Source organism: Micromonospora sp. 067-2 (assembly GCF_046549295.1).
GTDB lineage: Bacteria > Actinomycetota > Actinomycetes > Mycobacteriales > Micromonosporaceae > Micromonospora.
The window spans coordinates 400126-456277 of sequence record NZ_JAJPWB010000004.1; the positions used below are offsets into that span (position 1 = coordinate 400126).

The following is a 56152-nucleotide window of genomic DNA, read 5'->3' on the forward strand; positions in this document are numbered from 1 at the left end:
CTCAAGGAGCGGCGCGAGCAGCTCGGCGGTTACCTGCCGTCCCGACGGACCAGCACCAAGCGGCTGACCATCCCCGGTCCGGAGCGCTTCGCCGACGTCAAGCGCGGCTCGGGCAGGCAGAAGGTGGCCACCACCATGGCCTTCGTCCGCCTGCTCAAGGACATCATGAAGGACAAGGAGTTCGGCAAGCGCTGGGTGCCGATCATTCCGGACGAGGCACGCACCTTCGGCCTCGACTCGATCTTCCCGACGGCGAAGATCTATTCTCCGCACGGCCAGCGCTACACCTCGGTCGACCGCGAGCTGTTCCTGTCGTACAAGGAGTCGACCACCGGGCAGATCCTGCACGAGGGGATCAACGAGGTCGGCTCGGTCGCCTCGTTCACCGCGGCCGGCTCGGCGTACGCGACGCACGACGAGCCGATGATCCCGATGTACATCTTCTACTCGATGTTCGGGTTCCAGCGGACCGCCGACGGGCTCTGGGCAGCCGCCGACCAGATGGCGCGGGGCTTCCTGCTCGGCGCCACCGCCGGGCGGACCACGCTCAACGGTGAGGGTCTGCAGCACGAGGACGGGCACTCGATGCTGATCGCCGCCACCAACCCGGCGGTCGTCGCGTACGACCCGGCGTTCTCCTTCGAGATCGCGCACATCATGGAGCACGGCCTGCACCGGATGTACGGGGACGCGCAGGAGAACGTCTTCTACTACCTGACGGTCTACAACGAGCCGATCCTGCAGCCGGCCGAGCCGGCCGGGGTGGACGTGGAGGGCCTGCTCAAGGGCATCTACCGCTACTCCCCGGCCCCGCAGGTCGACGGCCCGAAGGCCAACGTGCTGGCCTCGGGCACCGGCATGCAGTGGGCGCTCAAGGCCCAGCAGCTGCTCGCCCAGGACTGGGGGGTGGCCGCCGACGTCTGGTCGGTGACCTCCTGGACCGAGCTGCGCCGCGACGCGGTGGAAGCCGAGGAATACAACCTGCTCAACCCGGGTGCCGAGGCGAAGGTGCCGTACATCCAGCACAAGCTGGCCGAGGCCGACGGGCCGAAGATCGCGGTCAGCGACTGGATGCGCGCGGTGCCGGACCTGATCGCCCGCTGGGTGCCCGGCGACTACACGTCACTCGGCACCGACGGCTTCGGAATGTCGGACACCCGGCACGCGCTGCGCCGGCACTTCCACGTCGACGCCGAGTCGATCGTGGTTGCCACGCTGCGGCAACTGGCCCGCAGCGGAGCGGTGGCCGCCACCGTGCCGGCCGAGGCCGCCAAGAAGTACGCGATCGACGACGTCAACGCCGCCCCGGTCGGCGAGACCGGCGGCGACAGCTGACCCTCGGTCAGTCCGAACGAAGGGGCCCGGCACGCGACCGCGTGCCGGGCCCCGCTGTCCTCGCAGGGGCGTCACGCGGCTCGCGCCCTCCGCATAGATGCCATGGAGGCCCAAGGCGTTCCGCGTGCCGCGCCCGTACCTAGATCGCGCTCGATCCTGGTTGTTGTGGCCTCCGGTCCGGTCGAGACCACTAAATCCTGGATCGAGCGCGATCTAGGCACGGGCGGACGCAGCGCGCGGGCGGACGCAGCGCGCGGGCGGACGCAGCGCACGGGCGGACGGTGATTCGGCGTGCCTGGTGGGTACGCCGGACCACCGCCGTCGCGGGTGACGCCGGGAGGATGGGCGCTCGTCAGCCGACGGCGGCCAGGTCGGTGAGCCGGGCCAGCGAGTCCTCCAGGTCGGCGCCGACCCGACGCAGCCCGAGGCGCAGCATGGCCGCCTTGACCGGGCCGGCCGGCCAGCGGACCACGATGAGCCGCACGATGGTCCCGCCCTCCTCCTCGTCGGAGGTGAGCTGGACGTAGATCTCGGTGCGCGCCTCCGCGCGGGCACCGGCGCCCTTGGACCGTTCACGCCAGCCGATCAGCGTCGGCTCCTGGTAGGCGATCACCTCGGCCTCATGCGCCGAGCCGCGCCCCGCCTGGACCAACTGCCGCCGGCCGAAGCCCTCCCCCGAGAGGACTTCGGCCGCGCGGACCCCCGCCAGCCAGGCCGGCAACTGCTCAGCCCGCTGGACGACGTCCCAGACCACTTCCACCGGCGCCGCCACGTGCGCACTGCGTTCCACCAGGATCATTTCCGTCTTTCCTCCAGTGAGGACATCCCACGATATCGGCACTCTATGCGCTAAATCGGACTTACCTGGACGGGTTCGGTAAAAGACACGCCGATCAACCATTGCGCATTCCGTCAGACCGGCCTATGGCGCATTTCTGCGGAGCGTCCTAAAGTCCCGAGCACGTTTCACGTTGACCGGGAGGGCGCATGTCGACCGCACGGATGCCCGAGTTCCCCGCCGGCTTCCGCTGGGGCGTCTCCACATCGGCCCACCAGATCGAGGGCGCCACCACGGCCGACGGCCGAGGGCCCTCCATCTGGGACACCTTCGCGCACTCCCCCGGCCGGATCAGCGACGGCAGCACCGGCGAGGTGGCCTGCGACCACTACCACCGCCACAGCGAGGACGTCGCACTGCTGGCCGGGCTGGGCGTCTCGGGATACCGGTTCTCCGTCGCCTGGCCCCGGGTGCAGCCCACCGGCGCCGGCCCGGCCAACGCGGCCGGCCTGGACTTCTACGACCGGCTGGTGGACGACCTGCTGGCCGCCGGCATCGACCCGGTGGCCACCCTCTACCACTGGGACCTGCCCCAACCGCTCGAGGACGCCGGCGGCTGGCTGCACCGCGACACCGCCGCCCGCTTCGCCGACTACGCCGACCGGACCGCCGCGCGCCTCGGCGACCGGGTCCGGCTCTGAATCACCCTGAACGAGCCGTTCATCCACATGAGCCTCGGCTACGGCATGGGCGTGCACGCCCCCGGCCGGATGCTGCTCTTCGACGCCTTCCCGGTCGCCCACCACCAACTACTCGGCCACGGCCTCGCGGTCGCCGCGCTGCGAACCCGCACCGCCAGCCCGGTGGCGATCGCCAACAACTACTCCCCGGTGCGGGTGCTCGGCGACGGTGACGCCGACCGGGCCGCCGGGGCCGCGTACCAGGCCCTGCACAACCGGCTCTTCACCGACCCACTGCTCGGTCGGGGCTACCCGGAGCTGCCCGGCTTCGACGCCGGTGTGGTCCACGCCGGCGATCTCGACACGATCGCCGCACCGATCGACGTGCTGGGGGTCAACTACTACAACCCGACCGGTGTACGGGCCGCCGAGGAGGGTTCGCCCCTGCCGTTCGAGCTGGTTCCGCTCGAGGGCTACCCACGTACCGCCTTCGACTGGCCGGTGGCACCCGACGGGCTGCACGAGCTGCTCCGCTGGCTGCGCGACACGTACGGCGACGCACTGCCGCCGATTGAGATCACCGAGAGCGGCTGCGCGTACGACGACGCGCCCGGCCCGGACGGGCAGGTGCCGGACCCGGACCGGATCGCGTACCTCGACGGGCACCTGCGGGCGGTGCGGGCCGCTCTCGACGACGGGGTGGACGTACGCGGGTACTTCGTCTGGTCGCTGCTGGACAACTGGGAGTGGGCCGAGGGGTTCACCAAACGCTTCGGTCTGGTGCACGTCGACTACGCCACCCAGGCCCGTACGCCGAAGTCCTCGTACACCTGGCTGCGGGACGTGATCGCGGCCAGCCGGCCGGGGTCGGCGCGGTGACCACCCTCGACCCGACCCCGGCGTCGCTGCCGGCCGCGCTCGCCGAACCGACCGTGCCGGTGCGGCGCGGCTGGATCGGGCTGATCTTCGCGGCCAACCTCGGCGTCTGGATGGCGTTCTTCACGCCGATCCAGGTGCTGCTGCCCCAGCAGATCGAGCAGATCGCACCCGGCGACAAGGAGGCCATGCTCGCCGTGGTCACCGGCCTGGGCGCGCTGGCCGCGGTGCTGGTCAACCCCCTCGCGGGCGCGCTGTCCGATCGGACGTGCCTGCGGGTGGCCGGCCGCGAGTTCGGCCGTCGGCACGTCTGGACCGCCGGCGGTGCCGTGCTCGGTGCGGCGGCCCTGGTGCTGCTGGCGCAGCAGCGGACCATCCTCGGGGTGGCGCTGGGCTGGGTCGCCGCCCAGGTCTGCTTCAACGCGATGCTGGCCAGCCTCACCGCTGCCATCCCCGACCGGGTGCCGGTGGTGCAGCGCGGCGGGGTGTCCGGCTGGGTGGGCATCCCGCAGGCGCTCGGGCTGGTGCTCGGTGCGGTGCTGGTCACCGCCGTGGTCACCGGCAATGCCGCGGGCTATCTGGCCATCGCCGTGGCCATCCTGCTGCTGTCACTGCCCTTCGCGCTGTTCACCCCCGACGACCGGCTGCCGCGCGCGCACCGGCCCGTGCTGCGAACGCGGGCACTGCTGGCCTCGATGTGGATCAGCCCGCGCCGGCACCCGGACTTCGCCTGGGCCTGGATCACCCGGTTCCTGGTCCAACTCGGCAACGCGCTGGGCACCCTCTACCTGCTGTACTTCCTCACCGACGGGGTCCGTCACCCCGACCCCGAGGGTGGGCTGCTGGTGCTGATCCTGCTCTACACGCTCGGCATGATGCTGACCGCGGTGGTCGCCGGCCGGCTGTCGGACCGCTCCGGGCGGCGCAAGATCTACGTGATCGTCTCCGGGCTGATCATGGCGGTGGCCGCGCTCCTGCTCGCGGTCGCGCCGGTCTGGCCGATGGCGATCGTCGCCGCGCTGTTGCTCGGTGCCGGGTACGGCGTCTACCTCTCGGTCGACGCCGCCCTGATCACCCAGGTGCTGCCCCGGGCCACCGACCGGGCCAAGGACCTCGGCGTGATCAACATTGCCAACTCGGCGCCGCAGGTGCTGGGCCCGGCGCTCTCCGCCCCGCTCGTCGTCCACCTGGGCGGCTACCCGACGCTCTACGCGGTCACCGCCGTCGTCACCCTCGTCGGCAGCGCCCTGGTCGTCAAGATCCGATCGGTTCCCTGAGCAGCCCGCTGGGAATGCGCTGGCCGCCGCCCGTAGGCTGGAGGGCGTGACGGTACGTGTGCGCTTCGCCCCCTCCCCGACCGGTATGTTCCATGTCGGCGGCGCCCGCTCGGCGCTGCAGAACTGGATCTACGCCAAGCAGCAGGGCGGGGTGTTCGTGCTGCGCATCGAGGACACCGACGCGGCCCGCAACAAGCCCGAATGGACCGAGGGCATCCTCTCCGCGCTGGACTGGATCGGCATCTCCCGGGGCAGCTACGAGGGCCCGCACTTCCAGTCGGAGAACGCCGGCGAGCACCGGGCCGCCGCGGCCCGCCTCTACGAGTCCGGCCGCGCCTACTACTGCGACTGCACCCGCGAGGACGTACAGGCCCGCACCGGCTCGCAGCACCAGGGCTACGACGGCTACCACCGCGACCTGGGCCTGGGCCCCGGCGAGGGGCGGGCGCTGCGCTTCCGTACGCCCGACGAGGGCGCGACCGTGGTCGTGGACCTGATCCGTGGCGAGCCCACCTTCGAGAACAAGCTCATCGAGGACTTCGTCATCGCGCGCGGCGACGGCTCACCGGTCTTCCTGCTGGCCAACGTCGTCGACGACATGAGCATGGGGATCACCCACGTGATCCGGGCCGAGGAGCACCTGCCCAACACTCCCAAGCAGCAGTTGCTCTGGGACGCTCTCGGCGTCAAGCCGCCCATCTGGGCGCACGTGCCGGTGGTGGTCAACGAGAAGCGGCAGAAGCTCTCCAAGCGTCGCGACAAGGTGGCCCTGGAGGCGTACCGGGACGAGGGGTACCTCGCGGGCGCGATGCGCAACTACCTGATGCTGCTCGGCTGGGCGCCCTCCGGAGACCGCGAGATCGTTCCGTGGTCGGTGATCGAGGAGGAGTTCCGGCTGGAGGAGGTCAACCCCTCCCCGGCGTTCTTCGACGAGAAGAAGCTGCGCGCGTTCAACGGCGACTACATCCGCGCGCTTCCGGTGGCCGAGTTCGTCGACGCCTGCCAGCCGTGGTTGACCGGCACCGGGACGATCGCACCGCCGCCGTGGCAGCCCGAGGAGTTCGACGCCGAGGCGTTCGCCGCCGTGGCGCCGCTGGCCCAGACCCGGATCGCGGTGCTCAGTGAGATCGTGTCGAACGTCGACTTCCTCTTCCTGGCGTCCCCGCTGATCGACGAGGCCGCCTGGGCCAAGACCATGAAGGACGGCTCCGCCGAGTTGTTGGACGACGCCGTCGCGGCGTTCGACGCGCTGGAGTCCTGGGACGCCGAGTCGCTGAAGTCGACGCTGGAGGCGGTCGGCGCCGAGCGCGGCCTCAAGCTCGGCAAGACGCAGGCACCGGTGCGGGTCGCGGTCACCGGGCGCACCGTGGGCCTGCCCCTGTTCGAGTCGCTGGAGGTGCTCGGCCGCGAGCGCACCCTGACCCGAATCCGCGCCGCCCGCCTCCGCCTGGTCTGACGACGTCCGTCCGCGAAGATCTTGGAGCGAAAACGCCCCTACCGGGCGTTTTCGCTCCAAGATCTTCAGTCCCGACCACGGAAGCCGCCCAGCGCCGCAGTCGCTGGCGCCGGGCGGTCAGCGCCGGGCACCCCGGCGGCGCAGCAGCAGCCCGGCGGCGAGCGCGCCGAGCACCAGGATCGCGCCGAGCCCCCACAGCCAGCCGAGCGAGCTGCCCGACGCGTTCCGGGCCAGCGTGTCCGCACTGGCGGGCACAGCGGGCGCGGGCGAGCCCGACGTCCCCGACGACGGGCCGGGCGCCGGCCCGCCGACCGTGCCGGCGGGACCGGCGGGACCGGCTGCCGAACCGGTGGGACCTGCCGCCGAGGCGGTGGGACCCGCACCGCCGGCCGGCGAGGGCTGGGCGGACGGGTCGGCGGCCGTGCCGGTGGTGAGGGTGAACCGCACCTCGCCCCTCACCGGGTGCCCGTCGTCGGAGGCGACCTGGTAGCCGACGATGTAGAGCCCCGCGGCAGCCGGCTTGAAGGGCACGCTCACCCTTGTGCCGCTGAAGGCCGGTGGGCCACCGGCGACCACATTGTCCGGACCGGTTACTGTGATCTTCGTCGTAGTTGGCGATGGCTTGGCCAGGAAACGAAGCTCGATCCGGGTGGGCGCGGTGGCCACCCGGGCGCCGTCGCGCGGGTCGCTGCCGGTCAGTGAGTTGTGCGCGGCCGCCGGCGTCGCCGGGACCAGCAACGACACACCGAACGCCACGCCGAGCACCACTGGCGCGACTCGCGCCAAACGTGTAACCCTGCCCCCCATGAAACCCTCCGTAAGGGTACGATCCGCCCGCTGATCAAACGGCTCCTCATTAGTCGAGCAGAGATCGCAGATAGTTCCAAATACGTGTTCCACAAGCTGCAATCCATCGACGTTCTGCGAGTCTGTGAAAGTGGCCCCGACCACCGGTCGGTGCCGCCGTCGACCGACCGATCCGGACGTCACACGAAGCCATCCATCGAACGGGGCGAGGAGGCGGGATGGTCCGACAGATGAGGCGGTGGGTCGCCGTGCTGGCCGGCACGCTGGCGGCAGCGCTCCTGTCGCTGGGCACCGCCGGCCCGGCCACGGCGGCACCGAAGCCGGCACCCGCCGGGGTGGACGTCACCGGTGTGGGGCTGGCCGAGCCGCTACGGCTGCGCACGGAAACGCAGCCACTGCACGTGGTCGGGGTCATCGACCAGGTCAACTTCCTCGGTCGCACCGGCCAGCCGAGCGGGCCGAAGGCGGCCGACCTCGGTCCGAAGTACACGGTCGTGGTGCTCGCCGGGGAGACGCCGAAGGAGACCTACGACCTCTACCCGAGGGCGGCCGGCGGCCCGCGCATCTACCGGCCGGCGAAGCAGCCGGACGGCCACCGGGTCAGCGCGGGTTGGTTCCTCGGCCGGCTCAGCATGTCCGAGACGCTGCGGACCGCCGGGGTGCCGCTGGAACGGCAGTTCGACACGGTCAGTGGCGGCGTCGGTGGCGGCGAGCGGGTGCTCCCGGAGGACACTCTCGACCCGGCCAAGGATCTCGACGAGGCGCTCGGCGAGTTGCAGCGACTGCTGCTGCTCAACGTCGCGGTGATGCTGACCATCACGGTCGGCCTCGCCGGGATCGCGCTGCTGATCCGCCGCCGCACCCGCTGACCCAACGCCCGGCCCGCGCGCTGACCGGTCGGGCGTTCAGCATCAACTCGCCGCCGACGTGGCCCGCCTCGATGAGGCGGCCCGCGTCCGCGGACCCGCGTCGGCAGGGCCCCGTCCCGGCTCGGCGCCGTTGCCCGGCCGCGTGCTCAGCACCACCGGCGCGGGGGGCGCTCCCGGCGGGTGGCCCGCTGACGTGGCCGGACCGGACCGTGCCGGTGGGCGCCGGCCCAGCCGGGCAGTTCGCTGAGGCAACCACCGGTGAGGTCGGGCTCCGGCTCACCGAGGGCCGACGACTCACCGGACCGCTGACGCGGGATCGGGACCTCCTCGTCGGGCCGACCGGCGAGCGGCTCCGCCGGGTGGGACGGGACGCCGCCGACCGACCGACGGTGTTTGGCAGCCGCCTGTGGGTCGTGCCCCGGCCGGCAGGGCTCGCCCTGGGCGCAGCCGTGCTCGGCCTCCCCGTGCGCCATCCCCGGTCTCCTCACGCTCGCACTCACCCCCCGGGTGCTCCCCCGACGTGCCCTGCCACCGTACTGGCCGGGACCGACGCGTCGCGCACGGCGTACCCCGGGGTCAGCGCTTCGGGCGACGCGGGAACAGGGTCTCCCAGACGGGGAAGGCGACCAGCCAGATCACGATGGCGGCGGTGAGCTTCTGGATCCAGCCCAGCAGTTCGCGGGTTCTTTCCGCATCGTTCACCCAGAGGATCGCGACGCCGAGCAGCCCGCAGGCGATGGCCCAGCCGAGCAGCCCCTTGGCCCACTCACGCCACTCGTGACGGGTGCGCGCCCAGCCGTGGCGGGGCGGCCGGACCGGCGGCGGGCCGCCAGCGAAGCGGTGGGCGAAGCGTTGGTCCGCCCACCGCACCATCGAGTGCCCGAAGGCCACCGAGAAGCCCAGGTAGGCGGCGGCGAGACCATGACTCCAGCCGGCGGTCGCACCGCGGCGCAGGTCGATCACCGTGGCGGCCAGCAGCGCCAGGTCAACCAGGGGTACGCAGACCAGCAGCGCCGCCCCGAGCCGTGGCCGGCGCAGCGGATAGCGGGCCACGAGGCCTGCGGCGAGCACCACCCAGAACGCGATCTCACACCCGATGATCACTGCGATCAACACGTCGACCTCCCCCGTCTCGTCCAGCGTCGCCGTTCGGCGGGGTTCGGGCCTCGACGGGGGGAAGGAGATCGGGGTCCGCCCTTCGACGGACCCGCCCGCCGCCGGGCGATTCCGGCGGTACGCGGCGTACCCCTTTCGGTGCATGTCGGGTTCGGCGGTGTCCTCCTCCGGTCGGAGCCCGGCGGTCGGCGACTGTGGTGGGATCGGGGGCATGCGACCGCAAGCGTGGCTCGGCCCCGGCACCCTCGGCCGGGACCTCACGCTTGCCGGCGGGTCGCTGGCCGGTGGCCTGGTGCTGTACGCCCTCGGTTGGCAGCCGCAGATCCATCCGCACCCGGACGTGCCGCCCGCGCTGTTCCTGCCTCCGCTGCTGGCGATGTGCGTGGCCGTGGGTCTGCGCCGGGTGGCTCCCCGCGCCAGCCTGGCCGTCGGCACCGGGGCGTTGGTCGTGGACACCGCGCTCGGCAGCTCGCTGGGAACGATCCTGATCTTCACCCAGGTGCTCTACGACGCCTGCGTGTACGGCCCGGCACGGCTGTGGCGGTGGCTGCTGCGGGTGACCGTCGGGCTGAGTCTGGTCGGCGCGGTGGTCGGCGTGCTCGCCTACGACCAGTGGCGCGGTGTGGGCCTCGGGGTGCCGGTGGTGCTCGCCGGCCTGCTGCCGGTGCTGACCGGGATCAGCGTGCGGCAGTATCGCGACCAGGCCGCCGCCGAGCGGGCCCGGGCCGAGCAGACGGCCCGGCTGGTCGAGCTGGACCGCCGGCAGGCGGTCAGCGCCGAGCGGGCCCGGATGGCCCGTGAGCTGCACGATCTGGTCGCCAATCATCTCAGCGCGGTGGCCATCCACGCCACGGCCGCGCTGTCGGTGCCGGGGCTGGACCGCGGTCAGGTCGAGTCGGCGTTGCGGGTGATCCGCGAGAGCAGCGTGCAGGGCCTGGCAGAGATGCGGCAGATGATCGGGCTGCTGCGCGAGCCGGAGTCCGGCGGGGGTCGGGCTTCCGCGGTCGACGGCGGCGGCCTGCCCGAGGCGGTCACCGCTCGGCTCGCCGAGGCCGACCGTCTGGTCGACCGGATCCGGGCCGCCGGCCTCGCGGTGCGGGTCCGCACCGACGGCACGCCGGGTCCCCTGCCGGTGGGGGTGGATCTCGCGGCGTACCGGATCGTGCAGGAGTCGCTGACCAACGCACTCAAGCACGGCGCGGGCGAGGCGGAGCTGACGATCGCCTACCGGCCGGCGGAGGTGGTGGTGACGGTGGAGAACCCGGTACGCCGGGGCGGGGCCGGGCTGCCGGGCGCCGGGGCCGGGCTGATCGGGATGCGGGAGCGCGCGACGCTGCTGGCGGGCCGGTTCAGCGCCGGACCGCAGAACGGCCGGTGGTTGGTCCGTGCCACCCTGCCCACCCGGGCGGACGGATGACGGAGTCGACCCGGGACCCGGGCGGCGCCGGCCAAGCCCGGGAACCGGGCGATGCCGGCCAAGCCCGGGACCCGGGCGATGCCGGCCCGACCCGGGACGCGCCGGTACGGGTGGTGCTGGCGGACGACCAGCCGGCGGTACGGGCCGGGCTGACGCTGATCCTGGGCGGCGCGCCGGACATCGAGGTGGTCGGCGAGGCGGGCGACGGCGACGAGGCGCTCCGACTGTGCCGGGAGCTGCGCCCCGACGTGGCGGTGCTCGACATTCGGATGCCGCGCCAGGATGGGATCTCCGCCACCCGGGCGATCGTCGCCGACGGGCTCGCGGACGTGCTGGTGCTCACCACCTTCGACCTGGACGAGTACGTCTTCGGCGCGCTGCGCGCCGGCGCGGCCGGTTTCCTCCTGAAGGACACCGACGCCCCGGGGCTGGTCGCGGCGGTTCGGACGGTGGCGCGCGGGGAGGGGTTCATCGCCCCCGCGGTGACCCGCAGGTTGATCGCGGCGTTCGCGGCCACCGCGCCGGGTGCGTCGGCGGCCACCCGGGCCGCGCTGGGCACACTCACCCCGCGCGAACGGGACGTGCTGGCGTGCCTCGGCCTGGGCCTGTCCAACCAGCAGATCGGCGACCGGCTGGCGATGGCGGAGAGCACCAGCAAGACACATGTGAGCCGGATCCTGGCGAAGCTGGACCTGCGCAGCCGGGTACAGGCCGCGATCCTCGCCCAGGAGCTGGGCCTGCCCGCGCCCGCCCCGCCACGGTGAGCCCGGCCCGGCGTGAAGATCCAGGTCAGGACATGCCAGGCTGGTGTCGTGGGGAGCACGCCGGGCGGCGGGGAGCTGACGGCCACGCTGCGCCGGATCGAGCGGGCGGCGGGGGCGCTGGCCACTGCCAGCGTGGCCCGGATGGACGAGACGCTGCCGTGGTTCCGCGCCATGCCGGCCGACCAGCGCTCCTGGGTGATGCTGGTGGCCCAGGCCGGCGCCCAGTCGCTGGTGCAGTGGCTGCGCGACGGGGGCGGCACGGCGGACAGCACCCAGGAGGTCTCCGACGAGGTCTTCGCCGCCGCACCGCAGGCGCTGGCGCGGTCGATCACCCTGCAGCAGACCGTGGCGCTGATCAAGGTGACCATCGACGTGGTCGAGGAGCAGGTGTCACACCTCGCCGCCGAGGGCGAGGAACAGCGGCTGCGGGAGGCGGTGCTGCGCTTCTCCCGGGAGATCGCGTTCGCCGCCGCCCGGGTGTACGCGCGGGCGGCCGAGTCACGCGGCGCGTGGGACGCCCGGTTGCAGGCGCTGCTGGTCGACGCGCTGCTGCGCGGTGACTCGCCCGACGTGCTGGCCAGTCGGGCCGCCGCGTTGGGTTGGGCGGACGCGCCCCCGGTCGCGGTGGCGGTGGGCCGCTCCCCCGGCGGGGAGGTCTCCGCCGTACTGCACGTGGTCTACCGGCAGGCCCGTCGGATCGGCGTGGAGGTGATCGGCGGGGTGCACGGCGATCGGCTGGTGATCGTGCTGGGCGGTGCGGCGGACCCGCTGGCCGCCACCGGCAAGCTGCTGAGCGCGTTCGGGGACGGCCCCGTGGTGGTCGGTCCGGCCGTACCCAGTCTGGACGAGGCCACGGAGTCGGCGCGGGCCGCGCTGGCCGGCTTCCGTGCGGCGCCCGCGTGGCCGACCGCCCCCCGGCCGGTGCCGGCCGCGGAGCTGTTGCCGGAGCGGGCGCTCGCCGGCGACGCGGAGGCACGCCGCCGGCTGCGGCACGACGTGTACGCGACGCTGGTGCGCGCCGGTGGTGAGCTGCTGGAGACCCTGGACGCGTTCCTGGCCGCCGGCGGTACGTTGGAGAGCGCCGCCCGGGCGCTGTTCGTGCACCCGAACACGGTGCGGTACCGGCTTCGTCGGATCGCCGAGGTGACCACCTTCTCGCCGTTGTCTCCCCGGGACGCGTTCACCCTCCAGGTGGCGCTGACGGTGGGCCGGCTGGATCCGGTCGTCCCGGCGATTCCTCCTGTCCCAAGCCAGACATTGGCCCCGGCTGGCCGGAAATCCTCCCAGACTGGTGATGATCCCCGCCGATCTTTGTAGGAAACCTCCAAAGGTCCTAGTGCGGTTTGGTCGAAGCCGGCACCGCGTTACCCATGCGTATCCGGGAGAGTCATAGGCGTGCTCGCCGTACTTAGTCCCGGCCAGGGTTCCCAGAAGCCCGGCTTCCTGACCCCGTGGTTCGACCTGACCGGCACCGAGGAGCGCCTGCGCTCGTGGTCCGCGCTGGCCGGGGTCGACCTCGTACACCTCGGCACCGTCGCCGGTGCCGACGAGATCAAGGACACGGCCCGCACGCAGCCGTTGCTGGTCGCCGCGGCGCTGCTCGCCGCCGAGCACCTTCCGCTGCACGACGTGACACTCACCGTCGGGCACAGCGTCGGCGAGCTGGGCGCAGCCGCGCTGGCCGGAGTCCTGTCGGCCGAGGCCGCGATCACCCTTGCCGGGGCGCGGGGCCGGGAGATGGCCGCCGCGTGCGCGCTCGAGCCGACCGGGATGGCGGCCGTGCTCGGCGGCGACCCGGACGAGGTGCTCGCCGCGATCGCCGCCCACGGCCTACACCCGGCCAACCGCAACGGCGCCGGACAGATCGTCGCCGCCGGCGCGCTGGACGGGCTGGACAAGCTCGCCGCCGAGCCGCCGGCGAAGACCCGGATCATCCGGCTCCAGGTGGCCGGCGCGTTCCACACCCCGTACATGGCGCCGGCCGAGACCGCGCTGGCCACCGTCGCGGCCGGGATCACCCCGGCCGACCCGGCCCGGATCCTGCTGTCGAACCTCGACGGCTCGGCGGTCGACGACGGCCGGGAGATGGTGCGGCGCCTGGTCCGCCAGGTCACCGCCCCGGTGCGCTGGGACCTGTGCATGCGCACGCTGGCCGACCTCGGGGTGACCGGCGTGCTCGAGCTGCCCCCGGCCGGCACGCTCGCCGGGCTGGTCAAGCGGGAGCTCAAGGGCGACGGCGCTCCGGAGATCGTCACCCTGAACACCCCGGACGACCTGCCGGCCGCACGGGACCTGATCACCCGACACGGCACGCCGGGCCAACCGCCCGCCCGCACTGGAGGACAGTCATGACCGGCAGTCGCATCGTCTCGATGGGGCACTACCAGCCCTCCCGGGTCGTGACCAACGACGACATCGCCCAGCTCGTCGACACCAACGACGAGTGGATCCGCGATCGGGTCGGCATCGTCAGCCGCCGGATCGCCGACAGCGAGACGGTGGCCGACATGGCCACCGCCGCCGCCGGCAAGGCGCTGGCCAACTCCGGGCTCACCGCCGCCGACATCGACCTGGTCGTCGTCGCCACCTGCACGTCGGTGGATCGCAGCCCCAACGTGGCCTGCCGGGTCGCCGCCAAGCTGGGCATCGCCGCGCCGGGTGCGTTCGACGTCAACACCGCCTGCTCGGGCTTCGCCTACGCGCTGGGCATCGTCGACCACGCCATCCGGGCCGGCGCGTCGCGCAACGCACTCGTCATCGGTGCCGAGAAGCTATCCGACTTCACCGACTGGACCGACCGGTCGACCTGCATCATCTTCGCCGACGGCGCCGGCGCCGCGGTGGTCACGGCGACCGCCGACGACGAGCCGGCCGGGATCGGCCCGGTGGTCTGGGGCTCGGCGCCGGAGAAGAGCGACGCGGTACGCATCGAGGGCTGGCGCCCGTACGTCCAGCAGGAGGGGCAGTCGGTCTTCCGCTGGGCCACCACCGCGCTGGCGCCGCTGGCCCTACAGGCGTGCGAGCGTGCCGGTGTCGACCCGTCGGAGCTGGCCGCGTTCGTGCCGCACCAGGCCAACTCCCGGATCATCGACGGCATCGCCAAGCGGCTCAACATCCCCGACGCGATCATCGCGAAGGACATCGTCGAGTCCGGCAACACCTCCGCGGCGAGCGTGCCGCTGGCCCTGTCCAAGCTGGTCGAGCGGCGGGAGGTGCCCTCGGGCGCCCCGGTGCTGCTGTTCGGCTTCGGCGGTGGCCTGACCTACGCCGGTCAGGTCGTCCGCTGCCCCTGAAGACCCGTCCCGGCGCGTACGCGCCGGGGAGCGGCGGCCGGCGACGCCGGCCGCCGGGAAACCCCCGATGAGAGGAACCAACCGCAATGACGACCCGTGACGAGATCACCACCGGCCTCGCCGAGATCCTCGAAGAGGTTGCCGGGGTGAACCCGGACGACGTGGCCGAGGGGAAGTCCTTCACCGACGACCTCGATGTCGACTCGCTCTCCATGGTGGAGGTCGTGGTGGCCGCCGAGGAGAAGTTCGGCGTCAAGATCCCGGACAACGAGGTGCAGAACCTCAAGACCGTCGGCGACGCCGTCAGCTACATCGCGGCGCAGTCCTGATCATGAGTCGTCCTGACGTCGTCGTCACCGGGCTCGGCGCGACGACCCCGCTCGGCGGGGACGTCGCGTCGACCTGGGACGCAATGCTCGCCGGCCGCTCCGGGGTGAGTGCCCTCACCCAGGAGTGGGCCGCGCAACTGCCGGTCCGGATCGCCGCCCAGCTGGCCGTGGACCCGTCCGAGGTGCTGGACCGGGTCCGACTGCGCCGACTGGACCGCTCCGAGGCGATCGCCATCATCGCGGCGCAGCAGGCCTGGGCGGACGCCGGCCTGGCCGACGCCGGCCTCGACGGGGAGCGGCTGGCTGTCAGCGTCGGCTCCGGCATCGGCGGCGCCACCACCCTGCTCGCCCAGGACGACATCCTGGAGGCGTCCGGGCCGCGCCGGGTCTCTCCGCACACCATTCCCATGCTGATGCCGAACGGGCCGGCCGCCTGGGTCGGGCTGGAGCTGGGCGCCAAGGCCGGCGTGCACTCGGTGGCCAGCGCCTGCGCCACCGGTGCCGAGGCGATCGCGCTCGGCCTGGACATGATCCGCGCCGGCCGCGCCGACGTGGTGGTGGCAGGCGGCACCGAGGCGGTCATCCACCCGCTGCCGATCGCCGGGTTCAGCTCCATGCGGGCCATGTCGACCCGCAACGACGACCCGGAGCGGGCCTCCCGCCCGTGGGACAAGGGTCGCGACGGCTTCGTGCTCGGCGAGGGCGCCGGCATCGTGGTGCTGGAGCGGGCCGAGCACGCCGCCGCCCGGGGCGCCCGGGTGTACGCGCGCCTGGCCGGCGCGGGGCTCACCTCCGACGCGTACGACATCGTGCAGCCGCACGCCGAGGGCGAGGGCGCCATCCGTGCCATCGCGAAGGCGATCGCGGACGCGGACATCGCCAAGCGGGACATCGTGCACGTCAACGCGCACGCCACCTCGACCCCGGTCGGCGACATGCTGGAGATCGGCGCGCTGCACAAGGCGCTCGGCGACCACCCGGTGCTCGCCGCGACCAAGTCGATGACCGGTCACCTGCTCGGTGCGGCCGGCGCGCTGGAGTCGATCGCCACGATCCTGGCCATCCGCGACGGTGTCGTTCCTCCGACGATCAACCTCGACGACCCGGAGGCCGGCCTCACCCTGGAGGTGGCCGCGCACAAGGCACGTCACATGGAGATCCCCGCCGCGTTGAACAACGCGTTCGGCTTCGGCGGCCACAACGTGGCTCTCGTCTTCACCCGGCCCTGACGGCAGGCTAAGACCGGCGGGGGCTGTCCGAGCGTCGGCCTCTCCGGCGCACCGCGCACGATCCCGCTCGGCACGGCAAAGGGCCCTCCTCGACGAGGAGGGCCCTTTGCCGTCGTTCAGCCCCGGTTGCGGGGATGCTGCTTCGCGGTGCGCTCGTTGCCGTGGCGGTAGTTGCCGGTCCAGCGGGCCATCACCAACTGCGGGTCGTCGTCGACCTCGGCGAGGAACTCCGCCGCCCGTGCACCGCGTAGCGTGCCGGCGATCCGTCCGTGGTGAATGATCACCACGGTGCCGTTGGAGCGCTCCACCCAGTCGAACTCACGCGCCTGACCCATGGCCGACACCCTGCCAGGCCCGCGGCTACCGGCGCGACCGGTTTCTCGGGCAGGCCCGCGGCCGGCCGCGCCCGGTCAGGTGCCGCAGGTGGTGGCGGGCAGGCCGGGCACGACCACCGGGGACCGGCCGCCAGGGCGGGCCCTGCCGGCCAGCACGGCCGCCAGCGCGGTCATCGACGCACGGCTGGAGGAGTACGTCGCCAGCAGCGTCGGCGACGTCGCCGTGGCCAGCACGTACGGGGTGTCCATGGCGACGGTGACCGCCGCGTCGGCGCGTAGGTCGCTCGTGTCGTCGCCGTAGCCGACCAGGTGCACGACGGTGCCGCCGCTGGGCTTGACCGGCACGCCGGCGGCGGTCAGCGCGGCGGTGAGCGCGGCTCGGGTGCCGTCGCGGCCGCCGGAGGAGGTGACGGTCACCGGCCCCCGCACCGCGCCACCGCAGGCGCCGCGCAGCACGGTGACGGCACCGGCGGCAAGCGCGTCCGCCGCCGCGCGGTGCGCCGGGGTGTTGAGCGTGGACATCTGCGCGGGCGGGAGCGCCGCAAGCCGAAACTTCATGGTGAGCACCCGGGTGACCGCCTCGACGAGCCGGGCCCGGGTCAGCGACCCGCCGCGCAGCGCGGCGAGCAGCCCGTCGTACGCCTGGCCGACGTTCGGGGTCATCAGGATCAGGTCGTTGCCGGCGTTCAACGCCCGGACGGCGGCCTCACCGGGTGCCCAGCGCTTCGCCGGCGGCATGTTCATGCCGTCGGTGATCACCACGCCCTGGAAGCCGAGTTGACCACGGAGCACGTCGGTGAGCAGCTTGTGCGAGAAGGTCGCCGGGGTGCCCGGGTCGATGGCCCGCGCGTCCAGGTGGCCGGACATGACCGCCATCGCCCCGGCGTCGATCCCCGCCGTGAAGGGCGGCCACGCGCCGCTCCGCAACGCCGCGGCGGACTGGGTGAGCACCGGCAGGTCCTGGTGCGAGTCGTCGGCACTGTGGCCGTGACCCGGGAAGTGCTTCAGGGTGGCGGCGACGCCGACAGCCTGCAGGCCGCGGACCGCGCCGCCGACCTGCGCGGCGGCCTGCTTCGGGTCCGAGCCGAACGACCGGGAGCCGATCACGGTGCTGCGGGTGGCCAGCACGTCGGCCACCGGGGCGAAGTCGACGTTGATCCCCATCGCGGCCAGCTCGGTGCCGGCGGCCCGCCAGGCGGCCTCGGTCAGCGCCGGATTGCCGGCCGCACCGGCCGCGAGGGCGCTGGGCAGCACGGTGACCCCGTCGGTGATCCGGGTCACGACGCCGTACTCCTGGTCGGTGCCGATCAGAAAGGGCGCCGGGCCGGCGGCGAGCCGGCCGGCGGCGGCCCGCAGCCCGCCGGTCAACTCGTGCACCTGCTTCGGGTTGTCGACGTTGGTGGTCTCCTGGTTGCCCTTGGTCGGGTCGTCGGCGCTGAACCCCACCAGGATCAGCCCGCCCAGCCGGTACCTGGCGATCATCTGGGCCGGTGTGTCGACCCCGGCCAGCGCCTGGTTGCCGGCCGCCGAGCCGGCCGAGACCTTCGACGCCGAGTCGCCGTAGGCGTACGGCATCAGCACCTGGCCGACCAGATCCTCGTCGGACAGCGTGGCGACCAGCGCGGCGGCCCGCGCGGCCGGGTCGGCCGGGTCGGCGGTCGGTGTCGCGGCGGAGGCGCTCGGGCCGGCGGACGCGCCGGCTGGGCCGGGTGTCGCGGCGGGGCGGCCCGGGGCACCCGAGCAGCCGGACACGAGCAGGGCGGTCAGGGCGGCGACGGCGACGCTGGCGCGACGCAGGCGAATCGGCACGCCGCCCATCCCACCAGTTTGCCCTTATCGGGGCAACTTGACCTTTCCGGCCAGCCGATCCGCACCGCCGTCCCGACAGCGTGCGGGCAGCCGGCCGGGCGGTCGCTCAGCCGACCCGGGTGAGCAACGTCACCGGCGCACCGTCGCCGGCGTACCGGTAGTGCTCGAGGTCGTCGTCCCAGGCGGTGCCGAGCGCCTTGTCGAGGGCGTGCGCCAGCGCCTCCGGGGCCCGGGCGGCGGCCATCAGGGCCCGCAGCCGGTCCTCGCCGAGCTGGATGTCGCCGGCCGCGCCCACGGTGGCCCGGAACAGGCCGCGCGCGGGCACGAACATGAAGCGCTCGCCGTCGGCGCCGGGACTCGGTTCCTCGGTCACCTCGAAACGGATCATGGGCCACTGCCGAAGGGCAGCAGCCAGCTCGGCGCCCGTCCCCGGACGACCGGTCCACCCGCACTCGGCCCGGCGTGCGCCGGGGTCGACGGGCTGAGCCGTCCACTGCAGGTTGACCGGCGCGGCTAGGACGCGCGCGATCGCCCACTCGACGTGCGAGCACACGGCGAGTGGGGTCGAGTGGACGTATACGACGCCACGCGTTGGCACGGTGACCTCCCGGAGAGCGAGGTGCGTCTTCCCCTACGACCTCGTCCACCCGAGTGGCTGCTGCAACACATGATTACTCCTGTGACGGATGGTGCGCCAGAGAATCGGAAAAAACGCCGGTTGGAATAGCCGGACGGGTGGTCTCCGTTGCCTCTCAGGACACCGCGACGACCAGCCTGATGTCGTGGTCATGTACAGTTCCATCGGCGGCTTCTGCCGCGTTACACCTTCGCGGGCCGACCTGGTGTCGCCCGCACACAGCCCCCGGACGTCCAGTCCTCCCGTACGTCTTGCAAGGAGTACCTCCGTGGCGAGCAACACCTCTAAGACCGCGCGCGCGTCCGTCCGGGCCGGCCAGGCTGGCCAGGGTGGCGCCCTCAGCGTGCTGGGCGAGTTCAAGTACCTCATCCCGCTCAACAACGGCAAGCACGCCTACGTGCGGAACCTGACCAACGGCAAGACCGCGCACCTGCGCACCGACTCCGAGGCCTTCGTCGAGGAGATCCGTGTGCTGGCCGCCGCCGGCCACGCCACCAAGATCCGGGCGGAGATCAACAACCTGGCCGTGACCCACCCGGGTGACGGCTGGGAGGCGACCGAGAAGCGCCTGGTCGCCGCCGGTGTCTTCGAGGGCTGAGCCCTCCCCCACCGCGTCACCCGAAACCGCCCGCCGGGAGTTCCCGGCGGGCGGTTTCGCGTCCAGGGCGCGGCCCGGAAGCACTCCACGCCACGCCCCGAGGGCCGGGCGTCACCTCCGACGACCTCACGCCGGGTTGCCACGGGCGGGGTCGGGAATGTTCCCACCGGCGCGATTGGCGTGGTGTCATGGCGGGTAGCCGGTGTTACCGCCGGGTATCCCGGTGCTCGTGGTGCGGAGCGGCCCTGGGGAGGTGGCGATGCCGGACCGGTTCGAGGTCGGTCTGCCCGATGGCGTGCGGCTGCACGTCGAGGCGACCGGGCCGACGGATGCCCAGGTCACCGTTCTCCTGCTGCACGGCTGGACGCTGGATGGCCGCGCCTGGCACCGGCAGGTCGACGCGCTCACGGAGCCGACCGGCGGCGCGGTGCGGGTGGTCACCTACGACGCGCGGGGGCACGGGCGGTCCAGCTGCATGGCACTGCCGACGGCCACCCTGACCCAGCTCGGCGACGACCTGGCCGCGGTGATCGACGCGGTGGCGCCGGTCGGGCGGGTCGTCCTGGTCGGGCACTCGATGGGCGGCATGACGATCATGGAGTACGCGCACCGCCACCCCGCGCACTTCGCGGCCCGCACCGCCGGCCTGGTCTTCGTCTCGACCACCGCCGAGGGGCACACGCACACCGCCTACGGGCTCTCGCCGCGCATCACCCGGCTGATCCGGTTGGCCGAGACGACCGGTGCCGGGGTGCTGGCCCGGTGCGGCTCGTGGCGGCCACCCCGGGCGCTGCTGCACGCCCTGCAGCCGAGCATCCGGTGGATGCTCTTCGGCGACCGCTGCGAGCCGGCCGACATCCGGCTGGTGACCTCGGCGGTGGCCCGCGCCTCGCTGCGCTCGATCGGTGGGTTCCGCGCCTCGTTCGGCGCCCAGCATCGGCTGGACACCCTCGCCGCACTGGCCCACCTGCCGGCCGCCGCCCTGGTCGGCGACCGGGACCGGCTGACCCCGCCGCCATGCGCCGAGTCGATCGCCGCCGCCCTGCCGGCCACCGAGTTGACGGTCTGCCCGGGTGCCGGGCACATGCTGATGATGGAACGCCCGGACGAGGTGAACGCCGCGCTGACCGGCGTGCTGCACCGGGTGCTCGCCGAGCCGACACCCCGCGCGCCCGCGCCGAGCGCCGTCGCGGCGGGTGCCTGACCACGTTCCCGCACCTCGGGCGCGGGCAGCCCGGCCGGGGGCCGTACCCTTCTGCGGTTGGCCCGCGCGGTTCGCGCCGCTTGCCGGCGACACAGAAGGAGCGTGCGTTGACCGACCAGACCGCCCTGGAGCAGGAGATCGCCGTCGAGCAGCGGCACCTCGACCGGGTGTACGCCCGACTGGCCGAGTTGCGGCGGTCGGCGGTCAGCGCCGAGCGCGACGGCTACCGGATGGCCCGGGTGGGCACGTTCGGCGCGCTGGTCGAGCGCGACGCGATGGTCTTCCACGCCGCGCGGCGGCGGCACACCCTCGATGCCGAGCACGAGGGGCTGGTCTTCGGCCGGCTGGACCAACGCGACCGGCAGGTACTGCACGTCGGGCGGCTCGGCATCCGCGACGACGACGCCACGACGTTGGTCGTCGACTGGCGGGCACCGGCTGCCGCGGCCTTCTACCAGGCCACCCCGACCCAGCCGCTGGGCGTGGTGCGCCGCCGCACCATCCAGTCCCGCAACGAGCGGGTCACCCGCATCGAGGACGACCTGCTGGACCCGACCGCGGCACCGGAGGGAATGACGGTGGTGGGCGACGGCGCCCTGCTGGCCACCCTGTCCCGGGCGACCGGCCGCGGCATGCGCGACATCGTGGCGACCATCCAGCGGGAGCAGGACGAGGCGATCCGTTCGCCCGGCTCCGGGGTCACGATCGTCGCCGGCGGCCCAGGCACCGGAAAGACCGCGGTGGCCCTGCACCGGGCCGCCTACCTGCTCTACTCCGAACGCAGCCGTTACGCCGGCGGCGGCATCCTGGTGGTCGGCCCGTCCTCGGTCTTCGTCGAGTACATCGCCTCGGTGCTGCCCTCGCTCGGCGAGGACACCGCGACCCTGCACTCGCTGGGCACGCTCTTTCCGGGCATGACCGCAACCCGCACCGACCCGCCGGAGGTGGCGTCGGTGAAGGGCTCGCTGCGGATGCGCCGGGTGCTGGAGCGGGCGGTCCGGGACGCGGTGCCCGGCGGGCCGGGCGAGTTGCGGCTGCTCTACCGCGGCGGGCTGCTGCGACTGGACCGGACCGAACTGGACCGGATCCGGGACCGCGCGCTGCACCGGGGCGCCCGGCGCAACGAGGTGCGCCGGGCTGGTTTCGACGGGGTTTTCGCCGCGCTGTGGGCGCAGGCCCGGCGGCTGAGCATCGGACGCCTGCCGGAACAGCCGGCGTTCGAGGCAGAGATCGCCGAACGGGCGGAGTTCCGGGAGTTCCTCAAGGCGTGGTGGCCACGGCTGCATCCCCGGCACGTGCTCGGCTGGCTGGCCCGGCCGGACCGGCTGCGCCGTTACGCCGGCGGGATCCTCTCCACCGCCGAGATCCGGCTGCTCACCGAGGCCTACCGCAGCCTGGACGACGCCGGGCCGACCATCGCCGACGTGGCGCTGTTGGACGAACTGGACGCGCTGCTCGGCAAGCCGGCCCAACCGGCCCGCGCGCGGCGTGACCCGTACCAGCTCTCTGGCGGGGTCCGCGAACTGAGCACCTTCGCCGACCGGCAGCGGGCCGCCCGGGCGTCGGCGCGGGAGCGTCCGGCGGACTACCGGGAGTACGCGCACGTGGTGGTGGACGAGGCGCAGGACGTCTCGCCCATGCAGTGGCGCATGGTCGGCCGACGCGGCCGGTTGGCCTCCTGGACCGTGGTGGGCGATCCGGCGCAGACGGCGTGGACCGGTGACCCGGATGAGCTGGACCAGGCCCGGGACCAGGCGCTGGGCCGGCGCAAGCGGCACGACTTCACGCTGACCACCAACTACCGCAACTCCTCGGAGATCTTCGCGGTGGCGGCGGCGGAGATCCGCCGGCTCTACCCGGATCTGCCGCTACCGAGCGCGGTCCGCTCCACCGGGGTCGATCCGATCGAGCTGGTGGTGCCTCCCGCCGGGTTGGCGGCCAGCACCGTGGCGGCGGCCGCCGGCCTGCTGGCCGAGGTCGAGGGCACGGTCGGGGTGATCACGCCGGTCCCCCGCCGCGACGAGGTCGCCGGCTGGCTCGGTGCGCTCGCCGCGCCGCGACTGCAGGTGGTGACCAGCCTGGAGGCCAAGGGCATGGAGTACGACGGGGTGGTGCTGGTCGCCCCGAGCGAGATCCGGGCGGATCCGGGGGCCGGGGTGCGCACCCTCTACGTCGCGCTCTCGCGGGCCACCCAGCGCCTCACCACCATCGACCCGATCGGCTGACCTGCGCGGTCCGCCCCGCGAGACGGCCGCCGGCCCTACAGTTGCATACATAGCGATGTGAGCATATGTTTGACCAGGTCCCGGCGTACGGCGGAGGGTTGTTTCGTGGGCGCAGGTCATGACCACCACCATGGGTCGGTTGCCAACGCCGCGCACCAGCACCGGGGCCGGCTCTGGACCGCGTTCGGGCTGCTCGCCGCCCTGATGGTGGTCGAGGCGGTGGCCGCCTTCCACACCGGCTCGCTGGCCCTGCTCTCCGACGCCGGGCACATGTTCACCGACGTGCTCGGCATCGGCATGGCGCTCGCCGCGATCACCGCCACCCGACGGGCCACCGGCGATCCGCAACGCACGTTCGGGCTCTACCGGCTCGAGGTGCTCGCCGCGCTCGCCAACGCCGTCCTGCTCTCCGGCGTGGCGGTCTACGTCGTGATCGAGGCGATCGGCCGGTTCGGCGACCCGCACGAGGTGCTGGCCGGCCCGATGCTCGCGGTGGCCACGCTCGGCCTGCTCGCCAACCTCGCCGCCTTCGCCCTGCTCCGGGCGGGCGCCCGGGAGAGCATCAACCTCCAGGGCGCCTACCTGGAGGTGCTCGGCGACCTGCTCGGCTCGCTCGGCGTGATCGGCGCGGCGCTGCTCATCGGTGTCACCGACTGGTGGTGGGCCGATCCGCTGGTCGCGGTCGCCATCGGCGTGTTCATCCTGCCGCGCACCTGGCGGCTCGGGCGGGCCGCGGTCCGCATCCTGGTGCAGGCCGCCCCGGAACACCTGCAGGTGACCGTCGTGCACGACCGGCTGGCCGCGGTGCCCGGCGTGGTCGAGGTGCACGACCTGCACGTCTGGACACTCACCTCCGGCATGGAGGTGGCCTCCGCACACCTGACCATGGCGCCCGGCGCGGACGTCGGCGTGGTGCTCACCGCCGCGCGTGCCGCCCTGCACGAGGATTTCCAGATCGAGCACGCGACGTTGCAGATCGAGCCCGGAGCGGCCTCCGGCGCCTGCGGTTCGACCGCGTGGTAGGACTTTTCTGAAGATTTCCTCGGTTTTGTCGGAAATAGTGGTGATGACGCACGCACCGTCCGTCACATTGGCTGCACAGGTCCCATCCGCCCCGGTAGGCTCGGTCCCGGCCCCACCCGGCGGCGCCCAAACGGCGCCGGTGGCGGCCGCCGCCTAATCGCCACAGTGGGCGAACCGGGGAACCACGTTCCTGGGGTGCATCCGCGTCAGCGGTAGGGATCTTCCGTCCCGAACCCGTCAGCTAACCCGGTCGGCGGCTGACGGAAGGACATGCGCAGTGGCACCAGCACGACCACCTGCCGCCCGATTGGCGGCCCTGATCGTCGCGATGTTCGCTCTCGGCGTCGCACTGCCGGCCGGCGTCGCCTCGGCCGCTCCCCCGACCGGCCTGCGGGCCGCCGCGGCACCCGACGGCGACGAGGAGGGCGGCACCCCGGCGCTGCGGGCCCAGTTGGAAGCCGCCAGCAAGGGTTACCTGGACGCGAAGCGGGCTCTGGACAGCTCCGTACTGCGGCAGCAGCAGCTCAGCATCAACCTGAAGACCACCGAGACCGAGCTCACGCGACGCAGCGGCAGGGTCGGCGAGATCGCCGGGGTGGCCTACCGCACCGGCCGACTCGGCGCGTTGTCAGCGCTGCTCAACAGCAACACCCCCGAGGGCTTCATGGACCGGGCCGCCGTGCTGGACGCGGTCGCCGCCAACGAGGACCAGGTGCTGCGCGACCTGCTCGCCGCCAAGGACCAGGCCAACCGCACCCGACTGGCCCTCGACGGCGAGATCCGCGAACAGCGCAAGCAGGTCGCGGTGATGGCCAAGCGCAAGGACCAGGCCGAGCGGGCCCTCACCGTGGCCACCACCACCCAGCCCCCGACCACCGCCGACAGCGGCGACTCCGACCGGGGCACCTCCGCGGCCAACGCCCAGGCCGCGCCCCGGAACTCCGACGGCTCCTGGCCATCGGAGTCGTGCAGCATCGACGACCCCACCCCGGCCACCGGCTGCGTCACCCCGCGCACCCTGCACGCGCTCAACCAGGCCAAGGCCGCCGGCTTCACCCGGTACGTCTCCTGCCACCGTTCCGGCGGCTCCGGCGAACACCCGAAGGGCCGGGCCTGCGACTTCGCCGCGCAGAAGACCGGCTTCGGCGGAAACGCCACCGGCGGCGACAAGACGTACGGGAACAACCTCGCCGCGTACTTCATCCGCAACGCCGACCGGCTCGCGGTGCTGTACGTGATCTGGTACCGGCAGATCTGGCTGCCCAGCAGCGGGTGGAAGTCGTACAGCGGGGCGGGTGGCGACCCGTCCAGCGCCCACACCAACCACGTGCACCTGTCGGTGTACTGACCCGCCCCGGCCGGTGTCTCCCTCGACGCGGGGGCACCGGCCCCGCTACGTCGACGGGCGTAGCGCGGATGTCGCCGGCGGTCGGACGACCCGGCCGAGCCCGGCGGGCAGCATCACGTCATGCGCCGAATACCGCCCACCGCCCGCAAGGCCCTGCTCACTCTGCACCTGGTCACCTCGCTCGGCTGGCTCGGCACCGACCTGGTGCTGCTGACCCTCGGTGTCGCGGCGCTGCGTGGTGCCGACCCGGCCGTCGTCTACCCGGTCGCCGCGCTGGTCGGAACCGTGCTGTTCGCGCCCCTGAGCGTGTTGGCCTGGCTGGTTGGCGTGGCCAGCGCGCTGCTCACCCCGTGGGGTCTGCTGCGCCACCGGTGGGTGCTGACCAAGCTCGTGATCACCACCGTGATGGTCGGGCTGGTGCTGTTCCTGCTCACCCCGAAGCTGCGGCACGCCGGAGCGCTCAGCACCGCACTGTCCGCCCGCGACCGCGCCGACCTGGTGATCGCGCCGGCGGTGTCGACCATCCTGATGATCATCGCGACGGTGCTCTCCACGTACAAGCCGTGGGGGCGACGATCGGCCACGCGACCCGCCGCCGGCCGGACCGGCCGTGTTCGCGCTGCGACCAGGATGTAGTGCGGGCTCAGGCGGGAGGTGGGAGGGCGTCGGGGCGGTCCAGGGCCGCGCCGAGGCGGGTGGCCAGGGCCAGGTGGGCCGCGCGGGCCTGGCGGAACGCGTACCGGAACAGCGGTGCCGGTGCGGTGAGGGTGATCTCGACATCGATCCGGACCAGGCCGTCCGGCTCGGCACGCAGCCGGGTGTGGTTGCGTACGGTGGTGGCCGGCCACTGGCGGGCCACCATGACGATCTCGTCATTTTCGCTGATCAACACGTCCGCCTTGTAGGTGGTGCGGAAGCGCACCGGCCCCGTCGCCAGCCGGTCGCTGATCGCGTAGCTGGCCTGGGCGCCTGGCCGGGGCGGCAACCGGCGCACCCGGACGATCAGCGGATGCAGCTCACCCTGCCGGGTCAGGTCACTGAGCAGTGCCGCCGCGTCGGCGGTCGAGCAGCGGGCCTGAACGGTGTAGCTGAAGGTGTCGCTCCTGAGCACACCGTCTCCTGCCGTCGATGGTCGCCCGATCGTCCCGTACGCCGGCAGGGCTGGCAACGCCCGGACGGACACGGGCTGTTGTCCCGGCGTTCGCGCAACGTTCCCACTACCGTCGGCTGATGGGGGATCACCGACTGTGACGGAGGGCGGACGCATGGACGGTTACGACCGGTGAGCGGGCACGTGATGGTCTTCGCGCCCACCCCGCAGCTGACGGTGACCGTCGACCAGCCAAGCGACCAGCCCGAGCTGCACCTGCACCCCGGCGGGCAGGGCGTCTGGCAGGCCCGGATGGTGATGTCGCTCGGGGTCGACGTGGTGCTGTGCGCCGCGCTCGGCGGCGAGATCGGCCAGGTGCTGGAGCCGCTGCTGGTCAGTGAGGGGGTGGACCTCAGGGCGGTGGTCCGCGACTCCGGCAGTGGTGGATACGTGCACGACCGTCGGGACGGCTCCCGGCTGGAGATCGTCGACGTACCCGGGCAGCCTCTGAGCCGACACGAGCTCGACGAGTTGTACAACCTGGCCCTCGGCGAGGGTCTGCGCGCGTCGGTGAGCATGCTCAGTGGACCCAACGCGCCGTGGCTCGTTCCGGCCGACCTGTACCGGCGCTTCGCCGCCGACCTCGGCGCCAACGGCGGCCGGGTGGTGGTCGACCTCTCCGGCGACCACCTCGACGCGGTGCTGGAGAGCGGAGTGTTCTTCCTCAAGGTGAGCCACGAGGAGCTGATCCGCGACGGCCGCGCCCGCAGCGAGGACAGCGCGGAGCTGAGCCGGGTGATGGACGACCTGCACGCCGCCGGTGCCGAGACCGTGGTGGTGAGCCGGGCCGACAGGCCGGCGCTGGCTCTTCTCGACGGAGAGCTGTTCGAGGTGCAGATGCCCCGCCTGGAGGCAGCCGACCCGCGCGGTGCCGGCGACTCGATGACCGCCGGGGTGGCGGCCGTGGTGGCCGGTGGTGGAGACATCCGAACCGCCATCCGCACCGGCGCCGCCGCCGGGGCGCTGAACGTCACGCGGCACGGACTGGGCACCGGGCGGCTGGACTCGATCACCGGTCTGGTGGAGCGGGTGCGGCTCGTTCCGGCCGACAGCCGTCCGCAGGAGCGGACCACACCCGACGAGCTGGCCGACCGGGTGGTCGAGCGATGACGCTGCGGGTGCTGATCACCAACGACGACGGGATCGCCGCACCGGGCATCCAGGCGTTGGCCTGGGCGGCGGCGCAGCGGGGCCTGGACGTGGTGGTCGCCGCGCCGCTGGAGGAGGCGAGCGGCACCAGCGCCGCCATGAGCGCCGTGGAGCAGGACGGGCGCGTGGTGGTTCGCGACCACCCGCTGCCGGATCTGGCTGGCGTGCCCGCGTACGGGGTGGGGGGCTCCCCCGGCTTCATCACGCTGATCGCGCTGCACGGTGCGTTCGGCCCGCCGCCGTCGGTGGTGCTGTCCGGCATCAACCGGGGTGCCAACGCGGGCCGCGCCGTGCTGCACTCCGGCACGGTCGGCGCGGCGTTCACCGCCGCCACGAACGGCTGCCGAGCGATGGCGGTCTCGCTGGACGTGCTCTCGGCCGGCGAGGCGACGGCAGCCAGCGGTGGTGCCGCGGTGGACGCCGCCGCCCGGGTACGCGACGCCGAGCGGCACTGGAGCACCGCCGCGCGGGTCGCCCTGGATCTGCTCCCCCGGCTCACCGCCGCGCCGATCGAGAGCGTGCTCAACGTCAACGCGCCGGACCTGCCGCACGGGCGGCTACGTGGGGTGCGCCACGGCACGCTGGCCAGCTTCGGTCAGGTGCAGATGACCGTGGCCGAAGCCGGGCACGGCTTCGTTCGCACGTCGCTGGAGGAGCCCGGGCAGGCCGCACAGCCCGGCACCGATGTGGCGTTACTGGCCGCCGGGTACGCATCGGTGACGGCCATCCGAGCGGTCACCGAGATGAGCGACGTCGACCTGACCGGCCTGGAGGAGCAGCCCTGACGGCGTCGGCCGAGGGCGCTCAGGCGCCGGGGAGCACCTCGCGGGTGACGGCGCCGGCGAAGTAGGGCTCGGGGGCACCGAAGAGGCCGAGCAGGCCGGTGACCCAGAGCTGGCGGTGCACGAACCGGCTCGGCTCGGTGACCAGCAGCTTGACGCCGCTGACCTCGGCCGTCTGGAAACCGGCGACCATGGCGCTGATGCCGACCGAGTCGATGAAGCTGACCAACCTCATGTTCAGCTCGATGCGGAGAGGGCGGCTCTTGGCCAGCACCTCGGCGATCGCCTCGCGCACCTCGTACGCGGTATCGACGTCGATCTCACCGCGGGGGGCGATCTCCACGACACCACCGGACAGAACCGACTTCACGATCGACAGGCTCACGCGAGCACCTCCACCCGCCCGTCCCCCGGGCGCCTCATCAGTACGCGGGCCGCGACCGAGAGTATTCCTCCGGCGGCCTCGGTCGCCACCCCTCGGGATGAGCAATTCGCGGATTCGGGCAGATGACGCCGCCGATCCCCGCAATTTTTCGTCATCTGATTCCTCGACGAGCGGTCGGAACCGACGCCGCCGGACCAGGGTAGCGGTCCCGACCGGACACACCCGACAACCTGTCTGCCGGCCGTGTCAGCTCGTGTGGGAGCGGCGTGTCGCCTCGCGTCCACCCGGCTCGGTCTGTGCCACCGTTGCCGGCGCCCCCTAGCATCGGTCCGGGACACCCACCGCGACGGAGAGGCTCATCGATGATCAAGAGACTTGCCGGGTTGGCTGGCGTCGGCGTCCTGCTCGCCCTCGTACTGGCCTGCGGTTTCGGCGGTGGAGACGACGACGACGATGACGACGACTTCGCCCGGGGCGTCGCCGTGGTGGTGCTGCACTGACGTGTCCGGCGATCGTGCCGCCCGGGTTTGCGCCCGGCCGGCACGGGGCACTGCCGGATGAGCGAGCGTGACGCGTTTGGCCAGACGCCGAAGTCCGAAGTGGCCGGCTACTTCGGCACCCGAGGAGGTAACCAAGATGTTCGGAACCAACCTGCTGGACCGCCGCAGCAAGCCGGAGCGGATCGCGGACCAGGCGTGGGAACACCTGTCCTCCGCCGTCGGCTTCGCGGGCGACAGCGTGCGGGACACCGCCCGCTCGGCCCGCCGCAGCGGAAGCGACCTTGCCGACGGGGCGGGTGACCTGGTGGGCTCCGCTGCTGTCGAGGCGCGACGTCGGGCCTCGTTGGCCCTCGACGCGCTCGCCGGCCGTCAGCCGGCACTGCCCTGGACGCTGCTGATCGGTGCCGCCCTGGTCGGCGCGGCGATCGGTTGGGCCGTCGGCTCGGCCGCGCGAGCAGCCGGCAGCCGGGAGGACCACGCGGTGGACGACGTCGAGTTCGTCGACGTCGACCGCCCCAACGCCCCCATCGGCCTGGACGGCTGACACCTCCGGGCACTGCTGGGCTCCGCCTGACCGATGGTCGGGCGGAGCCCCTGGTGTTTTCCGCCCGGTCCGGTGGGCCCGGACCGGTCCGCCGGGGTGCCGGACCCCTCAGGCGAGCCCGGCGGACCGGCGATCGGGGATGGTCCGGGCGCCGCCGACCGCGCCCGGACCACCCGGTCAGCGGCTCGTGCAGGTGATGGTGGCCGGTGGCGCGTTGCTGCCGGTCCAGGAGCCGAGCAGACCCGCCGTGGTGCTGGCCCCTGCACCGAGCACGCCGTTCCAACCACTGTCCCGTACGGAGACGACCGCGCCGGTCTGGGTCCAGGTGCCGCCCCAGAGCTGGGTGACCCGCTGGCCGTCCGGGTAGGTCCAGCCCAGCGTCCAACCGGTGAGGGGCGCGCTGCCCGGATTACGCACCACCAGTTCGGCCTGGAAGCCGCCCGACCACGAGCCGGTCACCCGGTAGGTCGCCGAGCACCCTCCGGTGGGCGGCGCAGTCGTGGGCGGTGGGGTGGTCGGCGGTGGAGTGGTCGGCGGTGGGGTGGTCGGCGGTGGAGTGGTCGGCGGCGGGGTTGGACCGGGACCGCCGGCGCGGTCGGCGACCAGGATGCCGCGCCCGTTGGTGCCCAGGTAGACCCGTCCGTAGACGCGCGGATCACCGGTCAGCGCCTCACCCGGATTGCCGTACTGGTGCCGATCGTCGTTGATCCGTACCCAACTCGCGCCGCCGTCGTCGGAGCGGTGCACACCGGGTTGCCCGGCCACGGTGCCGTAGAGGAACACCGCCGGGTTGCTGCGCCCGGGTGCCGCCTTGCCGAAACCGACGGTGGTGGCGGCACTCACGCCACCCAGCTTCGTGAAGCTGGCACCGGAGTCGGTGGAGCGCCACAGCCCGCCCGACCCGGCCAGCCAGAGCTCGCCCGCGCGGCCGGGCAGTGCCTTCGCCTTTCCGCCGGAGGCGGGCAGGCCGGTGGCGGCGGTGACCGCGAAGCTGGCCCCACCGTCGGTGCTCAGGTAGACGCGGCCCCCGGCGTAACCGTAGAAACGGTTCCCGTCGACCCGGTCGGACTCGACCGTCGCGTTCGCCGGGATGCCGACCGAGGGCACCCAGGAGGTGCCGAAGCCGACCGAGTACACGACCCGCTGGCCGGCGTCGCCCGGCGCCCAGACGAACCGGCTGCCGTCGGCCGCCACGGCCACCGTGCCGCCGCTGTTGACGCCGGAGGGCTCGGTGCCCTGGAACCAGTTCGCCCCGCCGTCGGTGGAGAAGGCGACATGGTTGTCGGCGGGTCGGTCGGCGTCGGTGAAGGTGCCCGCCCGCACCAGCACCGCCGGTTTTGCCTCGGCGTAGTCCAGACTGCTGGTGGTCGTGAAGCCGGGCCGGGCGAACATCATCGGCGGCACCGCGTCGAGGTCGGTGTGCCGGAAACCGCCGATGTCGCCGAGGGCGCTGATCAGCGGGGCGCCGCTGGGCGGGCTGATCAGGTCGAGCACCGCGGTCTCCTCCAGCCCCCTGACCATCGGCCGGATGGTGAACTGGCCGCCGGTGTCCCACCGGGTCAGGTCCGTGGTGCCGTAGATGGTCGCGCCGGTGCCGTACATCATGCGGTTGGAGTCGTGTGGGTCGATCTCCACCGACTCGTTCATCCAGCCGAGCTTGGGCGACTCCTCCGGCGGCGCCGGGTTGCCGCCGAAGGTGAGCCAGGGCACCGAGCTGACGTCCATGACGTACCGGCGGGTCTTGTTCGGATAGCCGCTGAACTCCCAGATCCGCGTCCAGGTGGCCCCGCCGTCGGTGCTGCGGAAGAAGACCGCGTCCGGCCACCAGGAGACCTGGGTGGCCACCAGCAGGGTGTTCGGGTGTTGCCGGTCGATGGTCAGGCCGCTGTAGCCGAAATAGTCGTCGGTGCTCGTGGACGGCACCGGACTGATCCTCGTCCAGACCCCGGTCGACCGGGTGAACTTCCAGACGTCGCCCTTGCCGCCGTCGTACGGGCCGCCGGTGTCGCTGGTGGCGATGTAGAGGTGGCCGCCGACCGGGTCGACGACGCCCTTGTGCGCCAGGTATCCGGTGGGCTGCCCGGGGATCCGCTGCCAACTGACGCCGCCGTCGGTGCTGCGGTAGACCGGGTTCTCCTTGTCCGCGACGCCCACGTAGATGGTCTGGGTGGCGGAGCCTGCGGTGCCCGTGCCCTTGTCGAAGCTGACCCAGGTGAGGCCCTGGTTCTGCCCGTTGTAGCCGTTCGGGTCGCTGGGGTCGGCGCGGTAGTTGCCGGCGTTGGGGAAGGCGGTGACCCGGGCCCACGTCGCGCCGTGGTCGGTGCTGCGCCACAGGCCGTTGCCGCCCTCGGCGCCGTAGTAGACGATGTTGTTCCGGTTGGGGTCGACGGCCAGCCGCTCCCCCATTCCCCGGCCCGGCATGTTGCCGCCGTTCTTGAACGGCAGTTCGGTGACCTGCCAGGTGGCGCCCCTGTCGGCCGAGCGCAGGATCGCGCCGTTGTTCGGGTCCCAACTGTTGGTGTACATACCGACCGCCGCGTACACCCGGTTGGTCTGCACCGGGTCGGTGGCGATGCTGACCACGCCGTTGTAGCCCCAGCGGTCGGCGCCGACCCAGTCGAGCAGCGGCGTCCACGACTGGCTGGACTGCTCCCAGCGGTACGCGCCACCGATGTCCGTCCGCGCGTAGACGAGGTTCCTCTCCGTGGGGTTGAAGACGATGCCGGGCACGAAACCGCCGCCGTCGATCCGGACGTTGCGCCAGGTGTACGCCTCGGCGGCGGCCGCTGCCGGGGCCGATTCGGCGGCGGTGAACGGGACCGTCACGACGGCCGTGGCGGCAGCCAGCGCGGACACGACCGCGCCGGCGAGACTTCTCCGCATCTGCGGTTCCTCTCGGGGGATGGACGCCCGGGGACGGGTCGACCGGCTGGTGGCGCCGCCGCCCGGGGGACGGGCACGACGCCGGGAACGAACCGGAGCTGCCCTGGCTCCCGCCACCCGACGCGACGGCTCCCGCAATCGAGGAACGCGCTTACCGTAACCGATCCCCAGCCCCTATGGAAGCGCTCCCACCATCGACGTCCATGCCCCCGGGCGCGCCGGCCCTGCCGTCACCCGGTCGGGATGAGGCCGACTCACCCCGGGCGGCGGCAGGCTGGCCACCGGCGGACCAACGGCTGCGGCCGTTGTGCCCGTCCGCCACCACGGACCGGAGGAGGGACAGATGGCCACAGCGACGATCAGCCGCTCCGACCAGGACATCCAGTCCGCCGTACTCGACGAACTGACCTGGGAGCCACGGGTGCAGCCGCACGAGATCGGCGTGACCGTCGCCGAGGGCGTCGTCACACTGACCGGGCGGGTGGACAGCTACGCGAAGAAGTGGGCCGCCGAGCGGGCCGCACACCGGGTCGCCCGGGTCCGGGCGGTCGCGAACGACCTCGCCGTGCGACTGCCCGGCGGCGCCGAGCGCGCCGACCCCGACCTGGCCGCCGCGGCCGGCCACGCACTGGAATGGGACGCGTTCGTACCCGTGGAGAAACTCCAGGTCACCGTCTCCGCCGGCTGGGTCACGCTGCAGGGCGACGTCGAGTGGGAGTACCAGCGGCGGGCCGCCGAGCGGGCCGTCAGCCGGCTCACCGGGGTACGGGGGGTGAGCAACGGCATCACCGTCCGCCCGGCCGCCCCGCCGGACGGGCACACCATCGCCGAACGGATCGTCGACGCGCTCGCCAGGGCAGGTGCCACCGACGTCGAGCGGATCAGCGTCCGGGTGCACGGCGACACGGCGGTACTCGCCGGACTGGTGCACTCGATGCCCGAACGGGCCGAGGTGGAGCAGGTGGTGTGGTCCGCGCCGGGCATCCGGGAGGTGCAGAACCACATCGCGGTCGCACCGGTGCTCAGCTGAGCGAGCGTGGAACCACCCGGGGCGGGTGAGTCGGCCTCACCCGCTCCGGGGACAGGCTGGGGGCATGAGTGATCCGAACGGGCTGATCCAACCGGGGCGTTCCGCGCCCGGCTTCACCCTGGCGGGCACACCGGACGGGCACCAGGTCGGGCCCGAGCAGTTCCGCGGGCGGCCGGTCGTGCTCGCCTTCTATCCCGCCGACTGGAGCCCGGTCTGCGGCGACCAGATGTCGCTCTACCAGGCGGCCAAACCGATACTGGACCAGTACCAGGCGGTGGTGCTGGGTCTTTCGGTGGACAACATCTGGTCGCACCGGGCGTTCGCGGAGAGCCGGGGGATCGAGTTTCCGCTGCTGGCCGACTTCGAGCCCAAGGGTGAGGTGGCCCGCCGGTACGGCGCGTACACACCGGGGGGTGAGGCGGCGCGGGCGCTGGTGGTGATCGATCCGGCCGGGACGGTCGCCTGGAGCCACCTGTCCCCGCCGGAGATCAACCCGGGCGCGGACGGCATCATCGACGCCCTGGACCGGCTCGCCAACGATCGGAAGGTGACGGTCGGATGACCACGCCACTGCAGGTCACCGCCCGACTTCGGGACCCGGTGACCGATCAGGACCATGTCCGGGGGCCGTCGGACGCGGCGGTGACCGTCGTCGAGTACGGCGACTTCCAGTGCCAGTTCTGCGGCGCCGCGTACCTGAATCTGCACGAGGTGCTGCGGCAGCGGGCCGACACGGTGCGGATGGTCTACCGCTACTTCCCGATAGCCAACGTGCACCCGTACGCCGAACGCGCCGCCGAGACGGCCGAGGCCGCCGCCGTGCGGGGCAGGTTCTGGGAGATGCACGACTGGCTCTACGAGCACCAGGACCAACTGGATCCGGTGCACCTCTCGCTCGGCGTCGAGCAGCTCGGACTGCCACCGGACGAGTTGAACGCCGAGGTGGAGAAGCGGGCGCACGCCGACCGGGTGCGACGGGACTTCGTCGGCGGCATCCGGAGCGGCGTGAACGGCACACCGACCCTCTTCGTCAACGAGGTGCGGCACGAGGGCGGGTACGACCTGCCCGACCTGCTCGCCGCCGTCGACGCCGCCGCCAACGCCTGATCGCCGGCAGCTCAGATCAGCCGCAGCTCGCGCGCCCGCCGGACCGCCTCACGCCGGCGGGTCGCGTCGAGCTTGCGGTAGATGTTGCGTACGTGGGTCTTCACCGTGTTGACCGAGAGCGACAGTTCAGCGGCGATCTCCACGTTGGACAGGATGCTCTGCAGGTACCGCAGGATGGTCAACTCCCGCTCGGTGAGCGGCTCGTCGAGGGTGCCCCCCGGCTCGACCGGTGGTCGGGTCGTCGTCTGCTCGGTGCCCCGGACCAGGTCGCTGACCAGCGAGAAGTGCGCCGTGCCGGCATCCAGGTGTGCGGCCAGCAGGGCCCGCACCGGCGGTTCGGCCCGGGTGAAGACCCGCCGACAGCCCTGCGGCCCGGCCAGGTCGAGCACCTGCTCCAGGATCCGTCCGGCCCGACGCCCGTCGCCGCCCCGCTCGGCCAGCACCGCATCCAGCAGACCGGCGTCCAGGCGTACCGGAAGGGGCAGGGCTGCGGACGGCAGCGCCTGCCAGTCCGGCAGGGCCCGGCCGGCGGCGGCCGGGTCACCGGCGCGCAACTCGACCCGGGCCAGTGTCACCGCGAGTGCCGGGGCGGCCGCGTCGTCGGTGGCACCGGCCAGCAGATCGCGGGCCGCGTCCACGTCGCCCCGCTCGGCTCGCAGGTCGGCCTCGGCGGCCCGCAGCAGGCCCGCCACCTCGACGGCGGCCGGGCGATCGGCCAACGACTCCCGGGCGCGGACGAGCAACCGCTGGCCGGCCGCAGGGTCACCGGCGTCGCGGTGCAGGTGCGCCCGGCACAGCGCGGCCACCGCCGCCGCCACCGGTTCCGCGGTCGACTCCGGCCAGCCGTCCTGCGCCTCGGGGTGCCCGGGCGGGCCGGTCACCGGCGCGGCCAACGCCAGGTTGGCAGCGGCCTCCTCGGGCTGGTCGCGATGCAGTGCCACCAGGGCCAACGCCAGGTAGGCATAGCCACAGTCGAGCCGACAGGACCGCCCCTGGCAGGGCGCCACACCGAGCGCGTCCCGGGCCGCCTGCTCGGCCGCGCGCAACTCTCCCCGGACCGCGAGCAGCAGCGCGGAGCGGCTGGCCCCGACCAGCTCCGTGCGCGGCCGTCCGGCCTCCCGCGCCGCCGCCCGGGCCCGGACGAACCGGGCGTCGGGCAGCGCGCCCGAGGCCAGCTCGACGAGCCCCAGCGCGGTGCCCGCGAACGCCCGCAGGTCCGCGTCGTCGGCGGCACTGCTCGGGTCGACGGCCTGCGCGGGAGTCGGCAGTCCGGTCGCCGGCGCCTCGGCCGGACGGGTCCGCAGCAGTCGGGCGGCAGCCGCCCGAACCCCTGCCGGATCGCCGGCGAGCCGGGCCACCGTCAACTCCAGCGCGGTGGCCAACCGCAGGAACCGGTCCCGACGCGGCACCGGCAGGCCGCCCGCGTACCCGGCGGCGGCGCGCAGGTGGGCGGTGGCCGCCGGCAGGTCACCGGCGTACGCCCGCTCGGCGGCGCAGGCCAACGCCACCTCCGGATCGACGCGGAGCACCTCCGGCGGCGGGGACGCGGGCGTCGGACCGCTCACCGGGTCACCGTCGTACCGGGTCAGCTCCGGCCAGTGCTCGACGAACAGGTCACCGGCCCGGTTCCACCGCCCGGCGGCCAGAGCATGCCGCAGGCCGTCGGCCGGGCGCCCGTCGCCGGCGTACCAGTCGGCCGCCCGGGCGTGCAGCTCGCGCAGTTCGTCGGCGGGCAGCCGGGCCAACTCGGCGCGCAGCAGGTCGGCCAGCAGAGGGTCGCAGCGGTACCAGGGCGGACGGCCGTCCTCCCGGTGCAGCAGACCGCCGGCGCCCGCCAGGTCGGCCAGCGCGGCCGCGGCGTCGTCGCGGCCGGTCAACGCCTCGGCCAGGTCGGCGCAGACGGTCTCGGCGAGGGCGGTCCGGCGCAGCAGATCCCGGTCGGCCGGGTCGATCGCGGCGAGCACCTCCTCGTGCAGATAACCGGCGATCTCCGGGTGATCGCCACCGAACTGCCCCACCCAGCGCTCCGGATCGGGCTGCCCGCGCACCGCCAGCGCGGCGATGCGCAGCGCTGCCGGCCAGCCTCCGGTGCGCTCCCGCAGCCGGCGCACGGCACCGGCCGGCACCGGCGCGCCGTGCGCGGTGAGCAGGTCAGCCACCTCCTCGTCGGTGAAGGCCAGCTCGTCGGGACCGATCTCGGTCAGCTCGCCCGCGAGGCGCAACCGGTGCAGGGGCAGGGGCAGCCCGGCCCGTGCACCGACCATCAGGTGCAGCCGCTGACCGGCGTGGCGGAGCAGGAACTCCAGCCCGGCCAGCGCCGCCGGATCGGCGACCCGGTGCAGGTCGTCCAGGACCAGGAGCACCGGCCGGTCCGCGGCGGCGAGCGCGGCGGCGAGCAGTTCCAGCTGGTCAGGGCGCGGCGCCCGGTCCGGCACCGGCGCCGCCGGCCGGTCGGCCGCCCCGATGGCCGAGCGCAGGGCCTCCGCCAGGTACGCCCAGAGCCGGTCGCCGTCGTCGCCAGCCTCCACCGACATCCACGCCGGCCCCGGACCGGCGTCGGACGTGCCAGCGGTCAGCCGCACCCAGGAGGCGAGCAGGGTGGTCTTGCCCCAGCCGGCGGGGGCGGCGACCAGGGTGACCGGCCCGGCGCTGCCCTCGTCGAGCCTGCGCAGCAGGCGGGGCCGGGCCACCACCGGCTCGGGCGGAGCGGACGGAGTCAGCCGGGACGCCAGCAGCGGTGTGTCCGCCGGGCGCCCCGGCACCGTGCCGAGGCGCGCGCGATCCTGCTCGTCCACCACCCGGCTCCACCCCCACGACGCGTTCCACCCCCACGGTCGGCGAGCGGTTACCCGACCCGGACGGGTTCACCCCTTCCGGGCGAGCCCGCTTCACCCGTTCCTGGCCGAGGGTCGAGGGACGTGGACCGGGAGGACGGGTGGGGCCGATGGGACGGCTGACGCGGGCGGGATCCGCCCTCGGCGGCGCGGTGCTGGCCGGGGCGGCGGGACTGCTCCGCGTACCCCGTCGGCGTGGCCGGACCGGCGCGGACGGCGACCCCGCCGCGCCGGCCCGGTGGGAGGTGGTGACGGTGGGCCGGCCGCCGGACCAGGTGTTGCCGGGCGGCCGGCTCCCCGAGCCGCTGCGCCGGCTGGACGGCGCCGTCGAGGTGCGGATGCGACCGACGCCGGGGGGCCGGGGAACCGAGCTCGCCGCCCGCCCACTGGGCGGCGCCACACCGACCGCCGGACTGGCCGCGCACCTGTTCGACGATGACCCGGGCTCGCTGGTCCGCTGGATGCTGCGGCAGGTCAAACAGCGCATCGAGTCAGCCCCGTCATGATCTGCCGCCGGCAGCGGAAGGTGGCAGACTCTCGGAATGGCTCAGGAGCGGACGTATGACGTGGTGCTGTTCGGGGCCACCGGGTTCACCGGAGTTCTGACCGCCGAATACCTGGCCCGGCACGCGCCCTCCGGGCTGCGCTGGGCGCTGGCCGGGCGCAACCCCGATCGGCTCGCCGCCGTACGGGACCGGCTCGCCGCGATCGACCCGGCGCTGGCCGGGATGCCGCTGCTCACCGCCGACGTGACCGACGCCGGGTCGCTGCGCGCCGTGGCGGACAGCGCCCGGGTGGTGGCCAGCACCGTCGGCCCGTACATCCACCACGGGGAGCCGCTGGTCGCCGCTTGCGCGCGCGCCGGCACCGACTATGTGGACATCACCGGTGAGCCGGAGTTCGTCGACCTGATGTACGTCCGCCACGACGCCGAGGCGAGAAGCACCGGCGCGCGGCTGGTGCACGCCTGCGGGTTCGACTCCGTCCCGCACGATCTGGGCGTCTGGTTCACCGTCAAGCAGTTGCCCACCGACGTGCCGATCACCGTGGACGGTTACGTACGCGCCGGCGGCCGCTTCTCCGCCGGCACCTACCATTCCGTACTCACCGCGTTCTCCCGCACCGGGCAGGCCAGCCGGGCCGCCCGGGACCGCCGGGCGGTCGAGCCGCGCCCCACCGACCGTCGGGTCCGGGCGGTGTCCGGTCGACTGGCCCGCTCGGCAGAGCTGGGCATCTGGACCGTGCCGCTGCCCACCATCGACCCGCAGGTGGTCCGCCGGTCGGCGGCTGCCCGCCCGGAGTACGGCCCGGACTTCCGCTACCGGCACTTCGCCGCCGTGAAGCGGCTGCCGACGGTGCTGGCCGGCGCGGCGGGTCTCGGCGCGCTGGTCGGGTTGGTCAGGTTGCCGCCCACCCGGCGCTGGCTGCTCGGCCGGCTCGCCTCGGGGCAGGGGCCCACCGCGCAGCAGCGGGCGGCGTCCTGGTTCCGGGTCCGGTTCGTCGGCAGCGGGGGTGGGCAGCGGGTGGTCACCGAGGTCGCCGGCGGCGATCCCGGCTACGACGAGACGGCGAAGATGCTCGCCGAGTCGGCGCTCTGCCTGGCGCTGGACGAGCTGCCGCCGACCAGCGGCCAGCTCACCCCCGTCGGCGCGATGGGCGACGCGCTGCTCGACCGGCTCGTCCGGGCCGGGGTGACCTTCCGGGTGCTCAAGCGGGAGGCGACGACGCAGGGGCCGGAGAGCGCGCCGACGCCCGGGGCCGGAGCGGCCGCTTGACCCTCGAGCGGGTCGAGGGGGCAGGATGCCCGGCGTGGAGAGCGACCTGCACAGCATCGGCGAGTTGGCCCGGGCCAGCGGCCTGACCGTCAGCGCGTTGCGCTTCTACGACTCCGCCGGAGTGCTGGAGCCGGCCCTGGTCGACCCGGTGACCGGTTACCGCTGGTACGCCGACGAGCAGATCGCCCCGGCCCGGCTGGTGGCCGGGCTGCGCCGGGTCGGCATGCCGGTACCGGAGATCGCCGCGGCGGTACGCGCGGAGCCGGCAGCGGTGCACCGGATGCTCGACGCGCATCTGCGCCGGCTGTCGGACGGGCTCGCCGACGCCCACCGGGAGATCAGCAGGCTCCGGGCACTGGTCGACCCGGTGCCGTCGTCGAACACGACGCTGCTGCTCTCCCCCGCCGAGTTGGCCGCCGCCGTCGACGCGGTGCGCTTCGCCGTCGGTGCCGACCCGGAGCTGCCGGTGCTCTGCGGCGTGCTGCTCGACGTCGAGCCGGACGGCGTACGGCTGGTCGCCACCGACCGGCACCGGCTCGCGCTGGCCCGGGCCGGGGCCAATGTCGACGGGCCGCCGGTGCGGGTGCTCGTCGGGGTGGACCTGGTCGACCAGATCCGCGCGCTGCTCGACGCCGCCGACGCTCGGCCGGTGCGGCTGACCGTGTCCGGCGCGGACCTGCGGGTCGCGGTGGCCGGCCGGACGCTGGCGGGCACCGCCCTGCCCCACGACTTCCCCGACTACCGCAGACTGTTGCGGGAGGCCCTCGGACCGCAGCCGGCCACGTACCGGATCCCGTTGGACGTGGCGGCGCTGCGTGCGGCGCTGACCGACCCGACGGCTCCCACGGTGGCCCGCGCCCACCTCGGCGAGCCGCTGGCGGTCACCGTGCTCGGCCTCGACGACCGGGGCGGCCTGCGCCTGCTTCCCGCTGCCGACCTGACCGCCGCCGACCTCCCCGCCGCCGACCTGTCGCACGACCCGCTGGCGGGGCCGGGGCAGACCGACGTGCTGCGCGTCGGGGTGAACGGTGGCTTTCTGCTGGACGCTCTCCACGCGGCCGGCGGACCTCAACTGGTGCTGGAGCTGGACGGCCCGATCACGCCCCTGGCGGTCCGCCGCCCGGGCGACCCGGACACCTTCTCGGTGCTGATGCCGATCCGGCTCTGACCCGCGGCGGGCCCGTCGCCGGGCCGCATCCGCTCGCGAGCGTGATGCCACCCAGGCATATTGATGCCCGGGTGGCATCACGGTTGTCGGTGCGACACCCTGCCGCAGGGGCCGCCGCGAGGGCGGCGGCCGGTGACGGCGGTGCAGAGCACGGACCGGTGATCCACCGGGCAGTGCGGGCCCGGAGAACCGGCGACGGTAGCATTCGGGGGTTCCACCCGACCCCGGACGGAGGCGTACGGAGCAGCATGCTCGACATGGAGTTGATCCGGAAGGATCGCGAGGCGGTGGCGACCGCGCTGGCGAAGCGACTGGATCCCGCCGAGGTCGATCGGGCCCTGGACGAGATTCAGCGGCTCGACCAGGAGCGGCGCGCCCTGATCACGGAGATCGACGCCGAGCGGCAGCGCCGCAAGGCGGATGCCCGGGCATACGCGCAGGCGAAGCGCGCCGGCACCGAGCCGCAGGCCACCACGCCGGAGGCCGAGCGTAAGCAGCTCGCCGAGCTGGAGTCCCAGTTGGTCGAGGTGCAGGGTCGGCTGCGCGACGCGATGAGCGAGCTGCCGAACCTGCCCAGCGACGACGTCCTTCCCGGCGGCAAGGAGGCCAACCGGGTCGTCAAGACCTTCGGTGAGCCGCCGGCCATCGAGAAGGTCCGCGACCACGTCGAGTTGTCCCGCGCGTTGGGTCTGGTCGACTACGAGCGGGGCGTCAAGCTCGGCGGCTCCGGCTTCTGGATGTACACCGGTGTCGGCGCCCGACTGGAGTGGGCGCTGCTCAACTGGTTCATCGACCGGCACATCGCCGCGGGCTACGAGTTCCTGCTCCCGCCGCACCTGCTGCTCGACTCGGCCGGTTACGCCGCCGGGCAGTTCCCCAAGTTCTACGACGACGTCTACCACCTGGACTCCGATTCCGCCCCGCGCGGCCAGTTCCTGCTGCCCACCTCCGAGACGGCGATCCTCGGTGCGTACCAGGACGAGATCCTGGAAACCTCGAAGCTGCCGCTGAAGGCGTTCGCCTACACACCGTGCTACCGGCGGGAGTCGGCCGGTTCGCACTCCGACGAGCGCGGCACGGTACGCGGGCACCAGTTCAACAAGGTGGAGATCTTCCAGTTCACGCTGCCGGAGCAGGCCGACACGGCGCTGGAGGAGATGCTCGCCCACGCCGAGAGCCTCGTCGAGGGGCTGGGCCTGCACTACCAGCGCACGCTGCTCTCGGCCGGCGACGCCAGCGCGTCGATGAAGAAGACCCTCGACATCGAGGTGTGGATGCCGAGCACCGGCAAGTACAAGGAGGTCTCGTCGGTCTCCTGGGCCGGCGACTACCAGGCCCGCCGGGCGGCCATCCGCTACCGCGAGCCGGGCGGCAAGCAGAGCCGTTTCGTGCACACCCTCAACGGCTCGGCGCTGGCCACCAGCCGGCTCTTCCCGGCCATCCTCGAGCAGTTCCAGCAGCCCGACGGCTCCGTGCTGGTCCCCGAGGTCCTGCGCGACCGGGTGGGCACCGACCGTCTCACCCCCCGCTGACCGTCACCCTCCGGTCGATCGTGCGGTTGCAGTCTCCGCAATGGCGGCAACCGCACGATCGCGGGAGCGGGCACGGGCGTGGCGGCTGACGGCCGCCGCGAGCAGGAGGGCCGTCAGGGTGACGGCCAGGACGGCGGGGCCAGCCGCGTCGAGCGCGCCGGCGAGGCCGTGTTGCAGGCGGGCCGCCGCGCGGATCACCGGGTCGTGCGGGGCTTCGCGGCGACCGGCGGCCAGCCGCACCTCGTACCAGCCGTACCAGGCGACGTAGCCGCCGGCGGCCAGCAGCACCAGGCCGCTGAGTCGGGGCACCAGCGCGCCGGCGACGCGCAACCGGGCGACCAGCCCGTCGCGCAGCAACGCCACGCCGAGGGCGGCGACCGCGACCACCAGCCCCATTCCGAGGGCGTACGCGCCGAACAGGGCCAGCCCACGGCCGGTCGAGCCGGTCTGGAGACTGGTCACCACGATGGCCAGGAACGGTGCGACGGCGCAGCCGAGCGAGGCCATCGCGTACGTCGCGCCGAACAGGACCATGGACGGCCAGGACCGGGTCAGCCGGGGCGCCCGGGCGGACCAGCCGGGCGCGGGCAGTCGCCGCCCCGCGAGCAGCCAGCACCCGGCCACGACCAGCAGCAGCCCGAGCGCGACGGTCAGCCACGGCAACCGCGGCCGTAGCCAGCCGGCCAGCGGCGCGAGCGCCAGGCCGAAGGCGCCGAAGACCAGCACGTACCCCAGGGTCAGCCCGACCGCGGCGGTCAGCGCGCGGCCGACCGCGCCGCGAGCGCCGGGCGGCCCGGCGACCAACAGCGAGAGGTACGCGGGCAGCAGGGCGAAGCCGCACGGGTTGACCGCGCCGAGCATCCCGGCGGTCAGCGCGAGCAGCAGCGGGGCGGTCACGCCCCGGCCAGCGCGGCGACCCGGGCGGCGAGCGCCTCGCCGTCCAGGAAACCCTGGTGGACGACCGTGCCGTCACGGTCGATGATGACGAAGATGCTCTGCTCGGTCACCCTGAAACGACGCCAGAGCGTCCCGGCGCGGTCGTCGATCTGCGGCATGTCGCCGAGGTCGAACTCGGTGACGAAGGTCTTCATGGCCCGCTGCTCGCCGAGGCCGGCGACGCCGACGATCGGAACGGTGTCCCGGTACCGGGGCGCGATCTCGGCCACCGTCCAGGCCTGACTGGCGCAGGTGGCGCACCAGGGTGCCCAGAACCAGAGCACCACGGGCCGGCCGGCCAGCTTCGCCGCGTCGAACGCGGTTCCGGCCAGGGTGGTGCCGGTGAAGCGCAGGGTGTCCGGCACGGGGGACGCGGTGGCGGCCGGTGGGCCGGTCGACGCGGCGGCTCCGGAGCTGGTCGCCGCGGCCGGGGAGGCTGTGGGGGCGGGCGCGGATCCGGCGGCGGTCGGCGCGGAGTCGGCCGTACCGGTGCAGGATGCCGCTCCGAGCAGGGCGGCCGCCAGGGCACCGGCGGTCGCGGCCCGGCGTCCCGCGCCGACCCGGGGCGGGCGCCTCCGTGCGTACCAGCTGCGCATTGGCGTCTGCCTCTCTACTCGGCCCTGGCGAGTCGGAGGGCGAGCGACGGGCAGACCTTGACCGCCTTCAGCGCGCCCTCCCGCAGCCAGGTGGGCACCGGGGTGGGCGGGAAAGCGGGGAATCCGTTGCCGTCGAGTCGGATGAAGTCCGGCACCACGTGCGCGCAGAGCCCGTGCCCGTCGCAGCGCGACCAGTCCAGGGTGAGCTTCTGCGGGTTCGCGTCGGGTGCTCCGGGCAGCCCCATCACGCCCTTGGCCCGCCGGCCGCAGCCGTCGCCGGTGCTGTGCAACCGCAGATCGTCGACGAAGACCTCGATCGCGGAGAGGGCGAAACGGGCCGTGCCGTCCGGGTGGCTGCACGCGCCCCGGCCCTTCACCTCGCCGGCGGCGGCCCGCACCACGTCCGCGGGCTGGCTCCCGGCGACCGCCAGGTCCACGGCGCGGGCCAGGTCCGGCAGGCCCATCTTGCACGGCCCGCACTGGCCGGCGGACTCGCCGGCCAGGTAGCGCACCACCTGGGCGGCCTCGCCGAGCGGGCAGGTGTCGACGCCCAGCGGGATGATGATGCCCGCGCCGAGCGTGCCGCCGACCGCCGCCAAGCCCTTGCGGGAGACCTCCGCGCGGTCCGCCGCCTCCGGGCTGATCCACTTGCCGTGGTAGCCACCGGTCAGGATGCCCGGTGAGTCCGGGACCTCGCAGAGGTCGAGGATCTCCCGCAGCGGAGTGCCCGCCGCGCACTCCACGACCGCGGGTCGGGCCGCCGCGCCGGTGACGGTGAGCAGCACGGTGCCCGGTTCGTCGTCGGTGCCCAGCGCCGCGTACTCGTACGGGCCGAGCCGGGCGGCGATGGCGAGCTGGGCGTACGTCTCGGCGTTGGAGAGCAGGGTGGGCAGGCCGCCGACGCCGGAGTCGCTGGAGCGCTTCTTGGTGCCCGGTGGGATGTGCGGTAGCCCGTTGATCCCGTTGACCAGTGCGCCACCCTCGCCGGAGATGAACCGGTGCGGAACGGTGACGATGGTGGCCGGTACCGGCATCCGCCGTTCCGCCAGCGCCTCCATCAACGACTCCCGGCCGACGCCGTTGTCGGCCACGCTGATGATGATCTCCTCGGCGTCCAACGCGTACGCGGACAGCGCCGCGCCGTCCAGGATCAGGTGCGGGGCGCGGGTCAGCAGTACCTTGTCCTTCCAGCTGGCCGGCTCCCCCTCGCTGGCGTTGACCACCACCACGGCGGCGAGGTCCTGCCGCTCGCAGGACTCCAGCACCGCGCGTAGCTTGCGCGCGAACGGGAAGCCCGCCCCGCCCTTGCCCTTGAGCTGCATGCCCTCGGCGAGCCGGAGGAGCTGGGCCGGCTCCATCGGGCCGATCGGCCCGTGCACCTCCTCGTGCGCGGCCAGGTCGAGCCGGCCGAACTCCGCGAAGCCGGCGGTCAGCCGGGGCTCGCCCACGCAGGCCACCGGAGGCACGGCCGTGCGCATCACTTCGCCTCACCCCGCAACCCGGCCCAGTACGCGCCGTCGACCGCGTCCGCGCTGGCCTTGCGGCGCTTGCCGGACCGGCTCTCGCCGGCGGCCCGCCGTGCCCGCCGCGACGCGAGGTCGACCAGCGTGGGGGTGTCGTCGACGGGCGACGGCACCTCGTCGGACACGTACCGGGTCGGCGGGCGCCAGTAGTCCGGCTCCTCCGGCAGGTCGTCCTCTGCGCTGTGCCGGCCGCTGCCGCTGCGCGGTGCCGCCGAGATCGGCCCTCCGGAGATCGGCCCCGCCGAGATCGGCTCGGCGGAGACCGGGCCTGCCGAGACGGCTTCGGCCGGCTGCCACCGACGCGGGCTGTCCCACGGCTCCTCGGCTTCGTCGACCACCCGCTGCGCCGGCACCGAGTACCTGCCGTCGTCGTCGGTCCGGGACCGGCGGCGGGACCGCTCAACGGCCGGCTCCTCGTCCCGCCGGCGCCGGCTGGGCCGGACCGGTTCGCTGAGCGAGCCGGGCTCGGGGACCACCGGAACGGTGAACCGCTCGGGGTCGCGCCGCCGTGGCCCGGCCGGCGCGGTCCACGAGGTGGTGGTGGTCTCCGCCCAGGCGGGACGCTTCTCCTCGGTGCTCTCGCGGCGTCGTCCCAGCCCGGCCAGCAACGATCGGCCGCGACTCTCCTCGCCGGCGCGGCCGGCCATCGCCGTGTTCCGCACCGCGGCCTGGTGCTGCTCGCGGCTGCGCCGGCCGACGGTGACCGAGAGTCGGACCAGCAGCGCCAGGACGACCAGCAGGACGCAGCCGAGGTAGCTGACCACCACCCAGGACTGGGCGGCCCGACCGGCGTTCAGGCCGTGGAACAGGGCGAATGGCCAGGCGACGTACGCCGTGGAGTGCAGCGCCCGCCACAACCACTTCGGACCGACACCGGCGAAGCGGGCCCGGATGATGCCGGTCCAGATGACGCTGACCATGAGCAGGGCTGCCACCGTGCCCAGCCCGACGTAGAGGCCCCGGCCGCCGACGAAGGGCACCAGCGCGTCGGTCGCCGCCGCCCGGCCGGTGGCGATCTTGGTGAGCACGTGGAAGACCAGCCCGGCCACGCCCAGCACGCCGGTGGCCCGGTGCGACGACTGCAGCAGCACCCGGTGCGAGATGCGCAGCACCAACCGGTCGGTGGCTAGCAGGCCGAGCATCACGGTGAGACTCAGTGTCACCAGGGCGATGACGCCGGCGAAGAACTCGGTGAAGAAGAAGCCGTACGCGTACGCCGTCTGACCGGCGCCGGTCAGCATGGTCGCCGCCCAGAGCGCGGCGAGCGCCGACGCGATCAGCATGGTGGTCGCCGACCGCGAGCGGGTGCGTACCCCCCGACTGCTGGCACCGGTCCGGACGGTGGCCGCCTTCTGTTTCTGCTGTGCCCGGGCCATCTGCTCCTCGATCGTCTCGCGGCGGCGTACCACCGGCCGACCCCTGCTCCCCCATCCAGTACGGAACGGCGGGGCCTGCGGATCATCCGGGGGTGGAATTTTTCTGGGCCCGAGGCGGACAGCGACAGGTGTCCATGCATTGACAGTCGCCGCAACACGCTTGTAACCTTTCGGACAATTTCAGCCTGGTTTGCAAGATTCCGGCAACCGGGCCCCCTCCCCCTGCCGCGCCACCCACCCCCGCCCCGTCAGGAGTCCCCGATGCACCGACCTCGACGCGGCTCGGCGATCCTCGCCGTCGCCCTGGTCGCCAGCCTGCTCGTCCCCGCCACCGTGACGGCTCCCCCGGCCGTCGCCGCCCCGTCCGGCGCCAAGAAGGTCATCGTCCAGCTCTTCGAGTGGAACTGGCCCTCGGTGGCCAGCGAGTGCCAGAGCACGCTGGGCCCGAAGGGCTACGGCTACGTCCAGGTGTCACCCCCGCAGGAGCACGTGCGGGGCAACCAGTGGTACGTGGCGTACCAGCCGGTCAGCTATCGGATCGAGTCCCGCAAGGGCACCCGCGCCCAGTTCCAGTCGATGGTGAACACCTGCCACGCGGCCGGGGTCAAGGTGATCGTCGACGCGGTGATCAACCACATGTCCGGTCAGGACAACGGCGGCACCGGGTGGGCCGGATCGTCCTTCTCGCACTACGACTATCCGGGCATCTACCAGACGCAGGACTTCCACCACTGCGGGCGCAACGGCGGCGACGACATCGCCAACTACAACGACCGGTACGAGGTGCAGAACTGTGAACTGGTCAACCTCTCGGACCTGAGGACCGAGTCGGACTACGTCCGCACGAAGATCGCGTCGTACCTCAACGACCTGCTCTCCCTCGGCGTGGACGGCTTCCGGATGGACGCCAGCAAGCACATGCCGGCCGCCGACATCGCCGCGATCAGGGGCAAGCTCTCCCGCTCGGCGTACGTCGTGCAGGAGGTCATCTACGGCGCCGGGGAGCCGGTCCAGCCGACCGAGTACACCGGCAACGGTGACGTGCACGAGTTCCGCTACGGCAAGGATCTGGCCCGGGTCTTCCGCTCGGAGCGGCTGGCCTACCTGCGTAACTTCGGCGAGGGTTGGGGCCATCTGCCCAGTGGCCCGTCCTCGGTGTTCGTCGACAACCACGACACCCAACGCGACAACAGCGGGGTGCTGACCTACCGCGACCGGGGGATCTACGCCCTGGCGAACGCCTTCATGCTGGCCTGGCCGTACGGCTCCCCGACCGTCATGTCCAGCTACACCTTCAGCAACCGGGACGCCGGCCCGCCGTCGGACGGCGCCAACAAGACGCTCAACACCACCTGCTACTCCGGATGGGAGTGCGAGCACCGCTGGCCGGTGATCGCCAACATGGTCGGCTTCCGCAACGCCACCGAGGGTGCCGGCGTGGCCAACTGGTACGACAACGGCAACAACCACATCGCGTTCAGCCGTCTCGGCAAGGGTTTCCTCACCGTCAACGACGAGGACTCCGCCGTGAACGGGCGCTCCTACTACACCGGGCTGCCCGCCGGCCGGTACTGCGACGTCATCCACGGCACGTACGCGGGCGGAGCGTGCAGCGGGCCGGTGATCACTGTGGACGGCGACGGGTGGTTCGCCGCCACCGTACCGGCGCACGACGCCGTGGCGATCCACATCGGCGCGCGCCTCTGACCCTCGCGGAGAAGGTGTCCCTGCTGTCGTTTCTTGTCGGGCAGGGACACCTTCTCCGGATGAAAAGTCCGATAGAGTAATTTAGTGTCGTTTGACCGAATGAATCGTCGTCGCGGTGTGTGGGTCGCCGCCGCCGTCACCGTGGTCGCCCTGCTGACCGGCGCGCTGCTGATCGGCCAGGCCCTCACCCCGCGCTCGAAGACCCCCGACCGGTCGGCTGCGACCGCCCTCGACCCGACGCCGAGCAGCATGGATCAGAGCCCCGAGGAGCAGGTGCCGGCCGCCGCGCCCGCCCCGGCCAACCTGCCGGTGGTCGCCTACGATCCCGCTCCCCGGGGTTTTCCGTCCGACCCGGCCGCCATGGACACCACGCCGCTGACCGAGGGCGCGCACCCGACGCGACGGATCGCCGCCTACAACGCGCCCGGCGGGCGCCCGCTGGCGTTCCTCGAACCCACCCTCGCCGGCGTCGAGCTGACCGTGCCGATCGCCCAGCGTCGGGTCGGCTGGACGGCGGTCCTGCTGCCCTCGGCCAACCGGCGACTCGCCTGGTTGCCGCCGGGCGGGTTCGCCACCGTGGCACTGCGCGACCAGATCGTGGTGGAACGCGCGGTCCACCGGCTCACCTGGTACCGGGCCGGCAAGGCGGTGCGCTCCTGGGAGGTCAGCCTCGGCCAGTCGGGGCAGGACACCCCGCTCGGCCGGACCTTCATCCTGGGCCGCACGCCACCACCGGAGCAGGTCTACGGCGGGGTGGACATCTACGCGCTCGGCTCGGTGCCCGACGACCCGGAGTCGGTGCCATCCGGGCTGCGTGGTGCGCACATCGGGGTGCACACCTGGTACAACGACGACGACCTTGGTGAGAACACCACCAACGGCTGCATCCGGTTGACCCCCAGCGGCCAGCGGGAGCTGCTCGCCGAGGTCCGGCCCGGCAGCAGCGTGGTGGTGGTCGACCGGCTGCCCACCCCACCGCCGACCGCCTGAGCGCCACTCGCTCCGCGGCAACGCTCACGCGCCGAGAAGCCAGCCGTTCTGCTCGGCGACCCGGATGGCATCGGCCCGGTTGCGGGCACCGGTCTTGCCGATCGCCGCCGAGAGGTGGTTGCGGATCGTCCCCTCGGACAGGTGCAGCACCCGGGCCAGGTCGGCGACCGTGCCGCCGGCCCGGGCCGTCCGGAGCACCTCGGTCTCCCTCTCGGTCAGCGGGCTCACCCCGCTGGCCAGGGTCTCCGCGGCCAGCGTCGGGTCGACCACCCGCAGGCCGGCGTGCACGCGGCGGACCGCGTCGGCGAGTTGCCGGGCCGGGGTGTCCTTGACCACGAAGCCACTCGCACCGGCCTGCATCGCCCGGCCCAGGTAGCCGGGCCGACCGAAGGTGGTCACCACCAGCACCCGGCAGGTCGGCAGCGCGGCCCGCAGCGCGGCGGCGGCGGCGATCCCGTCAAGGCCAGGCATCTCCACGTCCAGCAGGGCCACGTCCGGTGTGGTCCGGAGTGCCTCCGGCACCACCTCGTCACCGCGACCGACCTCGGCCACGACGAGCAGATCGGGTTCCAACGCGAGCAGCGCGGCCAGCGCCCCACGGACCAGCGCCTGATCATCGGCGAGCAGCAGCCGGATCGGCCCGCTCACCGCGGAACCTCGGCCGGGGGCACGCGTACCGCCAGCAGGAAACCGGAACCGTCCGGACCGCGACCGACGCTCACCACGGCGTTCAACCGCCGCGCCCGTTCGCGCAGGCCGACCAGGCCGTGCCCGGCGGAGTCCGGAACGGACGGACCTCGGCCGTCGTCACTCACCTCGACCCGATCCTGGTGCGCCCGGATCGTGCAGCACCGCGCCCCACTGTGCCGGACCACGTTGGTCACTCCTTCCCGTACCGCCCAGCCGAACAGTTGGTCGCGCTCCGCCGGCAACTCGGGCACCGCGGCCGGCAGCTCCGCCGCGATGCCCGCCGCGACCAGGGCGGTCCGGGCTCCGGCGAGCTCACCGACGAGGGTCACCTCGCGGTACGCCCCGGCGGTCTGCCGTACGTCGGCCAGCGCCGCCCGGGCCAGCGCCTCCACCTCGGCGATCTCGGTGGCCGCCCGGGTCGGGTCCACCTCGATGAGCCGGCCGGCCAGCTCCGCCTTGATGGCGACCACGGTCAGCGAGTGCCCGAGGATGTCGTGCAGGTCCCGAGCGGCGCGAGCCCGCTCCTCGGCCACCGCCAGTCGGCTGATCTCCTGCTGGGCGGCCTGGAGTTGGCTGTTGCGCTGGGCCAGTCGGGACACCCCGAACATGGCGAACGAGGCGAGCAGCACCGCCGCGGTGACGGTGCCCTCCCCCATCCACGTCGGTATGAGCCAGCCCGCCACCATCGGGGTCACCGCGCAGAACGCCACCACGACCAGTGCCTGCCGGATGGGCAGCAGGAACACCCCGGCAGCGGCCACGAACACCAGCGTGGCCGTCCAGTCCCCGGCGGCACCCGGGATGCTGGCCAGGCCCAGCCCGAGCAGCAGCAGTAGCGCCGTCCACGCTCGGCGCCGAGGGATCGGCCGCAGGTGCTGGCGCAGGTGCCGGGCCCGCTGGAAGACCAGCACGTAGCCGACGCCGAAGGCGACCAGGGCGGCCACGCCGACGACCCGCCGCCACGGCTGCGGCTGCTGCAGCGCGGTGGTGAGGGGCACGTTGAGGAAGAACAGCCATACCGCGGCCAGCAACCAGCCGGTGATCCGCCAGTAGCGGCTCACCGGCCAGGGCTGACCCGCGGGCGGATTCATCGGGTCCACGCTAGCGGTCGCCGGCTCAGACCCGAGCGGTGTCCCGGCGGAACAGCCGGGCCGCGCCGATGCCGAAGACCAACGCCCAGGCCACCATGTTGGCCACACCGGCCACACTCACCCCGTCACCGGTCAGCGGCGCTCGGGACAACTCACCCATCCCGTAGACCGGGGTGAACGTCGCGACCTGTTGCAGCACGTGCGGCAGCACCTCGACCGGCACGAAGAGCCCGCCGAACATGGCCAGGATGGCCAGGATCGGCCCGATGAACTGCATGACGTTCTCGGCCGGCACCAGGTAGCCGACGAAGAGCCCGAACGCGGCGAAGACCAGCGAGCCGACCCAGGCGGCCAGCCCGGCCAGCAGCCACACGTGCGCCGGCAGGCGGACCCCGGCAGCGGCACCCACACCGAACTCGACCACCACCGCGAGCAGGCCGAGGGTCATCGCGGTGATCAGCTTGGTGGCCACGTACGCGGCCGGGCGCAGCGGGGTGAGCCGCAGCTGACGGCTCCACCCCAGGGCGCGCTCGGTGGCCACCGCGCCGCCGGCGCTGGTGGTCGCCACCATGGCCGCGTACACCGCGAGGCTGATCATCACGTACGCGGTCACCGGGCGGCCGTTGTCGAGTGTCTGCCCACGCTGCGGCAGGCCGAAGATGAGGAAGAAGACACCCGGCATGATCAGCGTGAACGCGAGGGTGCGGCGGTTGCGCAGCACGCGGCGCAGCTCGATGCCCAGGACGGCCGGGGCGAACCCGCCGAGGGCGGGCAGTCGGCGGTCCGGCTGTTCGGGCCGGTCGGTGCGGGTGGCGACGGGAGTGGCCGGCAGGGTCGTCATCTCAGGCTCCGGTGTGCTCGGTGGTCAGGGCGAGGAAGGCGTCCTCGAGGTTGCGGGAGGTGATCTCCACGTCCCGGGCCGGGGTCCGGGTGAGCAGGTGTCGGGCGATTCCGTCCGAGTCGTTGGTGCGCACCAGCACGCTGTCGCCGCGGATCTCCACCGCCTCCACGCCGGGCAGGGCGGCCAGCGCGGCCTGGTCGGCGCCGGGCAGGGTGGCCCGGACCGTACGGCCGGAGGCCAGGTTCTTGATCTCCGCGGTGGTGCCGTCGGCGACGATGCGTCCCTGCCGGACCAGCACGATCCGGTCGGCGTACGCGTCGGCCTCGTCCAGGTAGTGGGTGGCGAAGAGAACCGTCCGCCCGGCCCGTGCGTCACGGCGCAGTGCCTGCCAGAAGTCCCGCCGGCCCTCGACGTCCATTCCCGTGGTCGGCTCGTCGAGCACCATCAGGTCCGGGTCGGGCAGCAGGGCCAGCGCGAAGCGCAGACGCTGCTGCTGGCCGCCGGAGCAGCGCCCGACCAACCGGTCGGCGATGTCGGCGATCCCGGCCCGCTCCAGCACCTCGGCGACGGGTCGGGTGTGCCGGTAGAAGTTCGCGGTCATCCGGACCGTCTCGCCGACGGTGAGGTCCTTGAGCAGGCCGCCGGTCTGCAACACGGCGGCGACCCGCCCCCGGGCCACAGCCTCGTCCGGGGTGCCGCCGAGAATCCGGACCGTACCCGCGTCCGGACGGGCCAGCCCGAGCAGCATGTCGATGGTCGTGGTCTTGCCCGCGCCGTTGGGGCCGAGAAACGCCACCACCTCGCCGGGCTGAACCCGCAGGCTCAGCCCGTCGACCGCGGTGACCGCGCCGAAGGTCTTGGTGAGGCCGTTCAGTTCGACGGCCGGATGCGTACTGGTCATGTCATTCATGCTCCGGCGCCCCGGCAGCCGCTACCCGCAACGCCCGTCACGTTCCGCCCATGACATTTGTCAGGTTCGCGGCCGGCGGCGAGCCGGTCCTGCCAGTGGAGGCATTCAGCGCACGGCAACGGGTAACCGCCCGCCGGAACGCCGCGACACCGGGAGGACGCGATGGGTGCCACAGGGCAGGGTCAGGTCGACACGGTCGTGTTGATCCACGGGCTCTGGATGACTCCGCGCAGCTGGGAGGGGTGGGCCGACCGGTACGGCGCACGTGGTCTGCGGGTGCTCACCCCGGCCTGGCCGGGGATGGACCGGGAGGTCGAGCGGCTACGCGACGACCCCGCCCCGATCGCCGAGCAGAGCATCACCACGATCGTCGCGCACTACGACCGGATCATCCGGGCACTGCCCCGACCGCCGATCATCATGGGGCATTCGTTCGGTGGGCTGTTCACGCAGATCCTGCTCGACCGGGGGCTCGGCGCGGCCGGGGTGGGTGTGCACCCCGCAGCCCCCAGGGGAGTGCTCAAGGTGCCGCTCAGCACGCTGCGCTCCGGGTTCTCCATCCTGCGCAATCCGGCCAACCGGAACCGGGCCGTCCCGTTCACGCAGGAGGACTTCCACTACGCGTTCGGCAACACGATGACCCGCGCGGACTCCGACCGGGCCTGGCAGCGGTACGCCGTCCCGGGTGCCGGGCGGGTGCTCTTCGAGGGGTCGTTCGCCAACATCGACCCACGCTCACCTGCCAAGGTCGACTTCGGGCGCGACGACCGCGCGCCGCTCCTGCTGATGGCCGGGGAGGTCGACCACGTGGTGCCGGCGTCGGTGGTGCGCACCAACGCCGGGCTCTACCAGAAGTCCCGGGCCCTCACCGCGTACGAGGAGTTTCCCGGACGGTCGCACTTCACCGCCGGGCAGGATGGCTGGGAGAAGATCGCCGACTACGCGCTGGACTGGGCGCTGCGCGCGGCGGCGCTGCCCCGGGAGGCGACCATCGCCAGCGAGAGCCCGCGCCGCTGAACCGGTAACCGGGCCGGCACACACGATCAATTTCCGCCTCTTGCGGGCATGCTGCTCGTCACCGATCGGTGGGAGAGCCGCCAGACGGGCCCTCGTCCGCTCCACCCGCTGGCCCTCAGCTGCCCAGCGAGAAGTCCGGGGAACACGGCGTGCCCTGAGCCTTGTCCCACGCCGCCCGTTGGGTGAGCCCGGACTCGGTGGCGGTCACCTGACCGTTCCTGGCCGAGGTGCCGTGCCCGGCCAGGACGATCGTCGTCTGCTCGATCTCGTACTGGTCGGTGCTCATTCCCATCTTCGCGGCCCGCAGGCCCACCAGCGTCTCGCCCTTGGCGTTCCGCACGCATCCGACCCCGGTGCCGGGGGTCGCGAAGCTCTTGTCGAAGGCGTACTGCTCACCCTGCGCGTTCCTGGTGGCCACCACCTTGCAGTCGACCAGGGCGAAGAGCTTCCACTGTCGCCCGCCGCCGAGCAGGATCACCGCGGACCCGTCGGAGTTCCGGAACGCCTCGCCGCCCGGCTCAGCGGGGTCGGCGGTGTCGTACCGGACCGACGACGTGGCGCCGCTCGCGGTGCGGACGCCGAACATCGCGTCCGGGGTCAGGAAGAGCGTCTCGGACCTTCCGTCGCCGTCCAGGTCGGCGACGGTGGCCTTCCGCGAGCCCGCCGGGATCGCCACCCCGTTCGACGTGCAGCCGGCACCCGAGGTCGAAGCCGCGCCGGTCGTCGCTGCCGCGCTGGGGGTCGCCGTGGGAGTCGCCGCGGACGACGAGGCTGGGGCGACCGGAGTCGGCGCAGACGCGGTCGGGCCGCCCGTGCTGTCGCAGCCGGCCACCGCGGTCAGTCCCAGCGCCGCGACTGCCACGAGTGTGGGTAGCTTCAGACGTCGCATGATCACGCTTCCTCCATCGATTCCCCGCCGGTGCCTCGCGTAGCCCCGCCCCGTGGATGTCAACCTCCATTGCCCCGTCCGGTACGGCGTCACTCCCGCACCGGCGAGCGTCACGCTGTGAATGTCCTGGGCGGCGGCCGTTCATCGCCGGTTGCCGTCAGCATGGCGGGGCCGATTCCGGGTATCGCACCACGATGAGGGCGAGCTTCCGGCTTGGCCGGATCGCGGGGGTACCGGTCGGGGTCAACTGGAGCGTTCTGGTCATCTTCGCCCTGATCACGTGGGGGCTGGCGGCCAACCAGTTCCCCCGCTCCTATCCCGACCGCTCTGCGGTGGCGTACACCCTGGCGGGCCTGGCCGCCGCGGTGGTCTTCTTCGTCGGCCTGCTGGCCCACGAGGTGTCGCACGCGATCGTGGCCAAGCGCAACGGGCTGACGGTCGACGGCATCACGCTCTGGCTGTTCGGTGGGGTGGCCGAGCTGAAGGGCGAGCCGCGCGACCCGGGCGCGGAGCTGCGGATCGCCGGGGTCGGCCCGCTGGTCAGCCTGCTGATCGGGGCCTTCTTCGGCGTCGTCGCCGGGCTGCTCGCGCTGGCCGGGCAGCGCGGGCTGCTGCTCGGGGCGCTGGCCTGGCTGGCCGGCATCAACGTGCTGCTGGCGGTCTTCAACGTGCTGCCGGCCGCGCCGCTGGACGGCGGTCGACTGCTGCGCGCCGCGGTGTGGAGGGCCACCGGAGACCGGAACAGAGCGTCGGTGGTCGCCGCCCGCGCCGGCTGGGTGCTGGGCGCGCTGCTGATCGGTCTCGGACTCTGGCAGTTCCTGTCCGGGGTCGGCTTCGGTGGGCTCTGGCTGGCGCTGATCGGCTGGTTCCTGATCGGTGCCGCCGGGACGGAGGAGCGGCAGGCCCGCGCGGGCAGCGCGCTACGCGGGATCCGGGTGGGCGATGTGATGACGCCGCAGCCGCAGACCGCCTCGGCGGAGATGACGGTGGCCGACTTCGTCGACCACTATCTGTTCGCGTACCGGCATTCGGCGCTGCCACTGACCGAGGAGGGCCGGCCGACCGGCCTGGTCACCCTGGATCGGGTACGCGGCGTGGCGGCCGACCGGCGGGCGTCGACCACGCTGGCCCAGGTGGCCTGCCGGGCCGACCAACTCGTGCTCGCCCAGCCCGACGAACAGCTCAACGACCTGCTCCCCCGCCTCAGCGAGTGCGCCGACGGCCGGGCCCTCGTGGTGACCGACGGCCGGCTGGTCGGCATCGTCTCGCCCAGCGACATCTCCCGGGCCGTCCAGCGGGGCACCCTGCGCACCAACAGTCCCACCCCCGCCACCTCCCGGTG

General features: G+C 73.3%; 52 protein-coding genes, 1 pseudogene and 1 riboswitch (2 of these 54 running past the window's edge). Of the genes and pseudogenes, 33 read left to right on the top strand and 20 right to left on the bottom strand.

What is annotated here, in order from left to right; all coding sequences use genetic code 11:
- Nucleotides 1–1335 carry the final stretch of a pyruvate dehydrogenase (acetyl-transferring), homodimeric type gene (aceE, locus tag ACLJN9_RS11635; RefSeq protein ID WP_410811194.1) on the top strand. It extends 1404 nt beyond the left edge of the window, so 1335 of the gene's 2739 nt are visible here — the last part of the coding sequence; its start codon lies beyond the left edge, outside the window; its stop codon occupies nucleotides 1333–1335.
- A gap of 352 nt (nucleotides 1336–1687) precedes the next feature.
- On the opposite strand, the gene ACLJN9_RS11640 is transcribed toward aceE, so the two are convergent.
- Nucleotides 1688–2134: an SRPBCC family protein gene (locus ACLJN9_RS11640; protein WP_410811195.1), complete on the bottom strand. Its 447-nt coding sequence runs from the start codon at nucleotides 2132–2134 to the stop codon at nucleotides 1688–1690.
- A gap of 188 nt (nucleotides 2135–2322) precedes the next feature.
- Between ACLJN9_RS11640 and ACLJN9_RS11645 the strand changes: the two are divergent.
- The 3 genes and pseudogenes from ACLJN9_RS11645 to gltX all read left to right on the top strand — a co-directional run bounded on the left by ACLJN9_RS11645 (nucleotide 2323) and on the right by gltX (nucleotide 6402).
- Nucleotides 2323–3672, top strand: a pseudogene (locus ACLJN9_RS11645) (GH1 family beta-glucosidase).
- Complete coding sequence (locus ACLJN9_RS11650; protein ID WP_410811196.1) at nucleotides 3669–4946, top strand: MFS transporter; 1278 nt, start codon at nucleotides 3669–3671, stop codon at nucleotides 4944–4946. The pseudogene ACLJN9_RS11645 and the gene ACLJN9_RS11650 overlap by 4 nt, the downstream one beginning before the upstream one ends.
- 46 nt (nucleotides 4947–4992) lie before the next feature.
- Entirely contained in the window at nucleotides 4993–6402 is a 1410-nt protein-coding gene (gene gltX / locus ACLJN9_RS11655; RefSeq protein WP_410811197.1) for a glutamate--tRNA ligase, read from the top strand.
- Nucleotides 6403–6519: 117 nt separating this feature from the next.
- Here the strand turns inward: gltX and ACLJN9_RS11660 are convergent, their stop codons facing one another.
- Entirely contained in the window at nucleotides 6520–7158 is a 639-nt protein-coding gene (locus ACLJN9_RS11660) for a copper resistance protein CopC (RefSeq protein WP_410811198.1), read from the bottom strand.
- A 269-nt stretch (nucleotides 7159–7427) separates the two neighbouring features.
- Here ACLJN9_RS11660 and ACLJN9_RS11665 point away from each other — a divergent pair, with 269 nt between their 5' ends.
- Nucleotides 7428–8078, top strand: coding sequence for a hypothetical protein (locus tag ACLJN9_RS11665; protein WP_410811199.1), 651 nt, complete (start codon nucleotides 7428–7430; stop codon nucleotides 8076–8078).
- 146 nt (nucleotides 8079–8224) lie between these two features.
- Here ACLJN9_RS11665 and ACLJN9_RS11670 read toward each other — a convergent pair whose 3' ends face one another.
- On the bottom strand, nucleotides 8225–8551 hold the full coding sequence (locus ACLJN9_RS11670) for a hypothetical protein (protein ID WP_410811200.1): 327 nt from the start codon (nucleotides 8549–8551) through the stop codon (nucleotides 8225–8227).
- A gap of 103 nt (nucleotides 8552–8654) precedes the next feature.
- Nucleotides 8655–9194, bottom strand: coding sequence for a hypothetical protein (locus tag ACLJN9_RS11675; protein WP_410811201.1), 540 nt, complete (start codon nucleotides 9192–9194; stop codon nucleotides 8655–8657).
- A 211-nt stretch (nucleotides 9195–9405) separates the two neighbouring features.
- Between ACLJN9_RS11675 and ACLJN9_RS11680 the strand changes: the two genes are divergently transcribed.
- The 7 genes from ACLJN9_RS11680 (at nucleotide 9406) to fabF (ending at nucleotide 16226) form a co-directional block, all read left to right on the top strand.
- Nucleotides 9406–10611, top strand: a complete 1206-nt coding sequence (locus ACLJN9_RS11680) for a sensor histidine kinase (protein ID WP_410811202.1) — start codon at nucleotides 9406–9408, stop codon at nucleotides 10609–10611.
- Nucleotides 10608–11375, top strand: coding sequence for a response regulator (locus ACLJN9_RS11685; protein WP_410811203.1), 768 nt, complete (start codon nucleotides 10608–10610; stop codon nucleotides 11373–11375). Before ACLJN9_RS11680 ends, ACLJN9_RS11685 begins: the two co-directional genes overlap by 4 nt.
- 12 nt (nucleotides 11376–11387) lie before the next feature.
- Complete coding sequence (locus ACLJN9_RS11690) at nucleotides 11388–12692, top strand: PucR family transcriptional regulator (protein ID WP_410811204.1); 1305 nt, start codon at nucleotides 11388–11390, stop codon at nucleotides 12690–12692.
- 78 nt (nucleotides 12693–12770) lie between these two features.
- The gene (locus ACLJN9_RS11695; RefSeq protein ID WP_410811205.1) at nucleotides 12771–13727 is read left to right on the top strand and encodes an ACP S-malonyltransferase; all 957 of its coding nucleotides are present in this window, start codon (nucleotides 12771–12773) and stop codon (nucleotides 13725–13727) included.
- The gene (locus ACLJN9_RS11700; RefSeq protein ID WP_410811206.1) at nucleotides 13724–14668 is read left to right on the top strand and encodes a beta-ketoacyl-ACP synthase III; all 945 of its coding nucleotides are present in this window, start codon (nucleotides 13724–13726) and stop codon (nucleotides 14666–14668) included. The genes ACLJN9_RS11695 and ACLJN9_RS11700 overlap by 4 nt, the downstream gene beginning before the upstream one ends.
- A gap of 86 nt (nucleotides 14669–14754) precedes the next feature.
- The gene (locus tag ACLJN9_RS11705; protein ID WP_410811207.1) at nucleotides 14755–14997 is read left to right on the top strand and encodes an acyl carrier protein; all 243 of its coding nucleotides are present in this window, start codon (nucleotides 14755–14757) and stop codon (nucleotides 14995–14997) included.
- A gap of 2 nt (nucleotides 14998–14999) precedes the next feature.
- Nucleotides 15000–16226, top strand: coding sequence for a beta-ketoacyl-ACP synthase II (gene fabF / locus ACLJN9_RS11710; protein ID WP_410811208.1), 1227 nt, complete (start codon nucleotides 15000–15002; stop codon nucleotides 16224–16226).
- Nucleotides 16227–16342: 116 nt separating this feature from the next.
- Here the strand turns inward: fabF and ACLJN9_RS11715 are convergent, their stop codons facing one another.
- The 3 genes from ACLJN9_RS11715 to ACLJN9_RS11725 all read right to left on the bottom strand — a co-directional run bounded on the left by ACLJN9_RS11715 (nucleotide 16343) and on the right by ACLJN9_RS11725 (nucleotide 18968).
- Nucleotides 16343–16561, bottom strand: coding sequence for a hypothetical protein (locus tag ACLJN9_RS11715; protein WP_410811210.1), 219 nt, complete (start codon nucleotides 16559–16561; stop codon nucleotides 16343–16345).
- 75 nt (nucleotides 16562–16636) lie between these two features.
- Nucleotides 16637–18379 carry a glycoside hydrolase family 3 protein gene (locus ACLJN9_RS11720; protein ID WP_410811212.1) on the bottom strand — a complete coding sequence of 581 codons (1743 nt, stop codon included), beginning with the start codon at nucleotides 18377–18379 and terminating at the stop codon, nucleotides 16637–16639.
- A gap of 97 nt (nucleotides 18380–18476) precedes the next feature.
- Nucleotides 18477–18968 carry a DUF3145 domain-containing protein gene (locus ACLJN9_RS11725; RefSeq protein WP_334631867.1) on the bottom strand — a complete coding sequence of 164 codons (492 nt, stop codon included), beginning with the start codon at nucleotides 18966–18968 and terminating at the stop codon, nucleotides 18477–18479.
- A gap of 307 nt (nucleotides 18969–19275) precedes the next feature.
- Between ACLJN9_RS11725 and ACLJN9_RS11730 the strand changes: the two genes are divergently transcribed.
- From ACLJN9_RS11730 to ACLJN9_RS11755, 6 genes are all read left to right on the top strand, one after another.
- The gene (locus ACLJN9_RS11730) at nucleotides 19276–19605 is read left to right on the top strand and encodes a hypothetical protein (protein ID WP_410811214.1); all 330 of its coding nucleotides are present in this window, start codon (nucleotides 19276–19278) and stop codon (nucleotides 19603–19605) included.
- 259 nt (nucleotides 19606–19864) lie between these two features.
- The gene (locus ACLJN9_RS11735; RefSeq protein ID WP_410811216.1) at nucleotides 19865–20809 is read left to right on the top strand and encodes an alpha/beta fold hydrolase; all 945 of its coding nucleotides are present in this window, start codon (nucleotides 19865–19867) and stop codon (nucleotides 20807–20809) included.
- A 107-nt stretch (nucleotides 20810–20916) separates the two neighbouring features.
- Nucleotides 20917–23034, top strand: a complete 2118-nt coding sequence (locus ACLJN9_RS11740; protein ID WP_410811217.1) for a HelD family protein — start codon at nucleotides 20917–20919, stop codon at nucleotides 23032–23034.
- Nucleotides 23035–23139: 105 nt separating this feature from the next.
- A complete protein-coding gene (locus tag ACLJN9_RS11745; RefSeq protein ID WP_410811219.1) occupies nucleotides 23140–24057 on the top strand; it encodes a cation diffusion facilitator family transporter in 918 nt (305 codons plus the stop codon).
- Between the two features lie 140 nt (nucleotides 24058–24197).
- A riboswitch (cyclic di-AMP (ydaO/yuaA leader) is annotated at nucleotides 24198–24329 on the top strand.
- A 56-nt stretch (nucleotides 24330–24385) separates the two neighbouring features.
- Complete coding sequence (locus ACLJN9_RS11750; protein ID WP_410811450.1) at nucleotides 24386–25405, top strand: coiled-coil domain-containing protein; 1020 nt, start codon at nucleotides 24386–24388, stop codon at nucleotides 25403–25405.
- 120 nt (nucleotides 25406–25525) lie between these two features.
- Nucleotides 25526–26041 carry a hypothetical protein gene (locus tag ACLJN9_RS11755; protein ID WP_410811220.1) on the top strand — a complete coding sequence of 172 codons (516 nt, stop codon included), beginning with the start codon at nucleotides 25526–25528 and terminating at the stop codon, nucleotides 26039–26041.
- Nucleotides 26042–26048: 7 nt separating this feature from the next.
- On the opposite strand, the gene ACLJN9_RS11760 is transcribed toward ACLJN9_RS11755, so the two are convergent.
- Nucleotides 26049–26516, bottom strand: a complete 468-nt coding sequence (locus tag ACLJN9_RS11760) for an SRPBCC family protein (RefSeq protein WP_410811222.1) — start codon at nucleotides 26514–26516, stop codon at nucleotides 26049–26051.
- 186 nt (nucleotides 26517–26702) lie between these two features.
- Here ACLJN9_RS11760 and ACLJN9_RS11765 point away from each other — a divergent pair, with 186 nt between their 5' ends.
- Nucleotides 26703–27665 (top strand): PfkB family carbohydrate kinase, encoded by a 963-nt coding sequence (locus ACLJN9_RS11765; RefSeq protein WP_410811451.1) that lies wholly within the window; start codon nucleotides 26703–26705, stop codon nucleotides 27663–27665.
- Entirely contained in the window at nucleotides 27662–28489 is an 828-nt protein-coding gene (gene surE, locus ACLJN9_RS11770) for a 5'/3'-nucleotidase SurE (protein WP_410811224.1), read from the top strand. The genes ACLJN9_RS11765 and surE overlap by 4 nt, the downstream gene beginning before the upstream one ends.
- Before the next feature lie 19 nt (nucleotides 28490–28508).
- Here surE and ACLJN9_RS11775 read toward each other — a convergent pair whose 3' ends face one another.
- Complete coding sequence (locus tag ACLJN9_RS11775) at nucleotides 28509–28871, bottom strand: STAS domain-containing protein (RefSeq protein WP_410811226.1); 363 nt, start codon at nucleotides 28869–28871, stop codon at nucleotides 28509–28511.
- A gap of 362 nt (nucleotides 28872–29233) precedes the next feature.
- On the opposite strand from ACLJN9_RS11775, the gene ACLJN9_RS11780 reads away from it, so the two are divergent.
- Together ACLJN9_RS11780 and ACLJN9_RS11785 are read left to right on the top strand one after the other, a co-directional pair.
- On the top strand, nucleotides 29234–29371 hold the full coding sequence (locus tag ACLJN9_RS11780; protein WP_410811228.1) for a hypothetical protein: 138 nt from the start codon (nucleotides 29234–29236) through the stop codon (nucleotides 29369–29371).
- Nucleotides 29372–29507: 136 nt separating this feature from the next.
- Complete coding sequence (locus ACLJN9_RS11785; RefSeq protein WP_410811229.1) at nucleotides 29508–29915, top strand: hypothetical protein; 408 nt, start codon at nucleotides 29508–29510, stop codon at nucleotides 29913–29915.
- 177 nt (nucleotides 29916–30092) lie between these two features.
- On the opposite strand, the gene ACLJN9_RS11790 is transcribed toward ACLJN9_RS11785, so the two are convergent.
- Nucleotides 30093–32798: a cellulose binding domain-containing protein gene (locus tag ACLJN9_RS11790; protein ID WP_410811231.1), complete on the bottom strand. Its 2706-nt coding sequence runs from the start codon at nucleotides 32796–32798 to the stop codon at nucleotides 30093–30095.
- Nucleotides 32799–33141: 343 nt separating this feature from the next.
- Between ACLJN9_RS11790 and ACLJN9_RS11795 the strand changes: the two genes are divergently transcribed.
- From ACLJN9_RS11795 to ACLJN9_RS11805, 3 genes are all read left to right on the top strand, one after another.
- The gene (locus ACLJN9_RS11795) at nucleotides 33142–33828 is read left to right on the top strand and encodes a BON domain-containing protein (protein WP_410811233.1); all 687 of its coding nucleotides are present in this window, start codon (nucleotides 33142–33144) and stop codon (nucleotides 33826–33828) included.
- Between the two features lie 64 nt (nucleotides 33829–33892).
- Nucleotides 33893–34390 carry a redoxin domain-containing protein gene (locus tag ACLJN9_RS11800; protein ID WP_410811234.1) on the top strand — a complete coding sequence of 166 codons (498 nt, stop codon included), beginning with the start codon at nucleotides 33893–33895 and terminating at the stop codon, nucleotides 34388–34390.
- Nucleotides 34387–34935, top strand: coding sequence for a DsbA family protein (locus ACLJN9_RS11805; protein ID WP_410811236.1), 549 nt, complete (start codon nucleotides 34387–34389; stop codon nucleotides 34933–34935). Before ACLJN9_RS11800 ends, ACLJN9_RS11805 begins: the two co-directional genes overlap by 4 nt.
- A gap of 11 nt (nucleotides 34936–34946) precedes the next feature.
- Here ACLJN9_RS11805 and ACLJN9_RS11810 read toward each other — a convergent pair whose 3' ends face one another.
- Nucleotides 34947–37730 carry a LuxR C-terminal-related transcriptional regulator gene (locus ACLJN9_RS11810; RefSeq protein ID WP_410811238.1) on the bottom strand — a complete coding sequence of 928 codons (2784 nt, stop codon included), beginning with the start codon at nucleotides 37728–37730 and terminating at the stop codon, nucleotides 34947–34949.
- A gap of 149 nt (nucleotides 37731–37879) precedes the next feature.
- On the opposite strand from ACLJN9_RS11810, the gene ACLJN9_RS11815 reads away from it, so the two are divergent.
- From ACLJN9_RS11815 to serS, 4 genes are all read left to right on the top strand, one after another.
- Entirely contained in the window at nucleotides 37880–38275 is a 396-nt protein-coding gene (locus ACLJN9_RS11815; RefSeq protein WP_410811239.1) for a hypothetical protein, read from the top strand.
- Between the two features lie 36 nt (nucleotides 38276–38311).
- Nucleotides 38312–39544 (top strand): saccharopine dehydrogenase family protein, encoded by a 1233-nt coding sequence (locus tag ACLJN9_RS11820; RefSeq protein WP_410811240.1) that lies wholly within the window; start codon nucleotides 38312–38314, stop codon nucleotides 39542–39544.
- Between the two features lie 25 nt (nucleotides 39545–39569).
- Nucleotides 39570–40712 (top strand): MerR family transcriptional regulator, encoded by a 1143-nt coding sequence (locus ACLJN9_RS11825; protein ID WP_410811242.1) that lies wholly within the window; start codon nucleotides 39570–39572, stop codon nucleotides 40710–40712.
- 248 nt (nucleotides 40713–40960) lie between these two features.
- Complete coding sequence (gene serS, locus ACLJN9_RS11830) at nucleotides 40961–42244, top strand: serine--tRNA ligase (protein ID WP_410811244.1); 1284 nt, start codon at nucleotides 40961–40963, stop codon at nucleotides 42242–42244.
- Nucleotides 42245–42247: 3 nt separating this feature from the next.
- Here serS and ACLJN9_RS11835 read toward each other — a convergent pair whose 3' ends face one another.
- The 4 genes from ACLJN9_RS11835 to ACLJN9_RS11850 are packed head-to-tail and all read right to left on the bottom strand — an operon-like array spanning nucleotide 42248 to nucleotide 46708.
- Entirely contained in the window at nucleotides 42248–43141 is an 894-nt protein-coding gene (locus tag ACLJN9_RS11835) for a cytochrome c biogenesis CcdA family protein (protein ID WP_410811245.1), read from the bottom strand.
- Nucleotides 43138–43776, bottom strand: a complete 639-nt coding sequence (locus tag ACLJN9_RS11840) for a redoxin domain-containing protein (protein WP_410811247.1) — start codon at nucleotides 43774–43776, stop codon at nucleotides 43138–43140. Before ACLJN9_RS11840 ends, ACLJN9_RS11835 begins: the two co-directional genes overlap by 4 nt.
- Nucleotides 43777–43790: 14 nt before the next feature.
- Nucleotides 43791–45254 carry an NADH-ubiquinone oxidoreductase-F iron-sulfur binding region domain-containing protein gene (locus tag ACLJN9_RS11845; RefSeq protein ID WP_410811248.1) on the bottom strand — a complete coding sequence of 488 codons (1464 nt, stop codon included), beginning with the start codon at nucleotides 45252–45254 and terminating at the stop codon, nucleotides 43791–43793.
- A complete protein-coding gene (locus ACLJN9_RS11850) occupies nucleotides 45254–46708 on the bottom strand; it encodes a hypothetical protein (RefSeq protein ID WP_410811250.1) in 1455 nt (484 codons plus the stop codon). Before ACLJN9_RS11850 ends, ACLJN9_RS11845 begins: the two co-directional genes overlap by 1 nt.
- Before the next feature lie 228 nt (nucleotides 46709–46936).
- Here ACLJN9_RS11850 and ACLJN9_RS11855 point away from each other — a divergent pair, with 228 nt between their 5' ends.
- Together ACLJN9_RS11855 and ACLJN9_RS11860 are read left to right on the top strand one after the other, a co-directional pair.
- The gene (locus ACLJN9_RS11855; protein ID WP_410811252.1) at nucleotides 46937–48382 is read left to right on the top strand and encodes an alpha-amylase family glycosyl hydrolase; all 1446 of its coding nucleotides are present in this window, start codon (nucleotides 46937–46939) and stop codon (nucleotides 48380–48382) included.
- A gap of 99 nt (nucleotides 48383–48481) precedes the next feature.
- The gene (locus tag ACLJN9_RS11860) at nucleotides 48482–49372 is read left to right on the top strand and encodes a L,D-transpeptidase (protein ID WP_410811254.1); all 891 of its coding nucleotides are present in this window, start codon (nucleotides 48482–48484) and stop codon (nucleotides 49370–49372) included.
- Between the two features lie 24 nt (nucleotides 49373–49396).
- Here the strand turns inward: ACLJN9_RS11860 and ACLJN9_RS11865 are convergent, their stop codons facing one another.
- Genes ACLJN9_RS11865 through ACLJN9_RS11880 form a run of 4 tightly spaced genes read right to left on the bottom strand, consistent with a single transcriptional unit; the run spans nucleotide 49397 to nucleotide 52895 of the window.
- Nucleotides 49397–50020: a response regulator gene (locus ACLJN9_RS11865; RefSeq protein WP_410811255.1), complete on the bottom strand. Its 624-nt coding sequence runs from the start codon at nucleotides 50018–50020 to the stop codon at nucleotides 49397–49399.
- A complete protein-coding gene (locus tag ACLJN9_RS11870; RefSeq protein WP_410811257.1) occupies nucleotides 50017–51153 on the bottom strand; it encodes a sensor histidine kinase in 1137 nt (378 codons plus the stop codon). Before ACLJN9_RS11870 ends, ACLJN9_RS11865 begins: the two co-directional genes overlap by 4 nt.
- A gap of 25 nt (nucleotides 51154–51178) precedes the next feature.
- Nucleotides 51179–51994: an ABC transporter permease gene (locus tag ACLJN9_RS11875; RefSeq protein ID WP_410811259.1), complete on the bottom strand. Its 816-nt coding sequence runs from the start codon at nucleotides 51992–51994 to the stop codon at nucleotides 51179–51181.
- Nucleotide 51995: 1 nt separating this feature from the next.
- Nucleotides 51996–52895 carry an ABC transporter ATP-binding protein gene (locus ACLJN9_RS11880; protein ID WP_410811261.1) on the bottom strand — a complete coding sequence of 300 codons (900 nt, stop codon included), beginning with the start codon at nucleotides 52893–52895 and terminating at the stop codon, nucleotides 51996–51998.
- A gap of 171 nt (nucleotides 52896–53066) precedes the next feature.
- Between ACLJN9_RS11880 and ACLJN9_RS11885 the strand changes: the two genes are divergently transcribed.
- Nucleotides 53067–53921, top strand: a complete 855-nt coding sequence (locus ACLJN9_RS11885) for an alpha/beta hydrolase (RefSeq protein WP_410811263.1) — start codon at nucleotides 53067–53069, stop codon at nucleotides 53919–53921.
- Between the two features lie 115 nt (nucleotides 53922–54036).
- Here the strand turns inward: ACLJN9_RS11885 and ACLJN9_RS11890 are convergent, their stop codons facing one another.
- Nucleotides 54037–54810, bottom strand: a complete 774-nt coding sequence (locus ACLJN9_RS11890) for a hypothetical protein (RefSeq protein ID WP_410811265.1) — start codon at nucleotides 54808–54810, stop codon at nucleotides 54037–54039.
- Nucleotides 54811–55004: 194 nt separating this feature from the next.
- Between ACLJN9_RS11890 and ACLJN9_RS11895 the strand changes: the two genes are divergently transcribed.
- Nucleotides 55005–56152 carry the 5' portion of a site-2 protease family protein gene (locus ACLJN9_RS11895; RefSeq protein WP_410811267.1) on the top strand. 1 nt of this gene lie beyond the right edge of the window, so the window shows 1148 of its 1149 coding nt (coding positions 1–1148); it begins with the start codon at nucleotides 55005–55007; the stop codon is cut by the window's right edge — 2 of its three bases fall inside, at nucleotides 56151–56152.

Coding starts and splice junctions, on each gene's coding strand:
- ACLJN9_RS11640 (WP_410811195.1), bottom strand. CDS start 2,134: ATGATCCTGGTGGAACGCAGTGCGCACGTGGCGGCGCCGGTGGAAGTG.
- ACLJN9_RS11665 (WP_410811199.1), top strand. CDS start 7,428: ATGGTCCGACAGATGAGGCGGTGGGTCGCCGTGCTGGCCGGCACGCTG.
- ACLJN9_RS11670 (WP_410811200.1), bottom strand. CDS start 8,551: ATGGCGCACGGGGAGGCCGAGCACGGCTGCGCCCAGGGCGAGCCCTGC.
- ACLJN9_RS11680 (WP_410811202.1), top strand. CDS start 9,406: ATGCGACCGCAAGCGTGGCTCGGCCCCGGCACCCTCGGCCGGGACCTC.
- ACLJN9_RS11685 (WP_410811203.1), top strand. CDS start 10,608: ATGACGGAGTCGACCCGGGACCCGGGCGGCGCCGGCCAAGCCCGGGAA.
- ACLJN9_RS11700 (WP_410811206.1), top strand. CDS start 13,724: ATGACCGGCAGTCGCATCGTCTCGATGGGGCACTACCAGCCCTCCCGG.
- ACLJN9_RS11705 (WP_410811207.1), top strand. CDS start 14,755: ATGACGACCCGTGACGAGATCACCACCGGCCTCGCCGAGATCCTCGAA.
- fabF (WP_410811208.1), top strand. CDS start 15,000: ATGAGTCGTCCTGACGTCGTCGTCACCGGGCTCGGCGCGACGACCCCG.
- ACLJN9_RS11715 (WP_410811210.1), bottom strand. CDS start 16,561: ATGGGTCAGGCGCGTGAGTTCGACTGGGTGGAGCGCTCCAACGGCACC.
- ACLJN9_RS11720 (WP_410811212.1), bottom strand. CDS start 18,379: ATGGGCGGCGTGCCGATTCGCCTGCGTCGCGCCAGCGTCGCCGTCGCC.
- ACLJN9_RS11735 (WP_410811216.1), top strand. CDS start 19,865: ATGCCGGACCGGTTCGAGGTCGGTCTGCCCGATGGCGTGCGGCTGCAC.
- ACLJN9_RS11750 (WP_410811450.1), top strand. CDS start 24,386: ATGTTCGCTCTCGGCGTCGCACTGCCGGCCGGCGTCGCCTCGGCCGCT.
- ACLJN9_RS11755 (WP_410811220.1), top strand. CDS start 25,526: ATGCGCCGAATACCGCCCACCGCCCGCAAGGCCCTGCTCACTCTGCAC.
- ACLJN9_RS11765 (WP_410811451.1), top strand. CDS start 26,703: ATGGTCTTCGCGCCCACCCCGCAGCTGACGGTGACCGTCGACCAGCCA.
- surE (WP_410811224.1), top strand. CDS start 27,662: ATGACGCTGCGGGTGCTGATCACCAACGACGACGGGATCGCCGCACCG.
- ACLJN9_RS11780 (WP_410811228.1), top strand. CDS start 29,234: ATGATCAAGAGACTTGCCGGGTTGGCTGGCGTCGGCGTCCTGCTCGCC.
- ACLJN9_RS11785 (WP_410811229.1), top strand. CDS start 29,508: ATGTTCGGAACCAACCTGCTGGACCGCCGCAGCAAGCCGGAGCGGATC.
- ACLJN9_RS11790 (WP_410811231.1), bottom strand. CDS start 32,798: ATGCGGAGAAGTCTCGCCGGCGCGGTCGTGTCCGCGCTGGCTGCCGCC.
- ACLJN9_RS11795 (WP_410811233.1), top strand. CDS start 33,142: ATGGCCACAGCGACGATCAGCCGCTCCGACCAGGACATCCAGTCCGCC.
- ACLJN9_RS11800 (WP_410811234.1), top strand. CDS start 33,893: ATGAGTGATCCGAACGGGCTGATCCAACCGGGGCGTTCCGCGCCCGGC.
- ACLJN9_RS11805 (WP_410811236.1), top strand. CDS start 34,387: ATGACCACGCCACTGCAGGTCACCGCCCGACTTCGGGACCCGGTGACC.
- ACLJN9_RS11815 (WP_410811239.1), top strand. CDS start 37,880: ATGGGACGGCTGACGCGGGCGGGATCCGCCCTCGGCGGCGCGGTGCTG.
- ACLJN9_RS11820 (WP_410811240.1), top strand. CDS start 38,312: ATGGCTCAGGAGCGGACGTATGACGTGGTGCTGTTCGGGGCCACCGGG.
- ACLJN9_RS11825 (WP_410811242.1), top strand. CDS start 39,570: ATGCCCGGCGTGGAGAGCGACCTGCACAGCATCGGCGAGTTGGCCCGG.
- serS (WP_410811244.1), top strand. CDS start 40,961: ATGCTCGACATGGAGTTGATCCGGAAGGATCGCGAGGCGGTGGCGACC.
- ACLJN9_RS11840 (WP_410811247.1), bottom strand. CDS start 43,776: ATGCGCAGCTGGTACGCACGGAGGCGCCCGCCCCGGGTCGGCGCGGGA.
- ACLJN9_RS11845 (WP_410811248.1), bottom strand. CDS start 45,254: ATGCGCACGGCCGTGCCTCCGGTGGCCTGCGTGGGCGAGCCCCGGCTG.
- ACLJN9_RS11855 (WP_410811252.1), top strand. CDS start 46,937: ATGCACCGACCTCGACGCGGCTCGGCGATCCTCGCCGTCGCCCTGGTC.
- ACLJN9_RS11860 (WP_410811254.1), top strand. CDS start 48,482: ATGAATCGTCGTCGCGGTGTGTGGGTCGCCGCCGCCGTCACCGTGGTC.
- ACLJN9_RS11870 (WP_410811257.1), bottom strand. CDS start 51,153: ATGAATCCGCCCGCGGGTCAGCCCTGGCCGGTGAGCCGCTACTGGCGG.
- ACLJN9_RS11875 (WP_410811259.1), bottom strand. CDS start 51,994: ATGACGACCCTGCCGGCCACTCCCGTCGCCACCCGCACCGACCGGCCC.
- ACLJN9_RS11880 (WP_410811261.1), bottom strand. CDS start 52,895: ATGACCAGTACGCATCCGGCCGTCGAACTGAACGGCCTCACCAAGACC.
- ACLJN9_RS11885 (WP_410811263.1), top strand. CDS start 53,067: ATGGGTGCCACAGGGCAGGGTCAGGTCGACACGGTCGTGTTGATCCAC.
- ACLJN9_RS11890 (WP_410811265.1), bottom strand. CDS start 54,810: ATGCGACGTCTGAAGCTACCCACACTCGTGGCAGTCGCGGCGCTGGGA.